This is a genomic window from Spongisporangium articulatum (assembly GCF_044465595.1).
GTDB classification, from domain to species: Bacteria; Actinomycetota; Actinomycetes; order Actinomycetales; family Kineosporiaceae; genus Spongisporangium; species Spongisporangium articulatum.
Map to the genome: position 1 here is coordinate 337,009 of NZ_JBITLV010000004.1, position 57,032 is coordinate 394,040.

The window sequence follows — 57,032 nt, forward strand, 5'->3', positions numbered from 1 at the left end:
GGTTGCCCTTGCGGTGCGTACTCATCAGGGTGGGTGTGCCGAGGTCCGGCAGGGGCAGGCCGAGAACCACTGCCGCGCTCGGACCGCAGACGATCGATCCACGCGAACGCCGTTGCGCCGCGAGAAGGATCAGCAGGTGACGTGCCCGTGGCGAAGAGCTCTCCCAGCGGCCCGCCGGGGTGTAACACCCCGCCGCGACACGATGCAACCGCCCTGACTCGGCCGCCCATCGAAGAGCCGATGCGTTGATGCCGTGCGCCGCGGCGTCGGCGAGGGTGATGAGCCCGTGGTGGGCATCAGCCAGGGCCTGCAGGGCGGCGTGGTCGCAACGGCGCACCCGGTAAAGCGTTCCGTACTCGCGGACGCTCCGTCGGATTTGTCCACAGGGGTGCAGGTGTCCCCGAAAGTGTCGTCACGACGTTCGATTCTGCCCCTGTGACAACCGATTCGGGGACACCTTCCAGGTCGCGAGAGGTTCAGGGGGTGTCGAGGTAGTTGACCAGGACGGCGCCCTCGCGCGCGTCCAGCGGGGTCGCCACGAAGGGAGACAGGCGCTCGCCGACCCACGACTTCGCGCGGGCGTTGGCCTCCGCAGCCGACTCTGCGCTCTGGAACACCCCGATGCTGGTGATCTCGTCGTCGCCGAGGTCGACGAGCGTGTAGGAGACGAAGCCCGGGACGTCGTCGAGCAGCGGCATGTATTCGGCCTGGATCAGTGCGGCCACCTCCGCGGCCGACCCGGGGTTGACCTTCAGCTTGCGGTACGTGGCGAACATCGGTGTTTCCCCTCGTCGACGACTGGCCGGGGCCGGCCCGGTTCACCCGAATCATGCAGTACGAGTCCACCCATGCTCGGGCAATCCCCGAAAATAGGGTGAAGGGGCTGCTCCGGGGTGCTCTTGCCAGCAGCACCCGGGGCCTGTTCGGGTGGGCGGATGCGCATCTCGACGAAGAGCCTCGCCGCCGTCGGCGTCGCCGTGCTGCTGGGGGCGGGCGCCGCGGCGACCCCCGCGCAGGCGGCGTTCTCACCGGTGCCGCTCGACCTGCGGGCCCTCACCCTGTCGGCCACCAGCCAGAACGTCACCACCGCGGTGGCCCCCATCACCGTCACCGTGACGTTCGGGCCGAACCCCGCGGGGTTCACGAAGCCCTCGGTCAACGCGTACTTCACGCAGGCGCCGAGCAGCGGTGACCTGGCGGGCAGCGCCGACTGGGCCGGCGCCGTCGCCGACCTGACGCTGACCGCCGGGAGCGCGAGCACCACCAGTACGTGGAGGGGCACGTTCACTCCGCGCCCGGGCGCCGCCGGCACCTACCGGTTCACGGTGGAAAATCCGTACTTCGTGCCCAACGGCGGGCAGAGCCTGACCGCGGACGAGGTCGACGCCGCCGTGGGGCCGCGGGTCGTCACGACCTCCGTGACGGCCCCGCCGGCCGCCCCCACCAACCTGAAGGGCTCGACGCGGACGACGTGGTCGAGCAGCGAGCTCGGGTTCGTCACCAGCCGCACCGTGACCTGGAAGAACCCGGCGGGCAAGGCGTTGCCCAGCGGGGTGAAGGTCGTGTCGGCCAGCGCGAACTGCGGGTACATGGCCGCCGGCTACAACCCGGGCGCGCCGGTCTCGTCCTACTGGGTGGGTTCGAAGATCGGCCTGTGCACCGTGAAGTTCCAGACGGTCAACTCGGCCGGAGCCTCGCCGACGGTGAGCCTCACGTTCCTGTAGAGATGCTCGGCCGGTCGCCGTCGGTGATCTCCACGGGGACGTCGACCACGCGCACGAACGGGCCCAACCCGTTGGTCGCGAAGCTGACCCGCAGCTGCCCGGCCGGTGAGTCCAGCGGGTGCACGTTCAGCGTGTAGCAGCCGCCGGCCGGGCACTGCGGCAACGGGAACGAGGCCGCCTTCGACCACGGACCCCAGGGTCGCCGGGCCACCCACAGCAGGCCGGTGCCGTCCTGGATCCCGCCCGTGGTGTCGGTCATCACGAACACCCCGTCACGCGGGTCGAACACGACGGCCGGGTTCTGCCCGGGCACGTCCGACCCGAAGGTCAGCGCCTCCGCCTCGTCGCGCGGCCCCCACCCCGCACCGGTCCACCAGCGGTAGGCGTCGCGCGTGGCCAGCCCGGCGGGCGTCGTCCGGGCCGAGTAGCACTTGTACTGAACGCATCTGGTGAAGTACACGAACCCGTCGGAGTACACCGGGGAGGCCACCGGACCGTCGGCCGAGGTCCAGATGTCGTCGGCCGTGCGGGTGGCCGACGCGCCGAACCCGACCTTCGAAAACCCTTGGTACGTATAGGAGTAGAGCCCACCGGCCACGAACGTGAACGAGGGCTGCGGCTGCATCTGCACCTTGTACTTCGCGTAGGCGATCAGCACGGTGCCGTCGGGCAGCGTCGTCGCGCCGGTCGGCCAGACCGCCGTGTAGTGCTGCCCCACGACCTGGTCGGCCTTCTCGGCGTCGGTTCGCGGCAGGAACTCGACGGGGGTCCCGAAGGCGTTGACGTAGGTCAGCTCCAGCCCGCCGCGCGCGGTCACCCCCGCCGACGACGTCACGAAGAACTTCGGGTCGGCCGCCAGGTGAGCGGTGTCGGCGAAGATCCACAGCGTGCGGCCGTCGCGCAGCGGTACCGAGTTGCCCTGGTCCTGCAGGACGTTGGCCAGCGGCGGGGCGGCCGCCACCTGCCGGCTGAGGGTGGGCGGGGAGAGGTCGTACTCGCGCGCCGCGATGCGCTGCAGGGCGAACGCCGCCCCGACGAACAGGACCACGACCACGACGGGCCAGACCCACCCGCGCGACTTCACCGCACGCTCACGGACGTGCGGTCGGCGGCCATCGTCACCGGGATGTCCGTGACCCGCACGTACGGCCCGATGACGGTCGAATAGCTCAGTCGCAGAAGGGTTCCCGTCGACTGGGTCGGGTGCAGGTTCAACCCGTAGCAGCCCCGCGACCCGCAGTTCGGCATCACGAACGACGCGGCTCGGGACCACGGCCCCCAGGCTCGCGGGGCCACCCAGAGGTACCCGTACGGCGACGGGGCCCCCACCTCGGTGTCGGCCATCGCGTACCCGCCCGTGCTCAGCCGCACCACGGAGGCGTTGCCACCGGGGTGCGCACTGCCGATGGTGACGGGCGCCCGGTCGGAACGCTTGGCGCTCCAGCCGGATCCGGTCCACCAGCGGTAGGTCAGCCGGTCGGTCAGCCCCTGGGGCGTCGTCCGCAGGGAGTAGCACTTCAGGTCCTGGCACTGACTGAAGTAGACGAACCCGTCGGCGTAGACCGGTGAGCGGACCTCGCCGTCGTAGGCGGCCCACATGTCGTCGGCGATCCGGGTCGCGACCGCACCCTTGTGCAGCGCCTTGGCGCTCCTGTACCGGTACGCGAACAGCCCCGAGCCCAGGAACTCGTACTGCTGCGACCGCACCGTGACGTTGTACTTCGCGTAGGCGATGATCACCCGCCCGTCCGGCAGCAGCGTCGAGCCGACGGGCCACACCGCGGTGTACCGCACCCCGTCCCGGCTGCCCTTGTGCTCGCGCTTGGTACGCGGCAGGAACTCGGTGGGCACCCCGCCGTGCGTGGCGTAGCTGAGCACGCGCCCGCCGGGTTCGGTGGTGGCCACCGACGACGTCACGAAGAACGAGGGGGAGCGGTCCTTCTGGAAGGTGTCGGCGAAGATCCACAGGGTGCGGCCGTCGGGCAGCGCGATGCTCGAACCCTGGTCCTGGCTGACCTTGTTCAGCGGCGCCTTCGCGCGCAACTGCTCGCCCGCCGCCGGCGTGCGGGAGCGGCTGGTCGAGGCCTTCCGGTCGGACGCCGCCGGCTTGGCCACCGGGGTGCCCGCGGCCTCCGCAGGGGTCGAGGAGGGGACCCCGCCGACCAGGCGCGAGACCACGAGGAAGGCGAGGACGCCGGCGATCAGCGAGACACCCGTGATCAGCGCCGAGCGCGCGGGCGAGCGCGGCGGCGGCTTCTGCGTGCGAGCGGCCTGGCGGGGATGGCGCACTCAGACCTCGCTGCTCGGGGTCGATCCGTCCGGGGGTGATCCGTCCGGGGCCGAAACGGGCATGCCGGACTGTACCGGGCCCTGTCCACAGGTCCGGAAGTCGTCCCGATGTTTGTCACACGCAGGACCTAGGCTTGGTGACGATGAGCATCCATCCCCTCCCCGCGCTGGCCCCGGCCCCGGTCGACCGGCTCGATGTGGACGTCGACGAGATCGAGCCGAAGAGGACCAACCGCTACGGCATCGACTCCGACGCGCTGCTGGAGGGGCTGAACCCGCAGCAGCGGGCCGCCGTGCTGCACTCCGGGTCGCCGCTGCTGGTGGTCGCCGGCGCCGGGTCCGGCAAGACGCGGGTGCTGACCCACCGCATCGGCTGGTTGCTGGCCGAGCGGGGGGTGCACTGGGGGCAGATCCTGGCCATCACGTTCACCAACAAGGCCGCCGCCGAGATGCGCGAGCGGGTGGCCGGCATGGTCGGCCCGGTCGCCGAGCGGATGTGGGTGTCGACGTTCCACTCCTCGTGCGTGCGCATCCTGCGGCGCGAGGCGGGCCGGGTGGGGATGCGCTCGAACTTCTCGATCTACGACGCGGCCGACTCGCAGCGGCTGATGGCCCTGGTCTGCCGCGAGCTCGACCTCGACCCGAAGCGGTTCCCCCCGCGGGCGTTCCTGGCCCAGGTCAGCAACCTGAAGAACGAGCTGGTCGACGAGGAGACCTACGCCTCGCAGGTGAACGCCGAGGGCACCGACAAGGAGCGCAAGCTCGCCGAGGCCTACACGCAGTACCAGCAGCGGTTGCGGCAGGCCAGCGCGCTCGACTTCGACGACATCATCATGACGACCGTGAACATCCTGCAGGCCTTCCCGGAGGTGGCGCAGGGATACCGCGAGCGGTTCCGGCACGTCCTCGTCGACGAGTACCAGGACACGAACCACGCGCAGTACGTGCTCATCCGCGAACTGGTCGGGGTGGGGGACGACGGGGGTGCGGGTCTCGGGCTGGGCGTGGGTCCGCAGGGCATCAGCGAGCTGACCGTCGTGGGCGACGCCGACCAGTCGATCTACGCGTTCCGCGGTGCGTCCATCCGCAACATCGTCGAGTTCGAGACGGACTACCCGCAGGCCGCCGTGATCATGCTGGAGCAGAACTACCGCTCCACGCAGACCATCCTGTCGGCGGCCAACGCGGTGATCGAGCGGAACCCCGACCGCAAGCCGAAGAAGTTGTGGACCGACGGGTCCATGGGGGAGCCGATCGTCGGGTACGTCGCAGACGACGAGCACGACGAGGCGGCCTTCGTCGCCGAGGAGGTCGACCGGCTCGTCAAGCAGCACGGCCAGCGGCCGGGGGATGTGGCCGTCTTCTACCGGACGAACGCGCAGTCCCGGGCCCTGGAGGAGGTCTTCGTCCGGGCCGGGCTGCCGTACAAGGTGGTCGGTGGCACCCGGTTCTACGAGCGCCGCGAGGTGAAGGACGCGCTGGCCTACCTGCGGGTGCTGGTCAACCCCGACGACGTGATCAACCTGCGGCGCATCCTGAACGTGCCCAAGCGCGGCATCGGCGACCGAGCGGAGGCCGTGGTGGCGGCGCTCGCCGACCGGGAGCGCATCCCGTTCGGCGCGGCACTGCGCCGGGCCGAGGAGGCGCCGGGCATCGCGACCCGCTCGGTGTCGTCGATCCGCGCGTTCACCGACCTGCTCGACGGGCTGGCCGTACTGGTCGAGGGCGGGTCGGGCGTGGGCACCGTGCTGGAGGCCGTGCTCGAGCAGACCGGCTACCTGGCCGAGCTGCGGGCCAGCCACGACCCGCAGGACGAGTCGCGGGTCGAGAACCTGGCCGAGCTGGTGGCCGTCGCGCAGGAGTACGACCGGACGACGCCCGAGGGCACCGTGCGCGACTTCCTCGAGCAGGTGTCGCTGGTGGCGGACGCCGACGAGATCCCCGACGAGGACGTGGCCGACGGCGCCGACGAGGGCGAGCGGGAGGACCCGGGCGTCGTCACGCTGATGACCCTGCACACCGCGAAGGGCCTGGAGTTCCCGGTCGTGTTCCTCACCGGGATGGAGGAGGGCACGTTCCCGCACATGCGCGCGCTCGAGGCGCTGCGTTCGGGCAACGTGAAGGAGCTGGCCGAGGAGCGGCGGCTCGCGTACGTGGGGCTGACCCGGGCCCGGGAGCGGCTGTACCTGTCCCGGGCCGCGGTGCGCAGCGCGTGGGGGCAGCCGAACTACTCGCCGGCCAGCCGGTTCCTGGAGGAGATCCCACCGACGCTGGTCACCTGGCGACGTAGCGAGACGACGGCGATGCGTCCGTCGTCCACGCCCGCGGTGGCCCGCCTGGCGCAGCGGCCGGGGGTGAAGTCGCCGGGCAACCGGGAGGTGATCCACCTGGAGCCGGGCGACAAGGTGACGCACGACGCGTTCGGCCTCGGCACCGTGGTGGGGGTGGCCGGGTCCGGTGACAAGGCGGTCGCGACGGTGGACTTCCGGGACCAGGGCGAGAAGCGGCTGCTGCTGCGCTACGCCCCCGTCGAGAAGCTGTAGGACACCAGCCCCCGACAGTGCTGGGCCCCGGCCGCGAAGCGCAGAGGCTTCGCGACCGGGGCCGCCGCGGCCGAACTCAGACGGGAACGGCCCCGTCGGCGGGGACGTCCTCCTTCTTCGCGTTGATCAGCAGCACGGCGAGCAACAGGCCGGCGCCCAGCAGGCCGGTGGCCCACCAGAACGCGTGGTGGTACCCGTTGAGCAGCGCGAACGGCGTGAGCTGGGCTGCGTTCGCCGGGTTGGTGAGGTTGGCCGCGAAGTACCCGGTCACACCGGAGGCGAAGACCGTGTTCAGCAGCGCCGTGCCGAGCGAGCCGCCGACCTGCTGTGAGCTGTTCAGCACGGCACTGGCCACGCCGGCGTCGTGGCCGCCGACCCCGACCAGCGCCACGCTGGAGACCGGGATGAACACGTTCGCCATGCCGATGCTCATCAGCAGCTCCGCCGGCAGGGCGACCTTCCAGTACGAGCTGTCCTGCTCCAGCCGGGTCAGCAGCGCCATGCCGGCGACCGCCATCACCAGGCCGACGAGCATGAGCGGGCGCGGCCCCACGCGAGGCAGCAGCTGGGCCACGATGCCGGCGGTGAAGATGATCCCGCCGCTGAACGGCAGGAACGCGACGCCCGACCGCAACGGCGTGTAGCCCAGGTTGATCTGGAAGTAGTAGGCCAGGAACAGGAACATGCCGAACAGCCCCGCGCCGACGAACAGGAAGATCAGGAAGGCGCCCCCGCGGTTGCGGTCGAGGACGACGCGCAGCGGCAGCAGCGGGTTGGCTATCCGGCGCTCCCAGAGCACGAAGCCGACGAGCAGCACGACCGCGATCACCAGGAAGGTGATGGTCGAGGTGGCCAGCCAGCCCTGGACCGCGGTGTCGTTCGGGTTGTCGGGGTTCTTGGCCTTGGCGGCCTCGGTGAACCCGTAGACCAGGCTGACCAGGCCGAGCGTGGACAGGAGCGCGCCGACCACGTCGTACTTGGTGTTGCCGTGGGCCTTGCTCTCGTGCACGACGGGCAGCGCGGCGGCCGCGGCGGCCAGCGCGATCGGCACGTTCACCCCGAGGCACCAGCGCCACGAGGCGTACTCGGTGAGCAGACCGCCGAGGATCAGCCCGATCGCGGCGCCACCACCGGAGATGGCCCCGAAGACGCCGAATGCGGTGGCCCGCTCCTTCGGCTCGACGAACGTCACCGTGATCAGGGAGAGGGCCGCGGGGGCCAGCAGCGCGGCGAACGCACCCTGCAGGGCGCGGGCCGCGAAGAGCAGTTCGGCGTTGGGGGCGAACCCGCCGATGGCCGAGGCCGCGGCGAAGCCGATCAGGCCGAGGATGAACGTGCGCTTGCGCCCGGTGTAGTCGGCGATGCGGCCTCCGAGCAGCAGGAGACCGCCGAAGGCCAGCGTGTAGGCGGTGACCACCCACTGCCGGTCGGCCGTGCTGATGCCGAGGTCGGCCTGGGCGCTGGGCAGGGCGATGGTGACGATCGACGCGTCCAGCACGATCATCAGCTGGGCGACCGCGATGATGCCCAGGGCCAGCCAACGGCGGGGGTCGGCCGAGTCCATCCCGGTGGGATGGGCGGGCTCCGGAGCGGGTTCCGCGGAGGTCTCCACGGTGGGTTCGGACATGCAGGAACTCCAGACGGGAATGGCTTGATCGGTTGTCAGGCGCAAGCCTGACAGCGACCACCGACATTCCCGTCTGCCGGGAAATTTGCGGAGCGTTCACACGATCAGGCCCGGGCCAGGGACTCCGGGACGACGGGTGCTTCGGGGACGGCGGGTGCCTCGGCCGGCGTCCCGGTCGGCGTGGGCCGCCGGGTGACGAGGAACGAACCGGCCAGGACGGCGGCGAAACCGGCCACCTTCCAGGCCGTGATCTGCTCGTCGAGGATCAGGGCGCCCGCCACCAGGGCGACCGCGGGGTTCACGTAGGTGATGGCCGTGACGCGCATCGGGCCGATCTCGTTCACGAGCGCGAACAGCAGGACGAAGGCCAGTGCGGTGCAGATCAGGGCCAGCCCCACCACCGACAGCAGCGCCCCGGCCGAGGGCGCCCGGGCCGGCAGCCCGGGCCCGATCAGCATGGCGGGCACGTACACCAGCGCCGCGCCGGCGACGGACACCGCGACCACCCCGACCCCGGGCAGGTCGGACAGGTAACGAGCCAGGATCACCGGTCCGATCGCGTAACCGACCACCACGAGCCCCATCTCGGCCACCGCGGGCAGGCTGGAGCCGCCCACGTCGAAACCGACCAGCAGCCCGACGCCGGCCATCCCGAGCGCGAGACCGCTGAGCCCGCCGAGGCCGAGCCGCTCGCCGGGCTCCCCGGTGAAGCGGGCCCCGAGTACGGCGATCACCGCGCCGACCACCGGCACGGCGGAGATGAGCAGCCCCGTCGTCGAGCTGGGCAGGTCACGCTCGGCGCGGGTCAGGAACAGCCACGGGACGACGATCTCGATCACCGTGTACGCGGCCATCGGCCGCCACCGCCGCAGCACGGGGACGACGGCGCCCCGGGCGAGGGCCAGGGGTAGCAGGACCAGGGCCGCCAGCGCCGTCCGCCCGGCCACCACCGTCACGGGCGGCAACTCGTTCACGGCGACCTTGATCATCAGGTACGGGATGCCCCAGGCGACGCCCAGGGCGAGGAAGAGCAGCGCGGCGCGGCGGTTCATGGATCGATTCTCGAGCATGCGGATCGTTAAGTCCATCTAGACTTGGCGAATGGAATCGTTCAGTCCGGACTTCATCATGGATCTGCGCCGCCTGCGGGTCCTCCGTGAGGTCGAGCGGCGGGGCACGGTCTCCGCGGCCGCCGAGACGTTGCACCTGACCCCCTCGGCGGTCTCCCAGCAGGTGGCCGGCCTGGCCAGGGAGCTGGGCGTCCCGTTGCTGGAGCGCAACGGGCGCCGGGTCCGGCTGACCGGCCAGGCGAGGGTCCTGCTCGAGCACGCGGACGTCGTCCAGGAGCAGCTGCGGCGCGCCCGCGCCGACCTGGCCGCCTTCGCCGACGGCGAGGTGGGACAGGTCCGGATCGGGTCGTTGTCCACCGGGATCTCCGCCGTCGTGGCCCCGGCCCTGACCCGGCTGCGCGAGACCCGCCCCGGACTGCAGCTGCAGGTCAGCGAGTCGGAGCCGCCCGAGTCCTTCGAGCGGCTGGACCGGGGCGAGTTCGACCTGATCGTCAGCTGCGACCACCAGGACGCGCCCAACCGGCACGACCGACGGTTCCACCGGGTGGACCTGCTGGTCGACCGGATGGACGCCGTGCTGCCGGTCGATCACCCGCTGGCCGACCCGACCGGGGTCCGGCTCGCCGACCTGTCCCGAGAGCAGTGGGTCAGTGCCCATCCGAACGACCCGTGTTCGGTGATCATGCAGGCCGTGTGCGCCGGGGTGGGCTTCTCGCCGGACGTCCGGCACTTCTGCCGGGAGTGGGACGCCGCCGCGGCCCTGGTCGCCGCGGGCGCCGGCGTCGCGCTGGTGCCGCGCACCGCCCAGCCGCTGCGCCAGCCCGGACTGGTCGTCAGCCCGGTGGTCGACACGATGGCCTCGCGGCTGGTCTACGCGGCGGTGCGGGCCGGGGCCGAGGACGATCCGGCGGTGGCGGCGGCCCTGACCGGGCTCCGGGAGGTCGCGTCCCGTTCCGAGAACTCATCTGACTCGCTGTAACTGCGTTGCTACGCAACGAATTTCATGCTGGGCGTGTCGGCGTGGTTTTGTGCACAAGAACTGATAACGCCGGGGTCACGGTCCGATGGCATGGGTAGCATCACGAACGTGAGTCGGGACGGAGCAGACACTGCTGCCCTAAGCCGCATTGCGGTCGGGGCGGCCGTCGTCGAGCCCATGACCTGGGGCAGCGCGACCGCCACCGGCAAGCGCCGGCAGAACCAGGACTCGCTGCTCGCCCGCTTTCCGGTCTTCGTCGTCGCGGACGGGATGGGCGGTCACAGCGGCGGGGAGGTGGCGAGCGAGCTCGCCGTGGGGGTGTTCCGGGCGTTGGCCGTACGCGGCGAACTGGCCCCGGAGGACGTGACCACCGCGGTCGAGACCGCCAACGAACAGATCGTCGCCGCCGCGAAGCGCGACCAGCTGCTGGCCGGCATGGGCACCACGCTCGTCGGCCTGGTGCTGGTGCACGACGACGACGAGCCGTACTGGCTCGCCGTGAACATCGGTGACTCCCGGCTGTACCGGTTCCGCGAGGGGCGGCTCAGCCAGGTCACCGTCGACCACAGCTACGTGCAGGAACTGGTCGAGGCGGGCCGCATCGGCCCCGTCGAGGCGCGCACCCACGCCGACCGCAACGTCGTCACCCGCATCCTCGGGATGCACGGGCGGCACCGCGCGGACTACTGGGTGTTCCCGCCGGAACCGGGGGAGCGGTTCCTGCTGTGTTCCGACGGTCTCTACGCGGAACTCATGGACGAGACCATCGAGACCGTCCTCGGACGGTTCTCCGACCCCGAGAAGGCTGCCGACGAGCTGGTGCGACTCGCACTGCGCAGCGGTGGCAACGACAACGTGAGCGTCATCGTGGTAGACGCCGGCAAGGACGGATCCGGCACATGACCGATCATCTCTATCGCCCCGGCTCGTGGTTCGCGCTGGTCGCCCCGCGGGCGGCGCTGCTGGTGGACGGCGAGTTCCCGCTCGACCGCCTCGCCTCGCTCTGGGAGGCGTGCCGCAACCGGCCGACCCTGAACGAGCTGATGAACCTGGTCAGCGCCGGTCAGCTCATGGACCTGCCCGGGTTCGCCCTGGCCGTGGCCGACGCCGACCAGGTGCGGGTCATCGTGCGCGCCGGCGTCAGCGCCGTCGGCAGTGACCTGAAGGGTGACCCGCGCACCGTGGACGGCGGCTCGGTCAGCACCTGGGTCGAGGATGCGCTCGCGGCCGGTTCGCGCGTCCGCCTGACGCGGGCGGAGGCCAAGGCGGACGGCGTGACCCTGCCGGTCAGCGGTGGTGTCGTGATGGCCGAGGAGCTGTGGTGGCAGCCCGAGGAACTGCCCGTCGAGGAGGTCCAGGCGGCTCCCGCCGAACTCGTCGGCGCGGCGGCGGGGGGCGTCGTCCTCAACGGAGGCGCCACGGGCGGTGTGGCCCTGAACGGCGGGGCCCCCGTGCCGGTCGGTGCCGGGATGAACGGCATGCACAACCCGGCGATGAACGGTGCGATGAGCGGCACCGGCATGAACGGCATGCACAACCCCGCGATGAACGGTGCGATGAGCGGCACCGGCATGAACGGCATGCACAACCCCGCGATGAACGGCGCCATGAGCGGGGCGATGAACGGCGCCGGGATGAACGGGATGAACGGCGCCGGGATGAACGGGGCGGCGGACGGGCCCGGGATGAACGGGGTCGGCGTGAACGGGCCCGGCGTGAACGGGCCCGGCGTGAACGGCAACGGGATGAACGGCCCCGGGATGAACGGCAACGGGATGAACGGCGCCGGGATGAACGGCGCCGGCATGAACGGCAACGGGATGAACGGAGGCGACGGCAACGGCTTCGTGAGCGACCCCTCGTTCGACCTCGGTGGCCGGTCCGACCTCGAGCGTCTGCTCGCCTCGGGGCGCAACGCGACGGAGGCGGTCCGGCCCGGCGGTATGGCTCAGCAGCCCGCCGGGCAGCCGATGGGCCAGCCGGCCAACGAGCCCATGACCCAGGTGGTCGGCGTCGGCCAGTCGGGGCTGCCGGTGCGGCCGGTCGCCCACGCCGGCATGGGTGCTGCGGCTCCCTCCCGGCCCGCGCCCGGCAACCCCGGCATGGGTGGTGCGGCCGACCGCACGGGTGACATCCGGGCCCTGCGCGAGCCCGGCTCGCTCGTGCCGGCGCGCGGTGGTCGTTCGCCCCAGGCGCCGCAGGCCCCGGTCGGCGACAGCCCGACCACGGTCTTCAAGGCGCCCGACGTCACCATGGACGATCCGTCCATGGTGATGGGCGTGACCTGCCGCTACGGGCACGTGAACCCGCCGCAGCAGGGCCGGTGCCGGGTCTGCGGTGTCGAGGTCCCGTTCCAGCAGCCCACTCCGCAGCAGCGTCCGTCCCTGGGCACGCTGCGGTTCTCGACGGGCCAGACGGTCACGCTCGACCGCCCGGTCATCATCGGCCGCGCGCCCTACGCCGACCGCGTGGCCGGCGGTCAGATTCCGCGCCTGGTCCGGCTGGACGACGAGGGCCAGCTGATCTCGCGCAGCCACGTCGAGGTCCGGCTGGACGGCTGGAACGTCGTCCTGGAAGACCTGAACTCGGCCAACGGCACGTACCTGACCGAGCCGGGCCGCCACCCGGAGCAGGTCGAGCCCGGTGACGGCTACGTCCTCGAGCCGGGCACCGAAGTGGCCCTGTCGCAGCACATCTCGTTCATCTACGAGGTCGGCGAGTAGATCACCCGGGTGTCGCTCCACGCTGTTCCGATCAGGCCCTGGGGCCCGGACGGGGCGGCGGGTGGCGGCACGGCGCGGTCGGCGGTGAGCACCCGGGCCCCGGCCGCGAGCAGCGCGACGAGCAGCGCCGTACCCACCCAGTAGCGCAGCCAGCGCGGGGCGCCGGGACGGTCCGCCGCGCCACCCACCTCAGACGGCCGAGAACTGTTCGGCGTGCACCCGGGCCGCGGGGACGCCGAGCTGCTCGGCCGCGCCGCGGACCGCGGTGACCATCCCGTCGGGCCCGCACACGTGCACCTCCAGCCCGATGCGCCGTCGCCGGGTCCGGATCAACGAGGCCAGCAGGGCGGCGTCGACGCGGCCGGTGGGTCCCCGCCAGCCGGGCCCCGGCGCCGACAACACCTCGACGACCTCGAGGCCGAGCCGCCGGGCGAGCCAGGCCAGCTCGTCACGGAACAGCAGGTCGTGCTCGTGCCGGGCAGCGACCACCAGCAGTCCCGGCAACCGCTCCTCCCGGCTGGACAGGGTGCGCAGCATGCTCATCATCGGGGTGATGCCGACGCCGCCGGCGACGAGCAGCAGGTGCGGCGCCCGCGGGGCCCCGGCCGTGAACGAGCCGTGCGGGCCGTCCACCCGGACCCGGGTTCCCGGGGCCAGACCGCCCACGCCGTGGGTGAAGTCGCCGGCGTCGCGGATGGTGAACTCGAGCCGGCGCCGGGCTGCGGCACTGGAGGCGATGCTGAACGGGTGGTCGTCCCAGCGGGACGTGCGTCCGGCCACGCTGATCCAGGCGAACTGGCCGGGCTGGAACCGCAGGCCCCGCCGCCAGGGGTGCCGGGGGCGCAGCGCCACGGTCCAGACGTCGGGCGACTCCCGGTAGAGCCGTTCGACGACGTAGTCGAACCGGGCGCCGCGCAGCGGGCGCAGCAGCCAGCGGTTCGTCAGGACGGCGAGCAGCAACCCGGACGTCGCGAAGTACCAGGCCCGCATCGCCGGGTCCTGGATCAGGTGCCGCAGCCACCAGACGTGCAGCCCGGTGAGGACCAGAGCGCCGGCGGTCAGGACGGCGTGCACCGCGCGCCACCACTCGTAGCGGATCCGCAGCCGACGGCGCAGCAACGTCGACAGCCAGATCAGCAGCAGGCAGGCGGTGGCGACCGTGGCCGCACGGGCGCGGGCCGGGGCGTCGACGACGAGCAGCAGCCCGACGTTACGGCCGGGGTCGTCGGCCACGACCAGGGCGACGTGCGCGAGTACCAGGGCCAGCGTCGCCCCGCCCAGCCAGCGGTGCCCGGCCAGCACCGTGTCGATGCCGAAAGCCTTGCTCAGGAAGCGGATCCGCGAGGCCGCGAGGACGGTCAGGAGCAGGCAGGAGGCGGCCAGCACGCCGGTGGTCAGGCCCAGTTCGAGGAAGGGGCGCCCGGTGGGTGCGGCGTCCACGCTGAGCGCCAGCGGGACGAGCAGGGCGACCGGCACGAGCGTCCCGACGGTGAGCCGGGCGATCCGGTGGGTGAGCGTGGCCAGCACGGTGCGATGACCCCCGTCGTCCGGGTACGGATCTCTGACCCGAGCACGCTAAGCGGCCTGACCTGCCCTTTTCATGTGTCATTGGCAGGTGCTCCTGGCAGGAGTACCTGGCCCGCGCGCCATCCGGTCCGCTGCGACGGCGTGGCCGGTGGAGCTACGTGCCGCCCGCCGCGCGACCAGTGCTGCGGGTCGGCGATGCGCAGCTCCGGCCGCCACGCGACCAGCCGGGCGACCGCGGCCCCCACCTCTTCCACCTCTTCCACCTCTTCACGGTCGCCCCGCAACCATTCCCCCCGTTGATCATGCACAAACGCAGCATCTCCGCCGTGATCATGCGCAAACGCATCATGCGTTTGCGCATGATCGACGGGGAAGTTCTGCGTTTGTGCATGATCAACGTCGGAGGCGGTCTGCGGGTCGGGACGTGCGACCGTCGCGTCGGTGACCGGCTGCGCGGCCGGGCGGACCCGCTCAGGTGGCTCGGCGTCGTCCACCGAGGTGCGCGTCTTGCCGCGCGAGACCGGTTGTGCCACATGTTGTTCCGGCGGGTCGGTGACCGGGCCGGCGTCGGGCAGGGCCGCCACCGGCGGTGGCTCGAGGGGCGGGGGAGTCGTCCCGCGCAGGCCGGTGGTCAGGGCCGCCGAGGCCAGGCCGAGCCCCACGGACGAGCGCAGGAGCAGGGTGGTCCGGGACGTCGGGCGGACCTGGCTGGGCCGGAACGGGATGGCCGGCCCCTCCGCCCGGTGGGCCCGCCGTCCGGTCGGGCGCTTACGTCGTCCTCGCGCCCCCGGCGCCTCCACTGATTTCACGAAGAGTGACGCTATTGCTACAACGAGTAAGAAGCCCGGAGGCGTCCGTTAAGCGACACTCAGGAGATCCATAGCTGTTCGCCCGGTCCGGCCACTCCCGTCCCGCCGGTCCCTGACGACCCGGGACTCAGGGCTGCGGGCTCAACTCGCGTGCAGCGAGGTGACGCCCGCCGAGAGCGTCGTGCCGTCGGTGTTCAGCTCGCTGAGGGCCTGCGACACCCGCTGCACCACGTCGCCGTTGATCGGCAGCGACAGGTGGCCCACGCCGTGCACGAGCTCGTTGCGCACGGTCAGGTCCCGGTGGTTCAGCCGCGCGTTGTCGTGCGGCACGACCAGCTGGTCGATGTCGGACCAGAAGGCCAGGAAGCGCGTACGGCAGCCTCGGGCGGGCTCGTCGAGCTCCTCGAACAGATCGCTGCCGGGTCGCAGCTGCCGGCCGAGGTTGGCGGGGATGACGTGCGCGGCGAGCGACCCGTGGTGGGGGGTCCCCAACGTGACCAGCGTGTGCACGCGCTCGTCGCCGCCCAGCCGCTGCACGTAGTAACGCGCGATCAGCCCGCCCAGGCTGTGACCCACGATGTGGATCCGCTCGTAGCCGGTCTCGCCCACCAGTTCCTCGACGGCGGCCGCGAGACCCTCGGCGGCGGCCCGGATGTCGTTGGTGATCGGTGAGTAGTTCAGCGTGACGACGCGGGTGAAGCCGAACGCCCTCAGTCGCCGGATCAGCAGCGCGAAGATGGCCCGGTTGTCGAGCATCCCGTGCACCAGCAGGATCGGCGTGGTCGCGGCGTCGGTGTTGTTGATCATCAGGCTGCGCTGCCGCGGGGTCAGACCCTCGAAGTTGTAGCGCTCCACGTGCGAGCCGCGCTCGCGCAGGATGCCCATCGGGTACATGGCGAGATGGGCGGCCAGCCATACGCTCTCGGTCGCCGCGCCGCGCAGGCCGCGCGGCGTGGCCAGGGCCCGCAGGTCGCGGCCGAGGCGCACCGCGATGCCGCGGTACGTGTTGCGGGCCGAGGGGGACGTCGTCCGCCCCGCCTTGGCGGGTACGCGCGCCAGGGCACCGGTCTGGCCGTTACGAGCCATCTCTGCACCTCCGTCGTCACAGTGGCGAGTGAACCGGTCACTCACCGTTCCGCAATCCCTGCCACGAATGGCCGACGTCGGCGCGGCGCGCCGATGCGTCGTCCATCACATAGTCGCTCACAATTACTGATTGCGCGTTCCACTGTCCGGGGGATCACCCGATTGGTGCCGTGAATGCCCGATTTGACACCCGGTGCCAGCGTCCGCGGTCGAGACGGGCACGAACCGGGCCGCGGCCTGCTGTTCGCGACGCCGTGGATGCGGGTCGGCCGGGCGGGGGACCGCCGCACGAGTCCGCGGGTGGAAGGCTCGGACGGGTGTCCGATCCGAAAGTGACGAGCAGCACGGCGGCCCGTGAAGGCCGTTCCGCCTGTCCGGACTAGGCTCGGCCTGAAAATTCTGTCCCCGTTGTTGAGGACCATCCGTGGATCTTTTCGAATATCAGGCGCGCGACCTCTTCGCCGCCCACGGCGTCCCGGTACTGGGCGCCGTCGTCGTTGACACCCCCGAGGCCGCGGTCGACGCGGCGAAGTCGCTGGGCGACGGCCTCAAGGTCGTCAAGGCTCAGGTGAAGATCGGGGGCCGAGGCAAGGCCGGCGGCGTCAAGCTCGCCAAGACCGACGAGGAGCTGACCGAGCACGCGGCGGCCATCCTCGGCATGGACATCAAGGGCCACACCGTCCACAAGGTGATGATCGCCGAGGGTGCCGAGATCGCCGAGGAGTACTACTTCTCGGTCCTGCTCGACCGCGCCAACCGCACCTACCTGGCCATGGCCTCCCGCGAGGGCGGCATGGAGATCGAGGAGCTGGCCGTCGAGCGCCCCGAGGCGCTGGCCCGCATCCCCGTCGACGCGCTCACCGGCATCGACGCGGCCAAGGCCGCCGAGATCGTCGAGGCCGGGAAGTTCCCGGAGGACGTGAAGGACCAGGTCGCCGACGTCGTCCAGAAGCTGTGGCAGGTCTTCGTCGCCGAGGACGCGCTGCTGGTCGAGGTCAACCCGCTGGTCAAGACGCCGGACGGGAAGATCATCGCGCTGGACGGCAAGGTCAGCCTCGACGAGAACGCCGCGTTCCGGCACGCCTCGCACGAGGAGCTCGTGGACCACGCCGCGGCCGACCCGCTGGAGGCCAAGGCCAAGGCCAAGGGCCTCAACTACGTGAAGCTGGACGGCGAGGTCGGCATCATCGGCAACGGCGCCGGCCTCGTGATGAGCACGCTCGACGTGGTCGCCTACGCCGGCGAGAACTTCGGTGGCACCAAGCCGGCGAACTTCCTCGACATCGGTGGTGGCGCGAGCGCCGAGGTGATGGCCAACGGGCTCGAGGTCATCCTCTCCGACCCGCAGGTCAAGAGCGTCTTCGTGAACGTCTTCGGCGGCATCACCGCCTGCGACGCGGTGGCCAACGGCATCGTGCAGGCGTTCCAGCTGCTGTCCGACCGGGGCGAGGCCGTGACCCGGCCGCTCGTCGTCCGGCTCGACGGCAACAACGCGGAACTCGGCCGCAGCATCCTCACCGAGGCGAACCTGCCCCTCCTGGAGCAGGTCGACACGATGGACGGCGCCGCCTCCCGCGCGGCCGAGCTCGCAGCTCAGGGAGCGTGACGGCATGGCGATCTTCCTCACCAGTGACAGCAAGGTCATCGTCCAGGGCATGACCGGCTCCGAGGGCCGCAAGCACTCGCAGCGCATGCTCGCCTCCGGCACCCAGGTCGTCGGCGGCGTCAACCCGAAGAAGGCCGGCACCACCGTCGAGTTCGACGGCGCCGACGGCGGCAAGGTCGAGATCCCGGTCTTCGGTTCCGTGGCCGAGGCCATCAAGGAGACCGGCGCCGACGTCAGCGTCATCTTCGTCCCGCCGGCCGGCACCAAGGCGGCCGTGTACGAGGCCGTCGACGCGAACATCCCGCTGGCCGTCGTCATCACCGAGGGCGTGCCCGTGCACGACACGGCGGACTTCTACCAGTACGCCAAGAACTCGGGCACGACCCGGATCATCGGGCCGAACTGCCCGGGCCTGATCAGCCCCGGGCAGTCGAACGCCGGCATCATCCCGGCCAGCATCTCGGGCCCGGGCCCGATCGGGCTGGTCAGCAAGTCCGGCACGCTGACCTACCAGATGATGTTCGAGCTGCGCGACATCGGCTTCAGCTCGGGCGTCGGCATCGGCGGCGACCCGGTCATCGGCACGACGCACATCGACGCGCTCGCCGCGTTCGAGGCCGACCCCGAGACCAAGGCCATCGTGATGATCGGTGAGATCGGTGGTGACGCGGAGGAGCGCGCCGCGGCCTACATCAAGGAGCACGTGACCAAGCCGGTCGTCGGCTACGTCGCGGGCTTCACCGCCCCGGAGGGCAAGACGATGGGCCACGCGGGTGCCATCGTGAGCGGCTCCAGTGGTACCGCGCAGGCCAAGAAGGAGGCCCTCGAGGCCGCCGGCGTGAAGGTCGGCAAGACGCCGTCCGAGACCGCCAAGCTGATGCGGGAGATCATGCAGTCCCTGTAGTTCGGCGGCATGCCGAACCAAAGCACAGAGAACCGGTCCGTTCGGGCTGGTTCTCTGTGCTTTGGGTGGGCACGCCGGTGTGTCGGGTGCGGGTCGCCGGGGACCACGGGTGACCATGGATCGGATGATGAGCAGGCTGCTGGAGCGGGAACGGGACGTGGCGCGCGAGCGCAGCACTCCCGGCGTGAATCCGATCGGCGCCGGTCTCCTCGCCGCGGCCCAGGCCGCGGGTGCCTCGCTCACCGTCGTCCTGCTGCCCGTCGTCCTGACCTGGGCGACCGCCGCCTACAGCGAGGCGCCCTGGTCGCAAGCCCTGCAGGTCGGCGTCGACGCCTGGCTGCTGGCCCAGCACGCGGGCATCGTGATCCCCGGGGGGCACGTGGGGCTCGTGCCGTTGGCCCTCGCCCTGGTGCCCCTGATCGCCTGCTGGTTGGCCGGGGTCCGGGTGGCGCGCACGCTCGATCCGAACGGCGAGGCGATCCGCGCCCGCGTCGGCCGGGTCGGGGCGTCGTTGCCGCCGGCCCGCGCGCTGGTCGCCTTCGTCGGCGGCTACGTCGGCCTGGCCGCCGTGGCCTGCGGCATCGGCTCCACCACCACCGTCCGCCCGCTCGCCGCGCAGGCGCTGGTCGGCGCCGGCGTGGTCAGCACCGTCGGCGCCCTGGCCGGTGCGGCCGCGTGGGCCGAGCGGGGCCGGCTGGACGGCGTCCGCCTGGTCCTCGAGTGGCTGCGGCTGCCGTGGCTGGTCCGTAGGTGCCTGGCCCCGGCCGCGCTGGCGGTCGGCCTCCAGCTGGGGCTCGGCGTGGTGCTCGTCGTCGTCGCGCTGGTCGCCGGGCGCGACCAGGTGGTCCTGCTGCACGAGGCGCTGGCCCCGGGCCTGGTCGGCGGCCTGGTCCTGGTCCTGGCCCAGGTGACCGTGCTGCCCAATCTCACGATCTACGCCGTCTCCTATGCCGCGGGACCGGGTTTCGCGATCGGCGCCGATTCGGTGGTGAGCCCCGGAGAGGTGCGGCTGGGTGCGCTGCCCGCCGTCCCGCTGCTCGGCGGGCTGCCCGTGGACGCGGTGCCCGTGCTCGTGCGGGTGGCGCTCGTCGTCCTGGTCGCGTTGCCCGGCGTGGCCGCCGGGATGTCGTTGCACCGCCGCGGCTACGCCGCGGACGTCCGCGAGGCGCTGGCCGAGGCCGCCACCACGGGCGTGCTGGTCGGGCTCGGCTGGTTCGTGCTGTCCTGGCTGTCCGGGGGAGCGGCCGGGCCGGGGCGGCTGGCGGACGTCGGGCCGGTGCCGTGGGCGGTCGGGCTCACCGTCGGCGGGGCCACGCTGGTGACCATCCTGCTCACCGTGCTGTTCCGGGAGCTGGTCACGTCCCTTGCGGCTGAACCGACGGGCCCGCCGACGGAGCCGGAGTCGACTGAAGCCGGTTCGTGAGCCGGTCGACGATGTTCTGCAGCCGCTGCTGCCGGTCGTCGTAACAACGCTGCCGGGCGACCTCGGTGTTGGCCCCGGCCAGGCAGTCCTCGGTGTCGGCGTTCACGCGATAGAACGCGGCGTCGGCCACCACGCTGAACGACAGCACCGCGACCAGGCCCAGCCCCAGCCCGACCGGCCACGCCCGCCGGGCGGCCATGGCGGTGATCCGCCGGGCCGTCTCGGGGTCGCCCGCGAGCGGTGCCGGTGGGGCCGGGTAGCCGGGCGCGGGCGGGGTGAGCGGCCCGGCGATCCACTTCGCGTAGCGGCGCACGCTCGCCAGCCGGTTCAGGGAGCTGATCCCGGCCCAGATCGCCGCGAGGCAGAACGCGCCGCCCGCCAGCCGGACCGGCAGTTGCAGCTGCAGTACGAAGAAGGCGGCCAGCAGCAGGTACCAGAACAGCCGGATGCGCGGCGCCGGGTCGGCCGGGACGCCACTCGTCGCGGACCCGCCGGGGCGGGCGTTCGGGGTGTTCTGCACCCCGGCATCCTGCCAGGACGCAGCGTGCGTCCCCGAGCGAGGCGGTGGGTAGGGTCGCCCCGTGAGCCAGTCGACTCCCGGGCGGACCCGGGTCGCGGTCCTGATCTCCGGTGCCGGGACCCTGATGCAGGCCCTGCTCGAGGCCGGCTCGGCTGCCGACGCCCCGTTCGCCGTCGTCGCCGTGCTGTCGGACCGCGACGGCGCCGAGGGGCTCGAGAAGGCGCGCGCGGCCGGCGTCCCCACCGCCGTCGTCGCGCTGAAGGACTTCGACGACCGCGCGACCTGGAACGTCGCCCTCGACCGCGCGCTGGAGACCTTCCACCCCGACCTCGTGGTGTGCGCCGGCTTCATGAAGATCATCGGCGAGCCGGGGCTGAGCCGGTACTCGGGCCGCATGATCAACACCCACCCCGCGTTGCTGCCCGCGTTCCCCGGCGCGCACGGGGTGCGCGACGCGCTCGCGGCCGGCGTCAAGGTCACCGGTTGCTCGGTGATCATGGTGGACGCCGGCACCGACAGCGGCCCGATCCTCGCCCAGCGCGCGCTCGACGTCCGGCCCGACGACGACGAGGCGTCGCTGCACGAGCGGATCAAGGTGCTCGAGCGGGCCCTCGTGGTCGAGGTGGTCGGCGAACTGGCCCGCGGCGAGCGGGTATCTTCGGCGCCGTGACCGACCTGAACATCACCCCCGACCGGCTGGAGCCCGCGGACGACGAGGGCCGGGTGCTGCTGCGTCGCGCCCTGGTCTCGGTCTACGACAAGACCGGGCTCGAGGAGCTGGCCCGCGGCCTGCACGAGGCCGGGGTCGCGATCGTCTCGACCGGGTCGACGGCCGGGCGGATCGCCGCGGCGGGCATCCCGGTCACGCCGGTCGAGGAGCTGACCGGGTTCCCCGAGTGCCTCGACGGGCGGGTCAAGACGCTGCACCCGCGGGTGCACGCCGGCATCCTCGCCGACCGCCGCATCCCGGCCCACGTCGACCAGCTGGTCGAGCTCGGCATCGAACCGTTCGACCTCGTCGTGGTGAACCTGTACCCGTTCCGGGACACGGTGGCCTCCGGGGCCGCGCCGGACGAGTGCGTCGAGCAGATCGACATCGGCGGCCCGAGCATGGTGCGCGCCGCCGCGAAGAACCACCCGAGCGTGGCCGTCGTCGTCGACCCGGCCCGCTACGGCGACGTGCTGGCCGCGGCGTCCGCCGGCGGGTTCACCCTCGCCCAGCGGACCCGGCTGGCCGCCGAGGCGTTCACGCACACCGCCTCCTACGACATCGCGGTCGCCTCGTGGATGGGCAGCGTGCTCGCGCCCCCGACCGACGGCACCGTCTTCCCGACCTGGGTCGGGGCCAGCTGGGACCGGGCCGACGTCCTGCGCTACGGCGAGAACCCGCACCAGAAGGCCGCCCTGTACCGGCACTGGCGGCCGGGCCTGGCCCACGCCGAGCAGCTGCACGGCAAGGAGATGTCGTACAACAACTACGTCGACACCGACGCCGCCTGGCGGGCCGCGTTCGACCACGCCGAGCCGTGCGTCGCGATCATCAAGCACAACAACCCGTGCGGGATCGCCGTGGGCGCCGCCTCGGCGGCCGACCCGACCGCCGACGCGCACGCGAAAGCCCTGGCCTGCGACCCGGTCTCGGCCTACGGCGGGGTCGTGGCGGTGAACCGTCCGGTGACGGCGGCGATGGCCACCCAGCTCACCGAGGGCTTCACCGAGGTCGTGGCCGCGCCCGACTTCGAGCCCGAGGCGCTGCGCATCCTGACCGAGCGGTGGAAGGCCCTGCGGCTGCTCAAGGTGCCGGTCAACCCGCACCCCGACGCCGTCGAGTTCCGTCCCATCTCGGGCGGCATGCTGATGCAGAGCGTCGACCGCCTCGACGCCGTCGTCGGGGCCGAACCCGCCTCCGGCGGCGACGCGGCGCAGCACTGGCAGCTGGTGACCGGCGAGCCGGCCGACGAGGCGACCCTGCGCGACCTGGAGTTCGCGTGGCGCGCGATCCGTGCGGTGAAGTCGAACGCGATCCTGCTGGCCAAGGACGGTGCCAGCGTCGGCGTCGGGATGGGGCAGGTCAACCGCGTCGACTCGTGCCGGCTCGCGGTCGAGCGGGCGGGAGCGGAGCGGGCCCGCGGTGCGGTCGCCGCGTCCGACGCGTTCTTCCCCTTCCCCGACGGGCTGGAGGTCCTGCTGGCCGCAGGCGTGCGGGCCGTCGTCCAGCCCGGCGGTTCCATCCGCGACGAGTCGGTGATCGAGGCCGCACGGGCGGCCGGCGTGACCATGTACCTCACCGGCACCCGGCACTTCGCGCACTGAGGCCCGAGCAGATGGACGGCCCCTCCCTCCCGACCCGGCGCGCGGCGTTCGCGCTGGTGCTGGTGCTGGTCGCGCTCTCGGTGCCGGTCGCGTTCGGCATCGGGTTCCGGATCGGCGGCTACGTCCTGGCGCTCGCCCTGCTCGTCGGCGGGACGGCGCGGGCCCTACTGCCCGACTACCTCACCCTCGGGCTGCTGGTCCGCTCGCGCCAGCAGGACGTCGCCACGCTGGTCCTGCTCGGTGTGGCCGTGGCCGTGCTGGCCCGGGCGGTACCGGGCTGACACGCTGAGCGCATGACGCGCTACGGGCCCCAGTTCGGGCCGGACATCACGTTCCTCGGCGTCGAACGGTGTGACCTCGACGATGTCTCGACGTACTCCGGCGCGGACGTCGTGATCCTCGGGGCGCCGTTCGACGGTGGCACCTCGCACCGGCCCGGGACCCGGTTCGGCCCGCAGGCGATCCGGATGACCGACTATTTGCCGCACGACGGCTCCCGGCCCAGCCTGGCGCTGCGCACCGACGGGCTGGTCGACCTCAAGGTCGTCGACGCGGGCGACGTCGAGATGTACTCGGGCGACATCGAGACCGCACTGCCCGCGCTCGAGGCCGCCGTCGAGAAGGTGACGCGCGCGGGCGCGATCCCCGTCGTCCTCGGCGGCGACCACTCCATCGCCTTCCCCGACGCCAAGGGGGTCGCGAACGTCCTGGGCTACGGCCGGGTCTCGATGATCCACTTCGACGCCCACGCCGACACCGGCGACATCGAGTTCGGCTCGCTGTGGGGGCACGGCCAACCGATGCGACGGCTCATCGAGTCGGGGGCCCTGCGCGGCGACCGGTTCCTGCAGATCGGGCTGCGTGGGTACTGGCCTCCGCCCGCGACGCTCGACTGGATGGCCGCGCACCGCATGCGTTCGTACGAGATGACGGAGATCGTGCACCGCGGCCTCGACGAGTGCCTGACCGAGGCGTTCGCCATCGCCACCGACGAGTGCGAGGGCGTCTTCCTGTCCGTCGACATCGACGTGTGCGACCCGGGGCACGCGCCGGGCACCGGGACGCCGGAGCCGGGCGGGCTGAGCGCCCGGCAGTTGCTGGACGCCGTCCGCCGGATCTGCCTCGAACTCCCCGTGGTGGGGGTGGACGTGGTCGAGGTCAGCCCGCCCTACGACCACGCCGACATCACCGCGGCGCTGGCCAACCGGGTGGTGCTGGAGTCGCTGTCGGCCATCGCCCGCCGGCGCCGCGACGCCCGCGAGGGGACCCGGTGGGACCCGGCGACCCCCCTCCTCTCCGGCCGGGTTCCGGGTGAGGGCCCGGGTGATGTTGAACACCCCATTCCTGAAACCTGACTGAGTGGAGGGTTGTCCCTGGTGGGACGGAGCAGGAAATATCGGTCCGTAAGACTGGATTGGCGTGTCTACCGACCCTCAGAGTGGGCATGGGCTATGTGGGATTTGACCGTGATGGCACCCTGGTAGGTAGGTACTGTCGGTGTACGTGCCGATCCGGATGGTTCGGGTAGATCGTCGCGAGCGGAAGAGGAGGTGACCGGGGTGGGCATGAAGTCCCGCTGCCCCGAGGGGCACCTCACCTCGTCCAGCGTCTGCGAGATCTGCGGGTCGCTCGTGCGCCCGATGCGCGGTGAGGGGCGCCTCCCCACCGAGGGGCGCGTGATGGGCCGCCGCAACCGTGGCCCGCAGACGCCCCCCGACGGGCAGGGTGCCAACGGTCAGGCGCCCGGTTACGGCCGGGGCGGCTACGGCCCTCAGGGCGGTCCCCAGGGCGGGCCCCCGGGGTACGGCCGCCCCCGCTCCTCGTGGGACGACGGCCGCGGCGGCTACGAGTCCGGCTACGGCGAACCGCGCAACGGCTACGGCCCGGGCGGGCCGAACGGCTACGCGCCGAACGGCCGCGGCCCGAACGGCCAGAACGGCTACGGGCCGAACGGCCAGAACGGTCAGAACGGTCAGAACGGCTACGGTCCGGGCGGGCCCAACGGGTACGGGCCGAACGGTCGGCCGCCGAACGGTCAGAACGGTCGGCCCGCGCCGAACGGTCGCCCCACCGGGCAGAACGGCTACGGCCCGAACGGTCGCCCCGAGGGGTACGGCCCCAACGGGTACGGCCAGCCGCGGCCGCCGGTGCCGCCGCGCCCGCAGTACCGCGAGCAGGAGTACCGCGAGGGGTACGACCCCGGCTACGAGCAGCCTGGTTACGACCAGCCCGGATACGAGCAGGGCTACGACCCGCAGGGCTACCCGGGCTACCCGGCGCCGGGTTACGAGCCGGGTTACGAGCAGGGGTATCGCGAGCCGGCGCCTGTCGCTCGCCCGCCCGCCCGTCCGGCCGAGCGTCCGGTCCGACCGGCCCGGCCGCCGCAGCCGCGCCCGTCGGCGCCGGAGCCCGAGGCCCAGCGGTCCGTCTGGGTGGCGGAGATCTGGGTGGACCCCGACTGGTACGACACCCAGCAGAGCGTGGAGCCGTGCCCGCCCGGCGGGCTCGTGGGTCTCGTCCCGTTGCTCGACGAGTCGTTGCTGGTCGGGCGGCACTCCAAGAGCCTCGAGGTGGAACCGGGCATCGACTGCGGCGCCGACCACGGCGCCTCCCGCCGGCACGCGCGGGTCTTCGTCGAGGACGGCCGCTGGTGGGTCGAGGACCTGCAGTCGGCCAACGGCACGTTCGTCCGGGCGGCCGGTGAGCCGCTGCCCAAGGAACCGGTCGAGGCCGGCGAGAAGGTCGCCCTCGTCCCGGGCCTCGAGATCTTCGTCGGGGCCTGGACCCGGCTGGCCGTGCGTCCCGCCCTTCCCGACGAGCACTTCGAGGGTGAGGAGCGCGCGCCGCTGCTGGCCGACGACCAGCCGGCCGACGAGTACGCCGACGAGGCCTACGACGAGTACGACGACGGGTACGCCTACGACGAGGGGTACGACGGCGAGGACGGCGAGTACCGCGGCCCGGGCTACGACCGCCAGTACGCCTCGACGCTGCTCCCGCAGGAGGACTACGGCCTGGTGCCGAACGGTCAGAACGGGCGGCCCGTGAACGGCCAGAACGGTCGTCCGGCGTCGAACGGGCCGCGCGGCGGTGCGCCTCGGGGCCCGCAGCCGGCGCCGAACGGTGGGCCGAACGGCCGCCCCGGCCCGAACGGCGGCCCGCCGAGCAGCCGGGCGCGGATCCAGCAGGCGATCGCCGACCGGGCCCGTGGCTTCCGCACCACCCCGCGCGACGAGGAACCGGACGACGGCATCAGCCTGGACGACTGGCCCTACTGAGTACCGGCCGAAAGCGCTTGCGTGGCAACACTCAAGTGATCGGTCAGCGGAAGACGACCGTGCGATGGCCATTCATCAGCACCCGGTTGCGGGTGTGCCACGTGACGGCCCGCGCGAGTACCTGGCACTCGACGTCCCGGCCCGCGGCGCCCATCTCCTCGGCGCTCATGGTGTGGTCCACGCGTTCGACGTCCTGCTCGATGATCGGGCCTTCGTCGAGGTCCGAGGTCACGTAGTGGGCCGTCGCGCCGATCAGTTTCACGCCGCGCGCGTGGGCCTGCTGGTAGGGGCGGGCGCCCATGAACGACGGCAGGAACGAGTGGTGGATGTTGATCACCCGACCGGACAGGGTCTCGCACAGCTGCGGTGACAGCACCTGCATGTAGCGGGCCAGTACGACCAGGTCGACCGACTCCTTCTCGACCAGCTCCAGCAGCTGGGCCTCGGCCTGGGGCTTGTTGTCGCGGGTGACCGGCAGGTGGACGAACGGGATGCCCTGCGACTCGACCAGGTCCGCGAAGTCGGTGTGGTTGGACACGACCGCCGGGATGTCGACGTCGAGCGCGCCGATGCGGTGCCGGAACAGCAGGTCGTTCAGGCAGTGCCCGAACTTCGACACCATGATCAGCACCCGGTAGCGGGCGCTCGCGTCGACCAGGTGCCAGTCCATCTGGAACGAGTCTGCGACGGCCTGGAAGGCCCGGCTGAGCCGTTCGTGGGTCTCCACCGGGTCGGGGGTGGAGAACTGGACGCGCATGAAGAAGCGGTCCGTGCCGGTGGGACCGAGGTCGCCGTACTGCTGGCTCTGCAAGATGTTGCAGTTGTGCTGGACCAGGTAGCTGGTCACCGCGTAGACGATGCCCGGCCGGTCGGGGCAGGAGAGGGTCAGCACGAACTCGGCGGTCACGTCGGCAGCGTCCAGCCCGCCCGACTCCCGGTCAAGTCGGCACCCCGGGCGTGCCGGACGGCATGCGGAACCAGCCCCCGCCGCGCTCGCTGGGTGAGGCCCCAGTGACGCTCGGTTCGGCTGGGAGTGGATCAATGTCAAGGCACCGTCAAACCTGTCGTGTCCTTGTCCCATGCCCCGGTACGCGGCCCCCCGTGTCCCGTAATGTCACGGTCGCACGTAGACGGCAAGCACACTCGGGAGCACGATCATCGTGGGAAAGAGAGCCAGGGGTGGCGACGTCCCTCCCGGTTCGCGAACCCGCTCAGCCCTGATCAGCACTCGCTCCGCTCGCTGGGAGGGTGCGCTGGGGCCCGCCGAGGAGCTGTCGTCCCGCCGCCGCGCGGGTCGGGCCCGCCCGGCGCGGCTGGCCGCGGAGGCCGAGCCCGAGATCGACCTGACCGACCCCGACGTCGTGCTGCAGGAGGTGCCGGACGACGTCCCGCCGGTCGCTGCGCAGACCGTGCCGGTGCGTGGGGTACCGGCCCTCGAGGTGACGGTCACACGGACGCCCACCAGTCGGCGCGAGGCGCGCGCCCGGGAGCTGACCAGCCCTCGCTCCGCTCGCGTGGAGACGATGGGCACTCGCTCCGCTCGCTGGGACGACGACCGCCGCAGCGCCGTCGACGACGCCGGGGCTGCGGCTTCGGGCTCCTCGCCGGCCCCCGTGAGCCGGCGCGAGGCCCGGCTGGCCGAGCAGCGCGGTGCGCGCCGATCGGCGCCCGCCGCTCGCCCCTCAGAGCGCCCCGCGGGCCGTCCCCGCCCCACGGCCCGTCCCCGTCCCACGGCGAAGGCGACGCCCGCGCGCAAGCCGGGCTCCCGTCGTCCCACGTTCGACCCGCGCACCGGCCTGCCGCTGCGCCGGATCGGCGGTGACAAGCGCGTCTGGGCGGCGGCCCTCGTCACCGCCATGGTCCTGCTGATCCCCGGGACGACGCTGCTCAGCCCGAAGGGCCCCGTGGTCGACGGCGCGCTGATCAGCGACGGCGGCAACGTCTACGGCGACCTCCCGGCCAAGAAGTTCACCACGCAGGACGCGGTGATCGCCGACCACAACTCCCCGGTGCGCAAGCCGAAGGACCTGCAGACGCCGACGCCCAGCCCGATCCCGTCGCCGGTGCCGTTGGGCGGCGACGATGACGGCACCGGCACCGGCACCGGCACCGGTGACGGCCCCTCGACCAAGCCGACGCCGAAGCCGACGCCGAAGCCGACCCCCAAACCGAAGCCCGAGCCGAAGGAGCCGGCCAGCGGCAGCGCGGACGTCACGGCCGGCGAGTCGGGGCTGCCGTGGGCCAGCGGGGCGTACATCCCGGGCGACAGCAAGACCAAGCTCGACGCTTTCGGCGCGTGGCGCGGCAAGGGCATGGACGTCGTCGTGACGTGGGCGTCGCGGGCCAACTGGGGCGACATCACGAACCCCGAGTGGGTGCTGCGGGCCTGGAAGGGCACCCCGTACACGAAGGTCTTCGGCATCGCGCCGATCCCCGAGGACGGCAGCGGCAACCTGAACAACTGCGCCGACGGGGCCTACAACGACAAGTGGAAGACGTTCGCGCGCAACGTGAAGGCGGCCGGCTTCAGCAACAAGATCATCATCCGGCTGGGCTGGGAGTTCAACGGCGACTGGTACGCCTGGAGCGCGAAGGACCCGAAGGCCTTCGCGGGCTGCTGGCGGCAGATCGTCACCACCGTGGAGGCGATCGACCCCGCCCTGCGCTGGGAGTGGACGGTCAACCGCGGCCGGAGCGCCGGCCTGGCCGACCCGACGAAGGCCTGGCCCGGTGACGGCTACGTCGACTACGTGGGCGTCGACTCCTACGACATCTACCCGGGCGTGCACAGCGACGCCGACTGGCAGCAGCACTACTCCGGCGACCAGGGCCTGAAGTACTGGGCCGACTTCGCCCAGGACCACGGCAAGAAGCTGTCCGTGCCGGAGTGGGGCGTCTACCCGGGCAGCGCGCACGCCGGCAACAACGGCGGCGACAACCCGTTCTACATCCAGAAGATGATGAAGTTCTTCAAGTCGATGGGCAGCCGGCTGGCCTACGAGTCGTACTTCAACGAGGACGCGGGGTACTACGCGGGTTCCCTCTACGGGCCCGACCAGAACCCGCGGGCCGCCGCCGCGTACAAGGAGCTCTACAGCGCCGCCTGACCTGGCAGAGTCAGCGGCCGTGGACCCGCTCGCCCTGCCGCCGTCCGACCTGCTGAGCGCGCCGTCGAGCGGCGAGCGGGCGGGGGCCTGGCAGCGTGGGGTCGCGCTCGGGGCCCTGGGTCGCTACGGCGATGCCTTCATCGAACTCGAGGCGCTGGACGGGGCGGACCGCTGGGTCTCGCTGGCGTCGTCCACCCTCGGCTCGCTGCACCGGCAGCTCGGCCGCTACCTGCCCGCGCGGGCCCTCGACCTGCGGGCCCTGGACCTGGCCGCCGACGCCGAGGCGCGCGTCGAGGCGCTGCTCGGGCTCGCGGCGGACGCCGTGGGGCTGGCCGAGACGGACGACGCGGCGGGGCATCTGGGCGCGGCGCTCGCCGTCGGCGGCGACCCGGGCTGGCGGCCCCGCGTGCGGTCGGGCTGGGTGGCGGCCGAGGTCGCGTTCCTGCGCGGGGACGCCGGCCCCGGGCTCGAGGCGGCCGAGGCGTCGGTGCGGGCGGCGCACGAGTCGGGGTCGGGTCGGCACCTGGCCAAGAGCCTGCTGTTCCGGTGCGTCGGGCGGTTGCTGACCGGCGACGCCGGGGCCGCGCTGGACGACGGGGAGGCGGCGCTGCGCCTGGCCCTCGCCCTGGGCACGCGCCCCCTCGTGTGGCCCGCGGTCGCGTTGCTGCGGGCGCCGGGACTGGCCGAGCGGCTGCCGGCCGACCGGCTCGGCGAGGTCCGCGCGCAGGGGCGCGGCGCCGTCCTGGCGATCGCCACCGGCCTGCCGCGCGACCTCGCGGGGGAGTGGCTGGCCAAGCCCGACGTGGCGGCCCTCCTGCGCTGAGGGTGGAGTGTGAGGAACGGGTCATCGCCCGGCGGCTGCGGACGTCCCGCGATCCGATACGTTGACGTCGAGCGATCCGATGAGGAGTGGATTAGGCGTGGCGAAGATCAAGGTGAACGGCCCGGTCGTAGAGCTCGACGGCGACGAGATGACGCGGATCATCTGGCAGTTCATCAAGGATCGACTGATCCATCCCTACCTCGACATCGACCTGCGCTACTACGACCTCGGCCTCGAGCACCGCGACGCCACCGACGACCAGGTGACGATCGACGCGGCGAACGCCATCAAGGAGCACGGCGTCGGCGTCAAGTGCGCCACCATCACCCCCGACGAGGCCCGGGTCGAGGAGTTCGGCCTGAAGAAGATGTGGCTGTCCCCGAACGGGACGATCCGCAACATCCTCGGTGGCGTCGTGTTCCGCGAGCCGATCATCATCTCGAACATCCCGCGGCTGGTGCCCGGCTGGACGAAGCCGATCATCATCGGCCGCCACGCCCACGGCGACCAGTACAAGGCGCAGAACTTCAAGGTCCCCGGCGCCGGCAAGGTGACGATCACGTTCACCCCCGACGACGGTGGCGAGCCGATCGAGCACCTCGTGGCCAACTACCCGGCCGAGGGTGGCGTGGCGATGGGCATGTACAACTACAACAAGTCGATCGAGGACTTCGCCCGGGCCTCGCTGTCCTACGGGCTGGCCCGCAACTACCCGGTGTACCTCTCGACGAAGAACACGATCCTCAAGGCCTACGACGGTGCCTTCAAGGACATCTTCCAGGACGTGTACGAGAAGGAGTTCAAGGCCGACTTCGACGCGGCCGGGCTCACCTACGAGCACCGCCTGATCGACGACATGGTCGCCGCCGCCCTGAAGTGGGAGGGCGGCTACGTCTGGGCCTGCAAGAACTACGACGGCGACGTGCAGTCCGACACCGTGGCCCAGGGTTTCGGCTCGCTCGGCCTGATGACCTCGGTGCTCTCCACGCCCGACGGCAAGACCGTCGAGGCGGAGGCCGCGCACGGCACCGTCACCCGGCACTACCGGCAGCACCAGGCCGGCAAGCCGACCTCGACCAACCCCATCGCCTCGATCTTCGCGTGGACGGGCGGCCTCAAGCACCGCGGCAAGCTCGACGGCACCCCCGAGGTGACCGCGTTCGCCGAGACGCTCGAGCGGGTCTGCATCGAGACGGTCGAGAGCGGCAAGATGACCAAGGACCTCGCGCTGCTCGTCGGGCCGGACCAGGCCTGGCTGACCACCGAGGAGTTCCTGGGCGCCCTGGACGAGAACCTCCAGGCCGCGACCAAGTAGATCTCTGTACCGAGGAGCGAGTTCGCCATGAGCACCACGCCCGTCAAGGTCACCGTCACCGGCGCCGCCGGCCAGATCGGGTACGCCCTGCTGTTCCGCATCGCCTCCGGTGCGCTGCTGGGCCCCGACACCCCGGTCGCGCTGCGGCTGCTGGAGATCCCGCAGGGGGTCAAGGCCGCCGAGGGCACCGCCATGGAGCTCGTCGACTGCGCCTTCCCGCTGATCTCGTCGATCGACATCTTCGACGACCCCAAGGCGGCGTTCGACGGCGCCAACGTCGGCCTGCTGGTCGGGGCCCGGCCGCGCACCGCGGGCATGGAGCGGGCCGACCTGCTCTCCGCCAACGGCGGCATCTTCGGCCCCCAGGGTGCGGCGATCAACGAGGGTGCGGCCTCCGACATCCGCGTGCTGGTCGTGGGCAACCCGGCCAACACGAACGCGCTGATCGCGGCCTCCTCGGCGCCGGACGTGCCGTCCTCGCGGTTCACCGCCATGACCCGCCTCGACCAGAACCGCGCGCTCGGTCAGCTGTCCCAGAAGACCGGCGTCCCGGTCTCGGAGATCAAGAAGGTCACCATCTGGGGCAACCACTCGGCGTCCCAGTACCCCGACATCTTCCACGCGGAGGTGGCCGGCAAGCCCGCCGCCGAGGTGATCAACGACCAGGCGTGGCTGGAGAACGACTTCATCCCGACCGTCGCCAAGCGTGGTGCGGCGATCATCGAGGCCCGGGGTGCGTCCTCGGCCGCCTCGGCCGCCTCGGCCGCCATCGACCACGTGCACGACTGGGTGCTCGGTACCCCCGCCGGTGACTGGACGTCGGCGGCCATCCCGTCGGACGGTTCGTACGGCGTGCCCGAGGGCCTCATCTCGTCGTTCCCGGTGACCTCCGAGGGTGGCGAGTGGAAGATCGTCCAGGGCCTGGAGATCTCCGAGTTCTCGCGCGGTCGCATCGACGCCTCGGTCGCCGAGCTCGGCGAGGAGCGCGAGGCCGTGAAGGCGCTCGGCCTCCTCTGAGTTCCTGTGGTGTGCCCCGCTAGTGGGGGTGAATGTGGCCTCTGACGGCCCGAAATCACCCCCACAAGCGGGGCACACTGCGTTGGTCGGCCCGCAGAACCGCCCTGCGGTACCGAGCCAGGTAGGCGGCGCGGCGCGAGTAGTAATCGGCCATCGTGAACCGCACGATCTCGAACCCGCTGTCCCACAGCGAGTCCTGACGGAGCTTGTCCTCCCAGGGGGTCGCCGGTTGTTCCTCCTGCTCGTACTTCCGTCGACCGTCGGCCTCGCTGATCACTCGATTGGCGCGATCCAGCAGATCCACCCGATACCGGGTGCGGTCGGTACTGATCCAGACCTGCGGTTCCGGTTGGAATCCCGCCTGGATCAACACCGCTCGGTTCAGCGATTCGAGCGCGCTCTCGGACCGGGCGTCGAGATGGTCTGCCACCCACGTCACCCGGGCGCGGCCGGGCCCTGGGGCCGCGCCCAGAATGTGGTGGGTGAGTTCCTCGCCGGTCACGCCGTGAAACCGGGCTGCCGCGTCAGCCACCGCCAGAGCCCAGCCGTCGTCCAGGTGCCGGCAGCAGTCGACGACGGTCCTGAGCGGCGTGGTCAGACGAACCCTCTCCCGCCGGCAGATCTCGTCGCCGGTCAGCCAGGCCCGTCGTTGGAGCACGCCGCCCTGGTTGCCGACCGCGCCGACGTGGATCTCGTCCCGCGGGGTCACCAGGTGTGGGGGATCCGGTGGTCCCTTCGGCAGCGGCAGCCCCCACAAGGCCGCCGCGGACAGGCCGGTCGCGACCAGCTCCGGTGATCTGCGCTGCCGGACGAGGATTCTCCATCGGTGCCGGGAGCGATCGTCGCCGGTCGCCCAGGCGACACCGTCCACGAAGAGTCCACGACCAGCCTTGTGCACGGTCCCCCGATGCAGAGCCCACCGGACGGCGTCCCGGGTCACGCCGGCTCTGCGCAGTTCGGCCGTCGTGGCGACCCCGCCCAGTGCCGCCATCGCGTCCGTCACCGTCACCCGCCCCACGAGTCAAGTCTGGCTGCTCGTTCGCGGGCGCCCCCGAACTTGTCCACAGCCCGCGGTATGCCCCGCTTGTGGGTGTGATTTCGGTCCGTCGCCGTCGAAATCGCCCCCACAAGAAGGGCACACCGCGAATACTCGGGCCTCACGGTCGCCGGCTACCTGGCGGTGGTCATGGTGGTCCTGCTCTTCGGTCAGGCCGGTCGACCGTGGGCCGCCCAGCCCGAGGCGCAGCCGGCCTGACTGATAGGCTCCCCTCGCCGCGACTGGCGTTGAGGTGGGTTGACCACCGGGAAGCGGTGAGAGTCGTCGTCCTCGAGGTCGTTCGCCTGGGCCCGGGGCACTGGAGAGCACCGTCCGACGACCAGGCCCAGGAGCCCGCCATGACTGCACCCACTCAAGCGCAGAGCGTCACCAACGCCCCGATCGAGCAGGCCGACCCCGAACTCGCCGCCGTCCTGGCGCAGGAGCTCGGTCGCCAGCGGAACACGCTGGAGATGATCGCCAGCGAGAACTTCGCCCCCCGCGCGGTCCTCGAGGCCCAGGGCAGTGTGCTCACCAACAAGTACGCCGAGGGCTACCCGGGCAAGCGGTACTACGGCGGTTGCGAGTACGTCGACATCGCCGAGGACCTGGCCCGCGACCGCGTGAAGGCCCTGTTCGGCGCCGCCTACGCGAACGTCCAGCCGCACTCCGGCGCCCAGGCCAACGCCGCCGCGATGCACGCGCTGATCCGCCAGGGCGACACGATCCTCGGCCTGGAACTGGCCCACGGCGGCCACCTCACCCACGGCATGAAGATCAACTTCAGTGGCCGGCTCTACGAGGTCGCCTCCTACGGCGTGGACCCGCAGACGTTCCGCGTCGACATGGACGTCGTGCGCGAGAAGGCGCTGGAGCACCGGCCGAAGCTGATCATCGCCGGCTGGTCGGCCTACCCGCGGCACCTCGACTTCGCGGCCTTCCGCAGCATCGCCGACGAGGTCGGCGCCTACCTGATGGTCGACATGGCGCACTTCGCGGGCCTGGTCGCCGCGGGCCTGCACCCCAGCCCGGTGCCGTACGCCGACGTCACCACCTCCACGACGCACAAGACGCTGGCCGGCCCGCGCGGCGGCATCATCCTGTCCCGCGACGAGGAGAACGCCAAGAAGTTCCAGAGCGCCGTCTTCCCGGGCCAGCAGGGTGGTCCGCTGATGCACGTGATCGCCGCCAAGGCGGCCGCGTTCAAGATTGCGAGCAGCGACGAGTTCAAGGACCGGCAGGAGCGCACCCTGCGGGGCGCGAAGATCCTGGCCGAGCGCCTCACCGGTTCCGACGCCCAGGCGGCCGGCGTGGACGTGCTCACCGGCGGCACCGACGTCCACCTCGTCCTGGTCGACCTGCGCGACAGCCAGCTCGACGGCCAGCAGGCCGAGGACCGCCTCCACGAGGTCGGCATCACCGTGAACCGCAACGCCGTCCCGTTCGACCCGCGCCCGCCGATGGTCACCTCCGGCCTGCGGATCGGCACCCCGGCGCTGGCCACCCGCGGCTTCGGCGACGAGCAGTTCACCGAGGTCGCCGACATCATCGCCGGTGCCCTGCAGCCGACCTGCGACATCGCCGCGCTGCGCGCGCGGGTCGAGAAGCTCGCCGCCGACTTCCCGCTGTACCAGGGCCTCGAGTCGTGGTGACCGCGACCGATCGGACGACGTCCGCGCGGGTTCTCGACGGCAAGGCGGCCCTGGCCGCCATCAAGGGTGAGCTGAAGGAGCGCGTGGCCGCGCTCGCGGCGCGGGGCGTCGTGCCCGGGCTCGGCACCGTGCTGGTCGGTGAGGACCCCGGCAGCGCGACGTATGTCGCGATGAAGCACCGTGACTGCGCGGAGATCGGGATCACCTCGATCCGGGCGGACCTGCCCGCCACGGCGACGCAGGCCGACGTCGAGAACGCCGTGCGCGAGCTCAACGACGACCCGGCCTGCACCGGTTACATCGTCCAGCTGCCGCTGCCCAAGGGCATCGATACCGACGCCGTCCTGGAGCTGATCGACCCCGCCAAGGACGCCGACGGCCTGCACCCGACCAACCTGGGTCGGCTCGTGCTGAACGTCAACGCGCCACTGAGCTCACCGCTGCCCTGCACCCCGCACGGCATCGTGGAACTCCTTCGCCGCAACGGCATCGACCTGAACGGCGCCGAGATCGCGGTGCTCGGGCGGGGGGTCACGGTCGGCCGGCCGCTCGGCCTGCTGCTCACCCGGCGCGAGATCAACGCCACGGTCACGTTGTGCCACACCGGGACCCGCGACGTCGCCGCGCATCTGCGCCGGGCGGACGTGGTCGTCGCGGCGGCGGGCGTGGCGGGCATCGTCACGGCCGACATGGTCAAGCCGGGCGCCGTCGTCCTCGATGTCGGCGTCAGCCGCGTGGTCGGGGACGACGGGAAGTCGCGCCTGGCCGGCGATGTGGCTCCCGACGTCCGGCAGGTCGCGGGCTGGGTCGCACCCAACCCCGGCGGGGTGGGCCCGATGACCCGGGCCATGCTGCTGACCAACGTCGTGGACGCCGCCGAACGCCTCTGACCTACCCCGGTTACGCGCTGGTACGCGCGACATCCCGTGCGTACTGGCGCGTAACCGCAGCGGTCAGGTGAGCTGGCTCAGGGCCAGTTCGGCGTAGAGGGCGGCGCCGTCGGGCAGCACCCGGTCGTCGAACGCGGCGTGCGGCGAGTGGTTGCTCGGCGCGGTCAGAGGGTCGTTGTCGTCGACGCAGGCACCGAGCAGCAGCATCGCGCCCGGCACCCGGTCGATCACGCGCGAGAAGTCCTCGGTACCGGTGATCGGCCGGGACATCACGTCGGTCCGGTCGGCACCGAACAGCGAGTTCGCCACCTCCAGGCCCATTTCCGTCGCGGCGGAGTCGTTCATGGTGACCGGGTACTCCTCGACGTACTCGACGTCGGCGACCAGCCCGTGCGCCTCGGCGACCCCGTGGCACACCTGGATCAGCAGGTCCTTCACGCGCCGCCGCACCGACCGGTCGAACGTGCGCACGGTCGCCTCGAAACTCGCCGTCTCGGGGATGATGTTGCGCCGCGACCCCGCGTGCAGCGAACCCACCGTCACGACGACCGCGTCGAAGGCGTCGACCCCGCGGTTCACGGCGGTCTGCAGGGCCAGCACCATCTCGCACGTGGCCGGCACCGGGTCGCGGGTCAGGTGCGGCGTCGATCCGTGCCCGCCGGCGCCGTGCACGGTCACGAACATCCCGTCGCTGGCGGCCATGATCGGCCCGGGCCGGGTGCTGACGTGCGCGCGCGGCATCATGTTCGGCATCACGTGCAGCGCGTACGCCATGTCGGCCGGGTGCCCGGCGGCGCTCAGCACGCCCGCATCGATCATCTTCTGCGCGCCGTCGTAACCCTCCTCGCCGGGCTGGAACATCAGGACGACGTCCCCCTGCAGCGTGGACCGGCGCGCGTCCAGCAGCCGCGCGGCGCCGATCAGCATGGTCGTGTGCAGGTCGTGCCCGCAGGCGTGCATCGCACCGTCCAGCACCGAGCGGTACGGGACGTCGACCTCCTCGTGCACGGGCAGCGCGTCCATGTCGGCCCGCAGCAGGACGACGGGTCTCGGCTCCTCGGGCTCGTGCTCGCCCGCGCCGCCGCGCAGGACGGCGGTCACCGAACTGATCTCCGAACCGGCGCTGATCTCCAGGTCGAGGTCGTCGAGCGCCTCGAGCACGGCATCCTGCGTGCGGGGCAGCCGCAGGCCGATCTCCGGGCGCTGGTGCAGGCGGTGCCGCAGCTGCGAGAGCTCGTCGGCCAGGCCCCGCGCGTCGTCGAGAAGGGTCATACAGACCTATGTAGCGTGTTCGGGCCCACACCGGCAGTGTTTTGCGCGATCTGCCTGTGACGGCTGGGACTGTCGCCGGGGTGCGGAACAATCGCCGCGTGCCCATCGAGCCCCGCCTCCTGACCGTCGCCTCCTGCAACGTGAACGGGGTGCGGGCCGCCGTCCGGCGCGGCATGGGCCCGTGGCTGGCGGCCACGAAGCCCGACGTCCTGTGCCTGCAGGAGGTCCGCGCGCCCGACGCCGAGGTCGCGGCCGTGCTGGGCGACGGCTGGTCGGGTGTTCACGCCGAGGCGGCGGCCAAGGGCCGCGCCGGGGTGTCGGTGCACTCGCGGGTCGCGCCCGTCGCCGTGCGTGTCGGGCTGCCGGGCTTCCTGGACGCCGGGCGCTGGGTCGAGGCCGACGTGCCGGTCGCGTCCGGGGTGCTGACCGTCTGCTCGACGTATGTGCACACGGGGGAGGCCGACACCCCGAAGCAGGACGAGAAGTACGCCTTCCTGGCTGCGATGCGTACCCGGCTGCTGGAGCTGGCGGCCGACGGGCGCTACGTGCTCGTGACCGGCGACTTCAACATCTGCCACCACGAGGTCGACTTGAAGAACTGGAAGGGCAACCTGAAGAAGTCCGGCTTCCTGCCCGACGAGCGGGCCTGGCTGACGGCTCTTCTCGAGAGTGGCTTCGTGGACGTCGGCCGCCGCCTGGGCGGTGAGGGTCCGGGCCCGTACACGTGGTGGTCGTGGCGCGGGCAGGCCTTCGACAACGACGCGGGCTGGCGCATCGACTACCAGCTCGCCTCGGCCAACCTGGCCGCCCGGGCGGTGAAGGCGAGCGTGCACCGGGCGGCGACGTATGCGCAGCGGTGGAGCGATCACGCCCCGGTGGTCGTGACGTACGAGGTCTGAGCCACCGGAACCGCGGGTAGGGCTCACCCGTTCCACCGGTCACGAGCCTCACCGTGGGAGGAGATCTCGATGGGCTTCCTGGACAGGCTGTTCGGCCGCCCGGAGCAGCGGCAGTACGACTACGACCGGCAGCGCGCCGGCTGGAACGCTCCGCAGCAGCGGCAGGCCTACCCGTACGCGCGTGGGCAGGGGCTCAGCCCCGACGAGCAGGCGGTCGAGCGGTACAAGTACCTGCTGCGCACCGCGCCGCCCGACCAGATCGAGCAGGCCCATGCTGAGGCGTTCGCGAAGCTGACGCCCGAGCAGCGCGCCCAGGTGCTGGCCGAGCTGAGCGCGGAGCTGCCGCCGGGGGAGCGGCCCGCCGACGCGCAGCCGCGGACGCTGGCCCGGGCGGCGACGCGGGCCGAGATGCGCAACCCCGGCACCCTCGAGCGGTCCTTCGGCCGCACCGGCGGCATGGGCGGCGGGATGGGGATGGGCGGCATGCTCGCGGGCGGCCTGCTCGCCGGCGTGGCGGGTGCCTTCATCGGGACGGCGGTCGCCGACGCCCTGTTCGACGACGGTCCGTGGGACGGCGGGCTGTTCGAGACGGGTGACGGCGGTGACGCGGAAGCAGCCGCCGACACCGGGTACGACGGCGGTGGCTACGACGGCGGCGACTTCAGCGGTGGCGACTTCGGTGGGGGCTTCGACGGCGGCGGGTTCGGCGGCGACTTCTAGCGCCGAGGAGAACGTTCTGCCCCGGAAGGCCGCCGTCCGGAGGCCCTTACGGGGCAGAACGTTCCACTCGCGGATCAGCGGTAGGTCAGCCGCCCCTCGAGTTCGAGTTGCAGCTCGGCCATGGCCAGGCGCATCTCGTCGAGCGCCACCGGCTCCGCCTCCGGGGCCTCGCCCGGCACCCGCCAGGGCAGGGTGACCAGGCAGATCACGGCCCCGACCAGCGCGATCGCCGTCGACACGTACAGCGCGGTGTGCAGCCCGTCGACGAACCCGGTCGCCGAGCCGCCGGCCAGGACCGACTGCGCCGGGAACAGCGCCCCGAGCCCGGCCACGCCGACCGCGATGCCGGTCTGCCGGAAGGCGTCGTTGATGCCCGCGGCCAGCCCGGAGTGCGTGGCCGCGCTCTCGCCGAGCACGAGCCCGCTCATGACCGGGTTGAACACCCCGGCGCCGACGCAGGCGAGCATGAAGGCCCAGGTCATCGCCCAGCGCGAGCTGTCGACCTGCGCGGTCAGCCCCATCACCAGCAGGCCCGCGGCGACCAGCACCAGCGACACCGCGAGGGTGACGGCGGGCGAGACCTTCTTGCCGATCTGTGCGGTGGCTCCGGCGACGAAGAACATCACCACGGTGCCCGGCAGGTAGGCCAGCCCGGCCTCGACGGGCGTCAGGTGCAGCACACCCTGCAGGTAGAAGGTGCAGTAGACGAACACGGCGAACATCGACGACGAGATCGCGAACGCGGCCAGCTGGGCCCCGGTGAACGCGCGGTTGGCGAACATCTGCAGCGGCAGCATCGGCTGCTCGACGAGGGCCTCGACGGCGACGAACAACCCCAGCGACAGCGCGGCCCCGCCGAACGAGGCCAGTACGGTGCCCGACGTCCAGCCGTCGACGTTGCCCCGCATCAGGCCGAAGATCAGCAGGCCGAGGCCGAGCGCGGCCAGCACCTGGCCGGGGACGTCGAGGCCCCGCGGGTTCGAGTCCTTCGACTCCCGGACCCAGCGCGCCGTGACCGCCCAGGTCACGAGCCCGACCGGGACGTTGAGCAGGAAGATCGCGCGCCAGTCGACGTGCTGGGTGAGCATGCCGCCCAGCAGGGGGCCGACGGCGAAGGAGCCGCCGATGGTGGCGCCGTACGCGGCCAGTGCACCGGCCCGCTGCTGCATCGACGGGTAGGCGTCGGCCAGCAGGGCCAGCGAGCAGGCGAACAGCACGGCGCCGCCGAGCCCCTGCACCGCGCGGGCGCCGTCCAGCCACCAGATCCCCGGTGCCCACGCGCAGGCCGCGGACGCGACCGTGAAGAGCACCAGCCCACCGGTGAAGACCCGCCGCCGGCCGCTGCGGTCGGCGAGCGACCCGGCGGAGAGGACGACGGCCGCCAGGGCCAGCGTGTAGGCGTCGACCACCCACTGCAGGCCGGTCATCGACGCGCGAAGGTCGGTGGCGATCGCGGGCAGCGCCGTGTTCACCACGGCGATGTCGAGCATGAGCATCGCGGTCGTCACGCAGACGACGGCGAGCGTGGCCCGTTGCACCGCGGGGGCGGGGGTCGGGACCTCGGGAGCGTGCGCGGCATTCATGACTGCTTCCTGTTCTCGGGAGGGCTTGCGGCCGGGGTGGCCGACTGCCGAGAACAGTGCCGGGACGTTCTTACCGATCACTTGGGTCCGGCTTGTACGCCGCTTGGTCCGACTCCGGGAAGCGACGGGGATCAGCGGCTGGCGTTGTAGACGACGGTGCCGGGATCGCGCCGGACGTGGTCCCGGTACTGCCGGAACGTCCGCAGGGCTCCGTCGCGCAGCACGTCCTGCTCCACGGCCAGCCCGCGGCGCTCCAGCTGGGCTACCCAGTCGGTGACCACCGGGCCCTCGTCGAACCCGGTCAGCTCCTCGAGCTCCGGGCCGTCGCCGGCCACGGCCAGGCGTGAGACCCCGCTCCAGAGAACGGCTCCCAGGCACATCGCGCACGGGCGCCAGTTGACGGTCAGCTCGAGACCGGGGCGCAGCGACCCGAGGTCCCAGCCCCCGGCGGCGACCTGGGCCAGGGAGACGGCGGTGACCTCGGCGTGCATCGAGGAGAGCCCCGAGGAGAGCACGACGTTCACGCCCGCGGACAGCAGCTCACCGGACGGCGAGCAGACGATCGCCGCGAACGGCCCACCGTTGCCCTCGACGTAGTTGCGGTCGGCGAGCGCGTGGACCAGCGCCATCCGCCCCTCGACCGTCGAGAGGTCCTCCCCGGCAGCGTGTTCCGCGACGAACGGCGCGACCCAGGCGGGCAGCTGCGCGCTGAGGGACGTCGGGAGCATCAGAGCGCGCCCGGTGCGCCGCGGAAGATCCGGCCGGAACCCATCACGGTCACCGGTCCGGCGCCGGCGGTCACGAACGCCGAGCGCCCCGGGAGCAGCTGCACGGCGTCGCCGCCGGCCAGGACGGTCACCGCCCCCGACGTGCACAACACCACCTGCGGGCCCGGTACCGGGGTCAGCGCGACCGAGCCGTCGACGTCCAGGCGGCCGAGCCGGAAGTCGGGCACCGGTGGCAGCCAACTGGTCTCGCCGTTGGCGTCGCGCGAGACCACGGCCTGCGCGTACGGCCCGGGGGAGGTGTCGACGACGTGCAGCAGTTCCTGCACGGCGATCGGCTTCGGGGTCAGTCCGCAGCGCAGCACGTTGTCGGAGGCGGCCATGATCTCCACGCCCAGCCCGTCCAGGTAGCAGTGCGGCACCCCGGCGGGCACGAAGATCGCGTCGCCGGGTGCCAGGTCCACGAGGCGCAGGAGCAGCGGTGCGACCACCATCGGGTCGAGCGGGTACAGGTCGACCAGCTTCGCGACCCAGGTGTGCGCCGGGTCGGTGCGGACGTCGTCCGGCAGCCTGTCCAGCGCGGCGGCGACCTCGGCGACCAGCTCGACCCGGTCGGCCTTGGGCCAGGTGATCAGCGTCTCCAGGGTCGCGTGCAGCAGCACCGCGTCGGACTGCCCGCCGGTGGTCAGCGGGGCGGCCACCGCCGACAGTCGCGAGCCGAGCGGCGCCAGCAGAGCCGCGACCTCGGCGGCCGGCCGGAAGCCGAACAGCGCCTGCGTCGGCTCCAGCGCGTGCAGCAGTTCGGGCTTGTGCGCGTCGTCGACGTACGGCGAACCGGCCGTGCCGAACACCTCGCGGGCCCGCGCGGTCGACGGGTGCACCTGCACCGACAGCGGTTTGGCGATGGCCAGGATCTTCAGCAGGAAGGGCAGGCGGTCGCCGAACTCGGCCCGCGTGGCCGCCCCCAGGACCGCCTCGGGAGCCGAGGCGATCAGCTCGGGCAGGCTCACGTCGCCGCCGTCGACCTGCACGGACGACGGTGAGCCCGGGTGCGCCCCCATCCACAGTTCCGCCTCGGGACCGCCCGTGGACTTCCGCCCCTGGAGCCGGGCCAGCGCGGTGCGCGAGCCCCAGTCGTAGTCGCGGACCGGGTTGGTCATGGCCGCCACGGCAGGCGGAGCGTTCATGCCGACGAGCCTACCCGGGGGAGGTCCCGGCGAATCCGAGGGACGGCCCGCCGGCCGGGACGACGAGCGGCAGGTAACCGGGCGGGACGCCGGGCACCTCGCGCACGGGGTGGGGGTCGGCCGGGCCGGGTTCGGCGCGGTCGGCCAGGGCGAGCAGGTCGTCGGTCAGGACGCCGGGGGAGCTGCGCGGGATGTCGTGCCCGGCTCCGGGGTACCAGCTGATCCGGGTCGTGGCCCGGGGCAGCCGGGACAGCGCGCGGGCGATGTCCGCCCGGGTCTGCGTCGCCCAGGCCTCCGTGCGGCCGTCGCCGGGCAGCGCTGCGCACAGCAGGGTCGGGACGGCGATCAGCGGGTACCAGGCGCGGGGATCGGTGGCGCTCGCGTCGGGGCGCGACCAGCCACCGTCCACGCAGGCCACGCCGGCCACCCCGCCCCGGCGGGCGGCCAGCGACAGCGCGACCGCCCCGCCCCCGCCGTGCCCGGCGACGATCGGGGCCCGCCGCCCGCGCAGGTCGAGGACGTCGATCAGGTGCGCGACGTCGTCCGCGGCGGTGTCGACGTCCGGCACCGGGCGCGAGGACGACCCGGCGGTCAGCACGTCGAGGTCGGAGTCGCCGTGGCCGCGCAGGTCGATGGCAGCCACCGCGTGTCCGACCTGGTTGAGCCGCACGGCGACGTCGTGCCAGGTCTGGGAGTCCTGCCCGCGGTCGTGCAGCAGGAGGAACGGTCGTAGCGGTCCCTCGGCGTAGTGCACGGCCAGGCCGGGACCTCCCGCCAGGGGCACCACCGTCAACGAGAGACTACTCAGAGCAGTTATCACACTACGAAGCGTACGCAATCGCCTGCTGGATGGCGGCCGTGGTCTGCGAGATCTCGTGCGAATGCCCCAGGTCGACGACGAACGCGTCCTCCCCGCGCGTGCGGGCGGCGACCGCCTCGATCATCAGTTGGTACGGATTCACCGGCGCGAAGCTCTCCCTGCGCACGGCGCGGTCGGGCGTGGTGATCGTGAGCTCCACCGGCATCCCCAGCGCGGTGAACGCCGGGTCTCCGAAGGCCAGCGTCGCGCCCTCACCGGTCACCGTCACCACCTGGCTGTCCGGGGCGGCGATCCCGCAGCTGATCGCCGCCTGCGCGCCCGGCTCGACCCGGCCCGGGCCGGTGAGCGGAGCGTCGCCCGGCACCCGTAGCCGGGCGCCGAGGTCGACGTCCACGCCCGTGCCGTTGAGCTCGGCCCTCGCCTCGACGACGTCCAGCCGCGAACCCAGCACCAGGTGCACCAACGACAGCGCGTAGCAGCCGACGTCGTACAGCCCGCCCCCGCCGCGGGCCGGGTCGTAGCGGTAGTGCTGCGCGGGGTCGGCGTCCTTCGGGCCGGCGAAGCTGAACTCCGCGGTGACCTGCCGCACCGGTCCGAGAGCGCCCTGGCGGAGCAACTGCTCCAGCCGGCGCGTGCGCGGGTGCCAGCGGTACCAGAAGGCCTCGACCAGCAGCCGGTCGGCCGCCCGGGCCGCGTCGGTCATGCGCTCGACCTCGGCCGGCGTCAGGCCGATCGGCTTCTCGCAGATCACGTGCTTGCCGGCCTCCAGGGCGGCCAGCGTCCAGGGCAGGTGCCCCGCGTTGTCGAGCGCGACGTAGACCAGGTCGACGTCGTCCGCCTCGACCAGGGCGCGATACCCGTCCGCACCCTCGTACGCGCGGCCGGCGGGTTGCACGGCCTCGGCGCGGGCCCGGTCGCGGGCCGCGGCCGACTGGACGACGACGCCCGCCGCCGCGTGCGCGGCCGGGGCCAGGGCCCGCTGGACGATGCCCCCCGCGCCGACGAATCCGAGCCGGACGGGGGTGGGGGAGGTCATGCCGAGAGATTAGTCAGAGCCATCCAGACGCTCCGGTTCGACGTGGCACGCGAACCTGTAAGAATGACCGCCATGCCAGCGACGGGATCCCTGACCCGGCCCCGACTCTTCTCGGGGATCCAGCCCACGAACGACTCGCTCCACCTGGGCAACTACCTCGGCGCGCTGGCCAACTGGGTACCCCTGCAGGCCGAGTACGACGCCATCTACAGCGTCGTCGACCTGCACGCGATCACGCTGCCGCAGGAGCCGGCCGTGCTGCGCCACCGCACCCGGGTGACCGCCGCGCAGTTCCTGGCCGCCGGGATCGACCCGGTCCGCTCGATCGTCTTCTGCCAGAGCCACGTGCCCGAGCACGCCGAGCTGGCCTGGGTGCTGTCCTGCATCACCGGGTTCGGCGAGGCGAGCCGGATGACCCAGTTCAAGGACAAGGCCTCGCGTGAGGGCACCGACGGTTCGGGCGTCGGGCTGTTCACCTACCCGATCCTGCAGGCCGCGGACATCCTGCTCTACGACGCGGACGCCGTCCCGGTGGGTGAGGACCAGCGCCAGCACCTCGAGCTGTCCCGCGACCTGGCCCAGCGGTTCAACCACCGCTTCGGCGAGACGTTCGTCGTCCCGCGCCCCCACATCGTGAAGGAGACGGCGAAGATCGCCGACCTCCAGAACCCCGAGAAGAAGATGAGCAAGAGCCTCGGCGGCAGCGGTTGCCTGGACCTGCTCGACGACCCGAAGGCGTCGGCGAAGAAGATCCGCTCGGCGGTCACCGACGCCGGTCGCGAGATCGCGTTCGACCCCGAGAACAAGCCCGGCGTCTCGAACCTGCTGACCATCCTCTCGGCGCTGTCCGGCACCGACGTGCCCACGCTGGTGTCCAAGTTCGAGGGCGCGGGGTACGGCGACCTGAAGAAGGAGGTCGCCGAGGCCTACCTCGGCTTCGTCGAGCCGTTCCAGGCCCGGGTCGAGGAGCTGATGACGGACGAGCAGGCGCTCGACGACATCCTCGCGGACGGCGCCCGCCGGGCCCGCGCGCTCGCCGCGCCCAAGCTCGCCGAGGCGTACGACAAGGTCGGCTTCCTGCGCGGTCGTCCGTGACGCAGCTACCGCGCGCGGCGGACTCGCCGACCATGAGCATGCCGGTCCGGCCGGCCTCGGCCCAGGACGACCTGGTGACCATCGGCGTCGTCATCGACGTGCCCGAACCGTACGGCGAGGAACTGCAGCGCTGGCGGGCCGACTTCGGCGACCCGCTGGCCCGGGCCATCCCCGCGCACATCACGCTGCTGCCGCCCACCGAGGTGGCCGCGGTCGATTCCGCCGCGATCGCCGAGCACCTGGCCGAGGTGACCTCGCGGCTGCGCAGTTTCGGCGTCCGGCTACGCGGCACCGACTCGTTCCGGCCGGTCTCGCCGGTCGTCTTCATCAGCCTGCTCGACGGGGCGGACGACTGCGACCGGCTGCAGGAGAGCATCCGCACCGGCCCGCTGAAGCGCGAGCTGTCGTTCGAGTACCACCCGCACGTGACCGTCGCCCACCACCTCGACGAGGCGGCGCTGGACCGGGCCCAGACGACACTGGTCGACTACGCCGCCGACTTCACCGTCGACGGGGTCTCGTTCTACGAGCACGGGCCGTCGGGCTGGCGGCTGGAGCGGCGGTTCCTCTTCGGCGACGTGTCGGACTAGGACGTCGGGGGGTCGTGACCGCAGTGGCGAGTCGGGTGGACGAGGCGAAAGGCCTGCTGGAGCGCGCCAAGGCGTCGGTCCCGTGGCGGGCCTGGGAGCGTTACGGCAAGGCGCGCGGGCCGGTGCTCGCGGGCGGCATGGGTTATGCGGCGCTGTTCTCGCTGATCCCGGCCATCGCGGTCGGGTTCTTCGTCTTCGGTTTGATCGTCGGCGACAACGAGGACCTCGAGCTGCGGATGGCGAACGGGGTGAACGACAGCGTCGGGACGCCGGTGATCATCACCCGGGCGGGGGGCCCGGGGATCGTGACCATCGACCGGCTGGTCGGGGGCGGCACTCTGACCATCGCGGGCGTCGTCGGGATCGTCGGCCTGCTGTTCACCGGGTTCGGCTGGCTGGACGCGATGCGCGAGGGCATCCGCGCGATGTTCGGGCAGCCGCCGATGGAGGACAACCCGGTCAAGGGCAAGGGGCGTGACCTGCTGGTGCTGGTCGGCATCGGCCTGCTCGTACTCCTTTCCACCGCGGCGGGTTTCGCGGTCACAGCCGTCACGGGGTGGTTGCTGAGCCCGATCGGGCTGGACGACTCGACGGTCGGCTCGATCGTGCTCGGCGCCCTGAGCGCGCTGGTGGTGCTGGCCGTGGACGTCGGCATCTACCTCTTGCTGTTCCGCACCCTGGCCGGGCTGCACCTGCCCCGCGAGGACCTCGTGGACGCGGCGCTGTTCGGGGGGATCGCGCTCGGGGTGCTCAAGCTGACCGGTGGCCTGCTGTTGCAGGGGGCGACGCACAACAAGTTCCTGGCCACGTTCGGGGTGCTCCTCGGGCTGCTGGTCTGGCTGAACCTGATCGCCCGGGTCACGCTCGTGGCCGCGTCCTGGGGCGCCATCGTGGCCCTCGACCGCGGCCACCTGACCGAGCTCCAGCCGGTCACCGGCACCTTCCCCGTCGAGCGGCTGGAACTCGACGAGCGTCCGGGCGCCTTCCAGCCCGTCGTGAGTCCCCGCGCCGCGGACCGGGTCTCGATCGTCGCCGGGGCCGTCCTCGGCGTCGCCGCGCTGGGCGCCGCGCGCGCCGGTGCCAACGCCGTGCGCGCCGTCCGGGACGCAGCCAGGGACCTCACCACCCGCTGACCCCAGCGCCCGGGCTCACCTGCGGGACGACGACCGCCTCGCCTGGGTGCGGACGATACGCCCGTGTGCTCGACTGGAACGTTCTGCCCCGTAAGAGCCTGCTGAGGGCTGGTTTACGGGGCTGAAGGTTCCACTCGGCGGTTCAGGTGGGGGCGGGTTTGAGTTTGTTGCCCAGGGCGTAGGCACCGAGGCACAGCGTCGTGGACCCGAGGTCGTCGATCACCAGCGTGTTCGCCGGGCCGCCGGGTACGTCGACGAACACCGACCCGAGCCCCTTGGCGAGGTCGAACCGCACGGGGGAGCCCGTCGTCCCCAACTGCACGGTCGCCGAGCCGGCCCGGTTCGTCAGGTAGCTCAACTGCAGCTTCCACCGCCACTCGATCACCCGGCTGGACAGCCGGACGACCAGCCGGCCGTCGGTCGAGCACGTCGTCGGCAGGCTGACGGGCGACGAGTCGACCGCGGCCCTCACCACCCGGCCGTCCTCGGTCACGGTGTAGAGCTCGGCGGCCGAACCGACGAAAGTCGGCTGCTGGTCGAGCATCCTGCTGATGTAGGTGAGCTTGCGGGAGTCCTCGAACGTCGCGGTCATGACCGACTCGGGCAGCGTCTCGTCGGGGAACATCCGGACCGGCCGCGTCCCGCCGTCCGACTGCGAGTCGAGCGAGGAGCGCAGGTTGTCGAAGTAGGTGCGGGTCGGGTTCTTCGTCCAGTGACCCATGTAGGTCTCGCCGGAGACGAGCCCGCCGAGGCTCATCACCAGCACCGTCACCAGGCCGCCGACGGCCACCCGGCCGCCCGTGCCGAACACCCACGAGGGCCCCGGCCGGCCGTTCGGACGGGCGAGCCCGGCATCCAGCCCGGGGCGCAGCGGCATGATGGCCAGACCGAGCGCGACGGCGGCCATCGCCGCCGTGTCGGTGATGTAGCGGGTGTCCCGCCCGATCAGGGGCCCCACGAACCCGAGCCGGGTCCGGGCGACCAGCACCACCGACACCGTCACGAACACCCCCAGCAGCGCCCAACCCCGCCAGGCGCCCGGGTGCAGCCGCGCGGTCAGCACCACCGTGGCCAGGCACACGAGCAGTGCGAGCACGGTCAACGGCCAGACCGGCCCCGGCCACGCGGTCGCGGTGTCGTTGGGGGCCAGCCAGCGCAGGGGCCCGCCGACCAGGCTGGGCAGGAACGACTCCAGCACCATGTACCGGACGAGGGTCAGGTAGTCGCCGAGGCCCGACTTCTGCGGCCCGCCGGTGTCGATCTGCACCCGCCCCAGGTAGGCGACGAGGAAGCCGACCGCGAGCCCCAGCTGCAGCAGCCAGTAGAAGGGGTGGGCCCACAGGGCGCGGAACGGCCGGGTCAGCCAGGTCCCGGACACCTGGTAGGCCACCGCGTACAGCCCGAGCACGACCAGCACGGTCAGCGCCTTCTCGAAGAACAGCAGCCCGAACAGGATCGCCCCGACGGCCACCGCCAGGTCGCGCAGGCGCCCGGTCGCCCAGTAGCCGATGTGCCCGTACAGGGACGCCACCAGCGCGAACGTGACCGGCAGCCACTGCATCGCGGCCGCCCACCACAACGTCGAGGTCAGCGTGACGGCGGTCGCGCAGAACATCCCGAGCGGGACGAGGATGCCCGGCCGGTTACCGAACATCCGGCGCAGCAGCGCCAGCAGCGCCAGGTCGGTCGCGGCGGTCAGCAGCCAGATCGCGGTCGCGGCGGGCCACCAGGTGAGCGGCCCGATCCGGTCGACGAGCCAGGCGATCGCGAACGTGCCCGGCACGAGGTGACCGTTGTAGTCGGCGAACAGCAGGTCGGTGCCGAACGGGCGCCTCGCCAGCGCGAGCAGGTTGAGGTCGTCCTGCCACCACCAGCCCCGGGCCAGCCGGGTCGCGGTCAGGACCAGGTGGACGACGATCAGCAGCCACGCCGTCGGGACCACCCGCAGGCGCAGCACCGTGCCCGCGGGTCCGGAGGTCAGCGGGACGGTGACGACGTCCGCCCCGGCCGGCTCGACCGGGCCCGGGCCGTCGGGCGTGCGCGCGGCCCGCCGCGACCGGTCGCGGCGCAGTTCCGCGCGGCCGGGCGGGGCGCCGGTCCCGGACATCAGCAGGCCCCGGACATCAGTAGTAGAACCTCTCGTGCCGCACCTGCCGGGACCGGCGTTGCCGGAGCACGAGCGAACCGGCGGCCAGGGCCGCGACGAGGACGGCGCCGACGAACACGTACAGCTCGTCGCGGCTCAGACCGAGCCGTTCCAGGCGCACCTGGGCCGCGTTCGCCAACCGGTCGGCCAGCGGAGCCTGCTGCGCGCCGGCCAGGTGCGGGACCGCCTGCGGGGCGGCGTCTTCCGTCCCGGCACCGAGCTCGCCCGGCTGGACAAGGGTGCCCACCGGGGTGACCTGCGGGCCGTACCGGAACGCCCAGTCCAGCATCGCCGTGGCGCCCGTGAAGATGGTCGCGCCGCCGGTGTGCATCATCACCACGAGGTAGCTGTGCCCGCCCCGGCTGGCCGACCCGACGAACGAGGCCTGCGCGGCGACGGTGTACCCGTTCTTCACCCCGGTGGCGCCCTGGAGCGTGCCGAGCAGGTGGTTGTGGTTCTGGGTGGAGAACCGGTCCCGCGACTTCCCGAACGACTTGCCCCGCCCCGGGAACGCGTACTGCCGGGTCGTCATGACCTTGGCCAGGTAGGGGTTCTGCAGCGCGGCGGCTCCGGCCAGCGCCAGGTCGTAGGCGCTGCTGGTCTGGCCGGGGGCGTCGAGACCACTGGTGGTGCGCGGCACGGTGTCGAGCGCGCCGAGGTCCCGGGCGACGGCCTGCAGCTTGGCCACGGCCGCGGCCTGCCCGCCGGACAGCTGCCCGAGCGCGTGCGCGCAGTCGTTGCCGCTGCCCATCAACAGGCCGTGCACCAGGTCGTCGACCGTGTACCTCGAACCGGGCACCAGCCCGACCTTCGTCCCGTCGATCGCGGCGTCGGCCGGCTTGGCCGTGTACACCTGCCGGGGGCTCAGCTCGGTGGCCAGCGCCAGCGCGGTGAAGATCTTCAACGTGGACGCCGGGGCCAGGCCCCGGTGCGCGTTGCGCGCGGCCAGCACGGTGTGGTTCGTCAGGTCGGCGATCAGCCAGGACGTCGCCTTGGGCACCTTCGGGGCCGGGACGCCGCCGGGCCGGTCGAGCTGCGTGCCCGCCACTCCCAGCCGCTCGCCGCCGACGGTGAGGGACGTGCCGGGCCCCGAACCGTAGGTCGGCGTGGGGGTCGGGGTGGTCGTCGTCCCGGCGAGTGCGGGGGCCCCGGTGAGTGAGGCGCCGATCAGCAGGCAGGCGACAAGCACACACCGCCCGCTGTTGCGCATGGGGCCAGAGACTACTGGCCCGCGTTGCGCAGTGTGATGAGCTCGCGATAGCGGGCCAGAACTTCGTCACCGTGCGCCTGCGCGGCCCGGCGCTCGAACCCGGAACGGGCCGCGAGACCCGCCCAGCGCCGCCGGTCCGCGTCGTCGACCAGCTCGCGGACGCAGCGCGTGAGACCGCGCGCCGTCCCGTCGTGCAGCAGGCCGTCGGGCCGCGGCCGGTCGACGTCCTCGCCCGGTCCGGCGGGCCGCACGACCGGCACTCCGCTGGCCAGCGCGCGCAGCACGCCCGGCGCGTCCGCTCCCGTCCCGAGGTAGAGGTCGAGCGCGGCGAACGCCTGGGGGGAGTCGCCGACCACGACGCTGCGCACGCCCGGCAGCTCGCCGAACCCCAGCTCCGGGGCTCCGTCGTGCCCGATCACGACGCACGACTCGTCGGCGTCCCACCGGGCCCGGAAGGTGCGCGCCCCCTCGCCCGCGCGCAGCCCCGGGTGGAAGCGGTCGCCGTCCACCCCGAGCCCGGCGTACGCGACGCGCGGCACGCCGAGGGCGGCGAACCGGGCCAGGCCCGCGCTCGAGCCGACGAGCGTGAGGTCGACCGCCGAGTGCACCCGCCGCTGCCAGGCGGACCGCAGCGGGCGGACCAGCCGCGCGCGGTCGTCGTCCCGGCAGACCGCCAACGTCGGGACGCCGAGCTGACCGGCCGCGGTGAGGGCGGCGGCCCCGAGCAGGACGGGGGACGCCAGGTGGACGACGTCGGGCGCGAAGCTGGCCAGCGTCCGCATCACCGTGCGGGTCGGCAGCCCGACGCGCACGCCGGACAGCCGGACGCCGGGCACGGTCACGACCGGGGCCCCGGCCACGCTCCCGGGGGCGCAGCGGCCCCCCGCCGGGGCCGGGCAGAGCAGGACGGCGTTGTGACCGCGGGCCCGCAGGTGTTCCAGCAGCCCGACGACGGCCCGGGTGGCGGCGAAGCCGGGGCGCAGCGGCTCGGTCTCGAACGTCTCGGCGACGACGGCGACCCGCAGGCGGCGCGGGCCCCCGGCGTCGGCGTGGGACTCCAGTTCCGGACGGACAGATAGATCCGACATGTCCGTCAGCGTCCGTGGCGCTCATGATGTGACCGTGAACGAGGGGCGTCTCGCGGGTGATGATTCCCGGGCCTCCAGACGCCGACCTGCACTTCCTTCTACTCTGGGTGACGTGACGTCCGATTCCTCCCGCGGCCGGCCGCCCCTCGTGCCCGGTTTCCACGCCATCGTCCCGGCGGGCGGTGCGGGCACCCGGCTGTGGCCGCTGTCCCGGCAGGCCAGCCCCAAGTTCCTGCTGGACCTGACGGGGTGCGGCCGGACGCTGCTGCAGCAGACCTGGGACCGCCTGCTCCCGCTGGCCGGGTCCGACGGCATCACGCTGGTCACCGGGGTGGCCCACCAGGACGCGGTCTGCGAGCAGCTGCCCGAGCTCTCGGCCGCCAATCTGCTGGCCGAGCCCAGCCCGCGCGACTCGGCCGCGGCGATCTGCCTGGCCGCCGCCGTGATCGCCCGCCGGCACCCCGACGCCGTGGTCGGCTCGTTCGCGGCCGATCACGTGATCCGTGACGAGAAGGCGTTCCAGGCCGCCGTGGTGGAGGCGGTGACCGCGGCCCGCTCGGGCGAGATCGTCACGCTGGGCATCCAGCCCGACCACCCGTCGACCGCCTTCGGGTACATCCGGGTCGGGGAGAAGCTCGAGATCCCGGGGACGTCGACGGCGCACCGGGTCGAGGCGTTCGTCGAGAAACCCGACGCCGACACGGCCGCCTCGTACCTGCACGAGGGTGGCTACCGGTGGAACGCGGGCATGTTCGTGGCCCGCGCCGACGTCCTGCTGGCCGAGCTGGAGCGCAACCGGCCCGAGCTGCACGCGGGTGTGCTGACGATCGCCGAGGCCTGGGACAGTCCTGAACCCGGCGGGCGTGACGCCGCGATGGCCGCGCACTGGCCGGAGCTGGAGAAGGTGGCGATCGACTACGCGATCGCCGAACCGGCCGCCGCCGCGGGCCGGGTCGCGGTCGTGCCGGTCGCGCTGGGCTGGGACGACGTGGGCGACTGGGCGTCGCTGACCGCGCTGCTGCCGGGGGACGCCGCGGTCAAGGTCGTCGGGGACGCCGCGCAGGTGGTGGACGTCGACGCGTCCGGGATCGCCGTGCCCGCCGGTGGGCGGCTGCTCGCCGTCCTCGGCCTGAAGGACGTCGTCGTGATCGACACGCCCTCGGCCGTACTGGTCACCACCCGCGAGTGGGCGCAGGACGTGAAGAAGGTCGTCGAGACGCTGGGCGAGCTCGGGCGAAACGACCTGCGCTGAACGGGGGGTGAACCCTCGTCGGCCGCGGAGCGCGAGTACCGTGCCGACGTGGCCTCGCACGCCCCCACCGTCGAACCCCTGCTCGAGCCGTACCTGCCGGAACTCCTGGAGCTGCGGCGGGACATCCACGCCCATCCCGAGCTCGGCTTCCACGAGTCCCGCACCACCCAGCTGATCGCGCAGCGCCTGGAGCGCGCCGGACTGCTGGTCAGACGCCTGCCCGGCACGGGCCTGCTGTGCGACATCGGCACGGGGGGTCCGGTCGTGGCCCTGCGCGGCGACCTGGACGCGTTGCCGCTGGCCGAGGAGACGGACGTCCCATGGGCCTCGACCACGCCGGGGGTCTCGCACGCCTGCGGGCACGACGTGCACGCGACCGCCGTCCTCGGGGCCGGCCTGGCGCTCGCCGACCTGAACCGGCGCGCGCCGCTGCGCGGTCGGGTCCGGCTGATCTTCCAGCCCGCCGAGGAGCTGATGCCCGGCGGCGCCCACGACGTCATCGCGCACGGTGGGCTGGACGAGGTCGAGCGCGCGTACGCGCTGCACTGCGACCCGCACACGGACGTCGGGCTGGTCGGGTCGCGGGTCGGGCCGATCACCGCGGCCGCCGACCAGATCACCGTGCGGCTGTTCGGCCAGGGCGGGCACACGTCGCGGCCCCAGCTGACGGAGGACGTGGTATTCGCGCTCGCCCAGGTGGTGACCGGCGTCCCGGCGGTGCTGTCGCGGCGGATGGACCCGCGCTCGGGCGTCGCGATGGTCTGGGGCCGGATCAATGCCGGCCAGGCCCCGAACGCGATCCCGGCGCGGGGCGAGGTGGCCGGCACGTTCCGGTGCCTGGACAGCTCGGTGTGGACCGGGGCCGCCGCGCTGATCGGCGACGCGGTGCGCGAGATCGTGCAGCCGTACGGGGTGCGGGCCGAGATCCAGCACGTGCGCGGCGTCCCGCCGACGGTCAACGACGCGACGTGCGTCGAGATCGCCGAGGCCGCGGTGCGGGCCGAGCTGGGCGAGGACACGGTGGTGCTGACCCCGCAGAGCCTGGGCGGCGAGGACTTCGCCTGGATCCTGGAGAAGGTGCCCGGTGCGATGCTGCGGCTGGGCACCCGGACGCCGGGCGGGCACACCTACGACCTGCACCGGCCCGACTTCGTCCCCGACGAGCGGGCGCTGGGCCTGGGGGCGCGGACCCTGGCCGCCATCGCGGTGCGTGACCTCGAAACACACGCTCGGTCCTGATACCGGTCACGGTTCGGCCACTGTTGGCGGTGCGCCCGCGGAGGGTCACAGGCAACGGCTAGATTTCCGGCGGGAGCGGGTCCTCCCGCTCTTTCCTGCGCGTCAAACCCCGCAGGACGTCGGATCTTCAGGAGGTACCGGTGCGCCGGTTCAGCCATGTGGTCGCGGCAGCGGCCGTAGTCCTGCTCGCCGCCGCGTGCGGCAGCAGCAGCAGCGGGGGCGACACGGGGTCGTCGTCGGCCCCGGCGTCCGACGTGAAGGTGGGCCTCGCCTACGACGTCGGCGGTCGCGGTGACCAGTCGTTCAACGACTCGGCGGCCCGCGGTCTCGACAAGGCCAAGTCCGAGCTCGGCATCACCGCCAAGGAGCTCGAGGCCAGCAACGGTGAGACGGACGCCCAGAAGGAGGAGCGGCTGCGGCTGCTCGCCCAGGGCGGCTACAACCCGGTCATCGCGGTCGGGTTCGCCTACGCCACGGCGCTCGGCAAGGTCGCGGACGAGTTCCCGGACACCAAGTTCGCCATCATCGACGACTCGTCGCTGAAGAACACCAACGTCACCAGCCTGGTCTTCGCCGAGGAGCAGGGCTCGTTCCTGGTCGGCGTCATCGCGGCCAACGCCTCGAAGTCCGGCACGATCGGCTTCATCGGCGGCGTGAACACGCCCCTGCTGCAGAAGTTCCAGGCCGGGTACGAGGCGGGCGCCAAGGCCGCCAAGCCCAGCATCAAGGTGCTGAGCAAGTACCTGAGCGAGCCGCCGGACTTCTCCGGCTTCAACGACCCGGCCAAGGGCAAGACGACCGCTGCAGGCATGCTCGACGACGGCGCCGACGTGGTCTACGCCGCCGCCGGTGGGTCCGGCTCGGGGGCCTTCGAGGCCGTCGCGGCCAAGAAGAAGTGGGCCATCGGCGTCGACTCCGACCAGTACCTGACGGCGGCCGCCTCGGTGAAGCAGTACGTGCTCACGTCGATGCTCAAGCAGGTCGACGTGGCGGTCTTCAACTACATCAAGGCCGACGTCGACGGCTCACCGCTGACCGGCGTCCAGACGTTCGACCTGAAGGCCGACGGGGTCGGTTTCTCGGAGTCCAACCCGGCCGTGAAGGACTACACGACGGGCGTCGAGGACTTCGAGAAGAAGATCACCGACGGTTCGCTCAAGGTTCCCACCACCCCGTGACCATCCCGTCGCGGGCGAATGTGCGGTACCACTGACGCATGACGCAGCAACCGGTCGAGTCGGCCGGGGTGGCCTCCCCCGAGGAGGCCGCCCCGGCCGTCCGGCTGTCCGGGATCACCAAGCGGTTCCCCGGCGTCGTGGCCAACCACGACGTCGACCTCACCGTCCGCCCCGGCACCGTGCACGCGGTGGTCGGGGAGAACGGGGCGGGCAAGTCCACGCTGATGAAGACCCTCTACGGCATGCACCGGCCGGACGAGGGCACCGTCGAGATCGACGGCGAAGAGGTCGTGCTGCACAGCCCGGCCGATGCCATCGCCCGCGGCGTCGGCATGGTCCACCAGCACTTCATGCTGGCCAGCAACTTCACGGTGCTCGAGAACATCGTGCTCGGCGCGGAACCCCGGAAGGGGTGGCGGCTCGACCGGGCCGCCGCGCGGGCCAGGATCCGCGAGATCGGTACCCGCTACGGGCTGCCCGTCGACCCGGACGCGAAGGTCGAGAACCTCGGCGTCGGCGACCGGCAGCGCGTCGAGATCATCAAGGTGCTCTACCGGGGCGCCCGCATCCTCGTGCTCGACGAACCCACCGCCGTGCTCGTGCCGCAGGAGGTCGACGAGCTGTTCGACGCGCTGCGCGGGCTCAAGGAGCAGGGCCTGTCGATCATCTTCATCTCGCACAAGCTCGACGAGGTGCGCGCCGTCTCCGACGAGATCACGGTGATGCGCCGGGGGACGACGGTCGCCAGCGTGAAGCCCGGCGAGGTCACCTCCCGGCAGCTCGCCGAACTCATGGTGGGTAGCGAGCTGCCCTCGCCCGAGACGGCTGAGTCGACGGTGACCGACCGGCCCGTGCTACGGGTCTCGGGGCTGGACGTCACCGACGAGACCGGGCGCGCGCTGCTGTCCGGCATCGACCTGACCATCCACGCCGGTGAGGTGCTGGGCATCGCCGGGGTCGAGGGCAACGGCCAGGGCGAGCTGGTCGAGGCGCTGATGGGCATGCGCCCGGCGGCCGCCGGGCGGATCGAGCTGGCCGGGGACGGTGGTTCCCTGCAGGACGTCACCGTCTGGTCGACCCGGGCCCGCCGGATCGCCGGCATGGGCTTCATCCCGGAGGACCGGCACCGCCACGGCCTGGTGCTGGAGAGCCCGCTCTGGGAGAACCGCATGCTCGGGCACCAGACCCGGCCGCCGAACAGCCGCCGGGGGCTGCTGACCCGCCGTCCGGCCCGCGCCGACACCGAGCGGATCGTGGCGGAGTACGACGTGCGGACGCCGTCCGTCGACGTCCTCGCCTCGGCGCTGTCGGGCGGCAACCAGCAGAAGCTGATCGTCGGGCGCGAGATGAGCGACGGCCCGCGGCTCCTGATCGCCGCCCATCCCACCCGCGGCGTCGACGTCGGCGCGCAGGCCGCGATCTGGGAACTGCTGCGGCAGGCCCGCGCCGGGGGGCTGGCTGTGCTGCTGATCAGCGCCGACCTGGACGAGCTGATCGGCCTGTCCGACACGCTCAAGGTGATGCTGCGCGGGCGCGTCGTGGCCGATGTCGACCCGGCGACGGCCACCCCTGAGCAGCTCGGTTCGGCCATGACGGGG

The 57,032-nt window shown here is 72.4% G+C and carries 50 protein-coding genes, 1 pseudogene and 1 riboswitch (2 of these 52 only partly in view); of the genes and pseudogenes, 28 read left to right on the top strand and 23 right to left on the bottom strand.

The window, feature by feature from the left end; translation table 11 throughout:
* From ACIB24_RS14175 to ACIB24_RS14185, 3 genes and pseudogenes are all read right to left on the bottom strand, one after another.
* On the bottom strand, positions 1-25 hold the 5' end (the start) of the coding sequence (locus tag ACIB24_RS14175) for a hypothetical protein (protein WP_398281932.1). It extends 626 nt beyond the left edge of the window; the window shows 25 of its 651 coding nt (coding positions 1-25); the start codon lies at positions 23-25; the stop codon falls past the left edge of the window.
* 165 nt (positions 26-190) lie between these two features.
* Positions 191-337, bottom strand: a pseudogene (locus ACIB24_RS14180) (type IV toxin-antitoxin system AbiEi family antitoxin domain-containing protein); the annotation flags it as partial.
* A gap of 139 nt (positions 338-476) precedes the next feature.
* A complete protein-coding gene (locus ACIB24_RS14185) occupies positions 477-776 on the bottom strand; it encodes an antibiotic biosynthesis monooxygenase (protein WP_398281369.1) in 300 nt (99 codons plus the stop codon).
* Positions 777-935: 159 nt separating this feature from the next.
* Here ACIB24_RS14185 and ACIB24_RS14190 point away from each other — a divergent pair, with 159 nt between their 5' ends.
* The gene (locus ACIB24_RS14190) at positions 936-1,724 is read left to right on the top strand and encodes a hypothetical protein (protein ID WP_398281371.1); all 789 of its coding nucleotides are present in this window, start codon (positions 936-938) and stop codon (positions 1,722-1,724) included.
* On the opposite strand, the gene ACIB24_RS14195 is transcribed toward ACIB24_RS14190, so the two are convergent.
* Both ACIB24_RS14195 and ACIB24_RS14200 read right to left on the bottom strand, forming a co-directional pair.
* Positions 1,711-2,808 (bottom strand): hypothetical protein, encoded by a 1,098-nt coding sequence (locus tag ACIB24_RS14195; RefSeq protein ID WP_398281374.1) that lies wholly within the window; start codon positions 2,806-2,808, stop codon positions 1,711-1,713. The genes ACIB24_RS14190 and ACIB24_RS14195 overlap by 14 nt on opposite strands.
* The gene (locus ACIB24_RS14200) at positions 2,805-4,013 is read right to left on the bottom strand and encodes a hypothetical protein (protein ID WP_398281377.1); all 1,209 of its coding nucleotides are present in this window, start codon (positions 4,011-4,013) and stop codon (positions 2,805-2,807) included. The genes ACIB24_RS14195 and ACIB24_RS14200 overlap by 4 nt, the downstream gene beginning before the upstream one ends.
* A gap of 143 nt (positions 4,014-4,156) precedes the next feature.
* Here ACIB24_RS14200 and pcrA point away from each other — a divergent pair, with 143 nt between their 5' ends.
* The gene (gene pcrA, locus ACIB24_RS14205) at positions 4,157-6,556 is read left to right on the top strand and encodes a DNA helicase PcrA (protein WP_398281380.1); all 2,400 of its coding nucleotides are present in this window, start codon (positions 4,157-4,159) and stop codon (positions 6,554-6,556) included.
* 76 nt (positions 6,557-6,632) lie between these two features.
* Here the strand turns inward: pcrA and ACIB24_RS14210 are convergent, their stop codons facing one another.
* Together ACIB24_RS14210 and ACIB24_RS14215 are read right to left on the bottom strand one after the other, a co-directional pair.
* Positions 6,633-8,183 (bottom strand): MFS transporter, encoded by a 1,551-nt coding sequence (locus ACIB24_RS14210; protein WP_398281383.1) that lies wholly within the window; start codon positions 8,181-8,183, stop codon positions 6,633-6,635.
* Between the two features lie 104 nt (positions 8,184-8,287).
* The gene (locus ACIB24_RS14215; RefSeq protein WP_398281386.1) at positions 8,288-9,235 is read right to left on the bottom strand and encodes a DMT family transporter; all 948 of its coding nucleotides are present in this window, start codon (positions 9,233-9,235) and stop codon (positions 8,288-8,290) included.
* A gap of 49 nt (positions 9,236-9,284) precedes the next feature.
* On the opposite strand from ACIB24_RS14215, the gene ACIB24_RS14220 reads away from it, so the two are divergent.
* The 3 genes from ACIB24_RS14220 to ACIB24_RS14230 all read left to right on the top strand — a co-directional run bounded on the left by ACIB24_RS14220 (position 9,285) and on the right by ACIB24_RS14230 (position 12,955).
* Positions 9,285-10,232: a LysR family transcriptional regulator gene (locus tag ACIB24_RS14220; RefSeq protein ID WP_398281389.1), complete on the top strand. Its 948-nt coding sequence runs from the start codon at positions 9,285-9,287 to the stop codon at positions 10,230-10,232.
* A gap of 177 nt (positions 10,233-10,409) precedes the next feature.
* On the top strand, positions 10,410-11,135 hold the full coding sequence (locus ACIB24_RS14225; protein WP_398281392.1) for a PP2C family protein-serine/threonine phosphatase: 726 nt from the start codon (positions 10,410-10,412) through the stop codon (positions 11,133-11,135).
* Positions 11,132-12,955, top strand: a complete 1,824-nt coding sequence (locus ACIB24_RS14230) for an FHA domain-containing protein (protein WP_398281395.1) — start codon at positions 11,132-11,134, stop codon at positions 12,953-12,955. Before ACIB24_RS14225 ends, ACIB24_RS14230 begins: the two co-directional genes overlap by 4 nt.
* Here the strand turns inward: ACIB24_RS14230 and ACIB24_RS14235 are convergent.
* The 4 genes from ACIB24_RS14235 to ACIB24_RS14250 all read right to left on the bottom strand — a co-directional run bounded on the left by ACIB24_RS14235 (position 12,937) and on the right by ACIB24_RS14250 (position 16,377).
* Positions 12,937-13,143, bottom strand: coding sequence for a hypothetical protein (locus ACIB24_RS14235; RefSeq protein ID WP_398281397.1), 207 nt, complete (start codon positions 13,141-13,143; stop codon positions 12,937-12,939). The two genes, ACIB24_RS14230 and ACIB24_RS14235, sit on opposite strands and share 19 nt — an antisense overlap.
* Before the next feature lies 1 nt (position 13,144).
* Positions 13,145-14,482, bottom strand: a complete 1,338-nt coding sequence (locus tag ACIB24_RS14240) for a ferredoxin reductase family protein (protein WP_398281399.1) — start codon at positions 14,480-14,482, stop codon at positions 13,145-13,147.
* 71 nt (positions 14,483-14,553) lie between these two features.
* Positions 14,554-15,066 carry a hypothetical protein gene (locus ACIB24_RS14245; protein ID WP_398281402.1) on the bottom strand — a complete coding sequence of 171 codons (513 nt, stop codon included), beginning with the start codon at positions 15,064-15,066 and terminating at the stop codon, positions 14,554-14,556.
* A 366-nt stretch (positions 15,067-15,432) separates the two neighbouring features.
* Positions 15,433-16,377 (bottom strand): lipase family alpha/beta hydrolase, encoded by a 945-nt coding sequence (locus ACIB24_RS14250; RefSeq protein WP_398281405.1) that lies wholly within the window; start codon positions 16,375-16,377, stop codon positions 15,433-15,435.
* Between the two features lie 424 nt (positions 16,378-16,801).
* On the opposite strand from ACIB24_RS14250, the gene sucC reads away from it, so the two are divergent.
* The 3 genes from sucC (at position 16,802) to ACIB24_RS14265 (ending at position 20,310) form a co-directional block, all read left to right on the top strand.
* Positions 16,802-17,983: an ADP-forming succinate--CoA ligase subunit beta gene (gene sucC / locus ACIB24_RS14255; RefSeq protein WP_398281408.1), complete on the top strand. Its 1,182-nt coding sequence runs from the start codon at positions 16,802-16,804 to the stop codon at positions 17,981-17,983.
* A gap of 4 nt (positions 17,984-17,987) precedes the next feature.
* Positions 17,988-18,887, top strand: coding sequence for a succinate--CoA ligase subunit alpha (gene sucD, locus ACIB24_RS14260; RefSeq protein WP_398281411.1), 900 nt, complete (start codon positions 17,988-17,990; stop codon positions 18,885-18,887).
* A 127-nt stretch (positions 18,888-19,014) separates the two neighbouring features.
* Complete coding sequence (locus ACIB24_RS14265) at positions 19,015-20,310, top strand: cell division protein PerM (RefSeq protein ID WP_398281414.1); 1,296 nt, start codon at positions 19,015-19,017, stop codon at positions 20,308-20,310.
* On the opposite strand, the gene ACIB24_RS14270 is transcribed toward ACIB24_RS14265, so the two are convergent.
* Complete coding sequence (locus ACIB24_RS14270; RefSeq protein WP_398281417.1) at positions 20,243-20,830, bottom strand: hypothetical protein; 588 nt, start codon at positions 20,828-20,830, stop codon at positions 20,243-20,245. The two genes, ACIB24_RS14265 and ACIB24_RS14270, sit on opposite strands and share 68 nt — an antisense overlap.
* Positions 20,831-20,891: 61 nt before the next feature.
* On the opposite strand from ACIB24_RS14270, the gene purN reads away from it, so the two are divergent.
* The 5 genes from purN to ACIB24_RS14295 all read left to right on the top strand — a co-directional run bounded on the left by purN (position 20,892) and on the right by ACIB24_RS14295 (position 26,421).
* The gene (gene purN, locus ACIB24_RS14275) at positions 20,892-21,500 is read left to right on the top strand and encodes a phosphoribosylglycinamide formyltransferase (protein WP_398281420.1); all 609 of its coding nucleotides are present in this window, start codon (positions 20,892-20,894) and stop codon (positions 21,498-21,500) included.
* An 11-nt stretch (positions 21,501-21,511) separates the two neighbouring features.
* Entirely contained in the window at positions 21,512-23,143 is a 1,632-nt protein-coding gene (purH, locus tag ACIB24_RS14280) for a bifunctional phosphoribosylaminoimidazolecarboxamide formyltransferase/IMP cyclohydrolase (RefSeq protein WP_398281902.1), read from the top strand.
* 11 nt (positions 23,144-23,154) lie between these two features.
* On the top strand, positions 23,155-23,424 hold the full coding sequence (locus tag ACIB24_RS14285) for a DUF3017 domain-containing protein (protein WP_398281423.1): 270 nt from the start codon (positions 23,155-23,157) through the stop codon (positions 23,422-23,424).
* 12 nt (positions 23,425-23,436) lie between these two features.
* Positions 23,437-24,498: an agmatinase gene (gene speB, locus ACIB24_RS14290; RefSeq protein WP_398281426.1), complete on the top strand. Its 1,062-nt coding sequence runs from the start codon at positions 23,437-23,439 to the stop codon at positions 24,496-24,498.
* A gap of 210 nt (positions 24,499-24,708) precedes the next feature.
* Complete coding sequence (locus ACIB24_RS14295) at positions 24,709-26,421, top strand: FHA domain-containing protein (protein WP_398281905.1); 1,713 nt, start codon at positions 24,709-24,711, stop codon at positions 26,419-26,421.
* Positions 26,422-26,464: 43 nt separating this feature from the next.
* Here ACIB24_RS14295 and purU read toward each other — a convergent pair whose 3' ends face one another.
* Positions 26,465-27,328, bottom strand: coding sequence for a formyltetrahydrofolate deformylase (gene purU, locus ACIB24_RS14300; RefSeq protein ID WP_398281429.1), 864 nt, complete (start codon positions 27,326-27,328; stop codon positions 26,465-26,467).
* 253 nt (positions 27,329-27,581) lie between these two features.
* On the opposite strand from purU, the gene ACIB24_RS14305 reads away from it, so the two are divergent.
* From ACIB24_RS14305 to ACIB24_RS14320, 4 genes are all read left to right on the top strand, one after another.
* Positions 27,582-29,528, top strand: coding sequence for a glycoside hydrolase family 26 protein (locus ACIB24_RS14305; RefSeq protein ID WP_398281432.1), 1,947 nt, complete (start codon positions 27,582-27,584; stop codon positions 29,526-29,528).
* A 19-nt stretch (positions 29,529-29,547) separates the two neighbouring features.
* On the top strand, positions 29,548-30,351 hold the full coding sequence (locus ACIB24_RS14310; RefSeq protein WP_398281435.1) for a hypothetical protein: 804 nt from the start codon (positions 29,548-29,550) through the stop codon (positions 30,349-30,351).
* Between the two features lie 97 nt (positions 30,352-30,448).
* Positions 30,449-31,666, top strand: a complete 1,218-nt coding sequence (locus ACIB24_RS14315; protein ID WP_398281438.1) for an NADP-dependent isocitrate dehydrogenase — start codon at positions 30,449-30,451, stop codon at positions 31,664-31,666.
* 27 nt (positions 31,667-31,693) lie between these two features.
* Positions 31,694-32,683, top strand: a complete 990-nt coding sequence (locus ACIB24_RS14320) for a malate dehydrogenase (protein WP_398281441.1) — start codon at positions 31,694-31,696, stop codon at positions 32,681-32,683.
* Positions 32,684-32,738: 55 nt separating this feature from the next.
* On the opposite strand, the gene ACIB24_RS14325 is transcribed toward ACIB24_RS14320, so the two are convergent.
* Positions 32,739-33,392 carry a hypothetical protein gene (locus tag ACIB24_RS14325; RefSeq protein WP_398281444.1) on the bottom strand — a complete coding sequence of 218 codons (654 nt, stop codon included), beginning with the start codon at positions 33,390-33,392 and terminating at the stop codon, positions 32,739-32,741.
* A gap of 555 nt (positions 33,393-33,947) precedes the next feature.
* Positions 33,948-34,037: riboswitch (ZMP/ZTP riboswitch) on the top strand.
* A gap of 41 nt (positions 34,038-34,078) precedes the next feature.
* Between ACIB24_RS14325 and glyA the strand changes: the two genes are divergently transcribed.
* Both glyA and ACIB24_RS14335 read left to right on the top strand, forming a co-directional pair.
* A complete protein-coding gene (gene glyA / locus ACIB24_RS14330) occupies positions 34,079-35,371 on the top strand; it encodes a serine hydroxymethyltransferase (protein ID WP_398281447.1) in 1,293 nt (430 codons plus the stop codon).
* Positions 35,368-36,261 (top strand): bifunctional methylenetetrahydrofolate dehydrogenase/methenyltetrahydrofolate cyclohydrolase, encoded by an 894-nt coding sequence (locus tag ACIB24_RS14335; RefSeq protein WP_398281450.1) that lies wholly within the window; start codon positions 35,368-35,370, stop codon positions 36,259-36,261. Before glyA ends, ACIB24_RS14335 begins: the two co-directional genes overlap by 4 nt.
* 63 nt (positions 36,262-36,324) lie before the next feature.
* On the opposite strand, the gene ACIB24_RS14340 is transcribed toward ACIB24_RS14335, so the two are convergent.
* Positions 36,325-37,533 (bottom strand): M20 family metallopeptidase, encoded by a 1,209-nt coding sequence (locus tag ACIB24_RS14340; RefSeq protein ID WP_398281453.1) that lies wholly within the window; start codon positions 37,531-37,533, stop codon positions 36,325-36,327.
* Positions 37,534-37,631: 98 nt separating this feature from the next.
* On the opposite strand from ACIB24_RS14340, the gene ACIB24_RS14345 reads away from it, so the two are divergent.
* Together ACIB24_RS14345 and ACIB24_RS14350 are read left to right on the top strand one after the other, a co-directional pair.
* Positions 37,632-38,432 carry an exodeoxyribonuclease III gene (locus ACIB24_RS14345; RefSeq protein ID WP_398281456.1) on the top strand — a complete coding sequence of 267 codons (801 nt, stop codon included), beginning with the start codon at positions 37,632-37,634 and terminating at the stop codon, positions 38,430-38,432.
* Between the two features lie 69 nt (positions 38,433-38,501).
* Positions 38,502-39,152, top strand: coding sequence for a hypothetical protein (locus ACIB24_RS14350; protein ID WP_398281459.1), 651 nt, complete (start codon positions 38,502-38,504; stop codon positions 39,150-39,152).
* Between the two features lie 74 nt (positions 39,153-39,226).
* Here ACIB24_RS14350 and ACIB24_RS14355 read toward each other — a convergent pair whose 3' ends face one another.
* The 5 genes from ACIB24_RS14355 to ACIB24_RS14375 all read right to left on the bottom strand — a co-directional run bounded on the left by ACIB24_RS14355 (position 39,227) and on the right by ACIB24_RS14375 (position 44,503).
* Positions 39,227-40,735 carry an MFS transporter gene (locus ACIB24_RS14355; RefSeq protein ID WP_398281462.1) on the bottom strand — a complete coding sequence of 503 codons (1,509 nt, stop codon included), beginning with the start codon at positions 40,733-40,735 and terminating at the stop codon, positions 39,227-39,229.
* Positions 40,736-40,866: 131 nt separating this feature from the next.
* Positions 40,867-41,463 (bottom strand): nucleoside deaminase, encoded by a 597-nt coding sequence (locus ACIB24_RS14360; protein ID WP_398281466.1) that lies wholly within the window; start codon positions 41,461-41,463, stop codon positions 40,867-40,869.
* Positions 41,463-42,647 carry a mannose-6-phosphate isomerase, class I gene (manA, locus tag ACIB24_RS14365; protein ID WP_398281469.1) on the bottom strand — a complete coding sequence of 395 codons (1,185 nt, stop codon included), beginning with the start codon at positions 42,645-42,647 and terminating at the stop codon, positions 41,463-41,465. The genes ACIB24_RS14360 and manA overlap by 1 nt, the downstream gene beginning before the upstream one ends.
* 10 nt (positions 42,648-42,657) lie before the next feature.
* Positions 42,658-43,434 (bottom strand): alpha/beta fold hydrolase, encoded by a 777-nt coding sequence (locus tag ACIB24_RS14370; RefSeq protein WP_398281908.1) that lies wholly within the window; start codon positions 43,432-43,434, stop codon positions 42,658-42,660.
* A gap of 34 nt (positions 43,435-43,468) precedes the next feature.
* Positions 43,469-44,503 (bottom strand): Gfo/Idh/MocA family protein, encoded by a 1,035-nt coding sequence (locus ACIB24_RS14375; RefSeq protein WP_398281472.1) that lies wholly within the window; start codon positions 44,501-44,503, stop codon positions 43,469-43,471.
* Positions 44,504-44,566: 63 nt separating this feature from the next.
* Here ACIB24_RS14375 and trpS point away from each other — a divergent pair, with 63 nt between their 5' ends.
* From trpS to ACIB24_RS14390, 3 genes are read left to right on the top strand one after another with little or no spacing between them, the layout of a single operon-like run.
* Positions 44,567-45,598, top strand: coding sequence for a tryptophan--tRNA ligase (gene trpS / locus ACIB24_RS14380; protein WP_398281475.1), 1,032 nt, complete (start codon positions 44,567-44,569; stop codon positions 45,596-45,598).
* Between the two features lie 38 nt (positions 45,599-45,636).
* Positions 45,637-46,188, top strand: coding sequence for a 2'-5' RNA ligase family protein (locus ACIB24_RS14385; RefSeq protein ID WP_398281911.1), 552 nt, complete (start codon positions 45,637-45,639; stop codon positions 46,186-46,188).
* A gap of 14 nt (positions 46,189-46,202) precedes the next feature.
* The gene (locus ACIB24_RS14390) at positions 46,203-47,321 is read left to right on the top strand and encodes a YihY/virulence factor BrkB family protein (RefSeq protein ID WP_398281478.1); all 1,119 of its coding nucleotides are present in this window, start codon (positions 46,203-46,205) and stop codon (positions 47,319-47,321) included.
* Positions 47,322-47,463: 142 nt separating this feature from the next.
* Here the strand turns inward: ACIB24_RS14390 and ACIB24_RS14395 are convergent, their stop codons facing one another.
* The 3 genes from ACIB24_RS14395 to ACIB24_RS14405 are packed head-to-tail and all read right to left on the bottom strand — an operon-like array spanning position 47,464 to position 51,765.
* The gene (locus ACIB24_RS14395) at positions 47,464-49,428 is read right to left on the bottom strand and encodes a hypothetical protein (protein WP_398281481.1); all 1,965 of its coding nucleotides are present in this window, start codon (positions 49,426-49,428) and stop codon (positions 47,464-47,466) included.
* A 16-nt stretch (positions 49,429-49,444) separates the two neighbouring features.
* Positions 49,445-50,677, bottom strand: coding sequence for a D-alanyl-D-alanine carboxypeptidase family protein (locus ACIB24_RS14400; protein ID WP_398281484.1), 1,233 nt, complete (start codon positions 50,675-50,677; stop codon positions 49,445-49,447).
* Positions 50,678-50,688: 11 nt separating this feature from the next.
* The gene (locus tag ACIB24_RS14405) at positions 50,689-51,765 is read right to left on the bottom strand and encodes a glycosyltransferase (RefSeq protein ID WP_398281487.1); all 1,077 of its coding nucleotides are present in this window, start codon (positions 51,763-51,765) and stop codon (positions 50,689-50,691) included.
* Positions 51,766-51,877: 112 nt separating this feature from the next.
* Between ACIB24_RS14405 and ACIB24_RS14410 the strand changes: the two genes are divergently transcribed.
* The 4 genes from ACIB24_RS14410 to ACIB24_RS14425 form a co-directional block, all read left to right on the top strand.
* Positions 51,878-53,017 carry a mannose-1-phosphate guanylyltransferase gene (locus ACIB24_RS14410; protein ID WP_398281490.1) on the top strand — a complete coding sequence of 380 codons (1,140 nt, stop codon included), beginning with the start codon at positions 51,878-51,880 and terminating at the stop codon, positions 53,015-53,017.
* Between the two features lie 48 nt (positions 53,018-53,065).
* Complete coding sequence (locus ACIB24_RS14415) at positions 53,066-54,256, top strand: amidohydrolase (RefSeq protein WP_398281493.1); 1,191 nt, start codon at positions 53,066-53,068, stop codon at positions 54,254-54,256.
* Positions 54,257-54,396: 140 nt separating this feature from the next.
* Entirely contained in the window at positions 54,397-55,434 is a 1,038-nt protein-coding gene (locus ACIB24_RS14420) for a BMP family protein (protein WP_398281495.1), read from the top strand.
* A gap of 38 nt (positions 55,435-55,472) precedes the next feature.
* Positions 55,473-57,032, top strand: the 5' portion of a protein-coding gene (locus ACIB24_RS14425; protein WP_398281498.1) for an ABC transporter ATP-binding protein. 27 nt of this gene lie beyond the right edge of the window; 1,560 of the gene's 1,587 nt are visible here — the first part of the coding sequence; it begins with the start codon at positions 55,473-55,475; its stop codon lies off the right edge, out of view.

Bases quoted from the DNA above. Each gene is read 5' to 3' on its own strand.
- ACIB24_RS14185 (WP_398281369.1), bottom strand. From the start codon at position 776: ATGTTCGCCACGTACCGCAAGCTGAAGGTCAACCCCGGGTCGGCCGCG.
- ACIB24_RS14190 (WP_398281371.1), top strand. From the start codon at position 936: ATGCGCATCTCGACGAAGAGCCTCGCCGCCGTCGGCGTCGCCGTGCTG.
- pcrA (WP_398281380.1), top strand. From the start codon at position 4,157: ATGAGCATCCATCCCCTCCCCGCGCTGGCCCCGGCCCCGGTCGACCGG.
- ACIB24_RS14210 (WP_398281383.1), bottom strand. From the start codon at position 8,183: ATGTCCGAACCCACCGTGGAGACCTCCGCGGAACCCGCTCCGGAGCCC.
- ACIB24_RS14215 (WP_398281386.1), bottom strand. From the start codon at position 9,235: ATGAACCGCCGCGCCGCGCTGCTCTTCCTCGCCCTGGGCGTCGCCTGG.
- ACIB24_RS14220 (WP_398281389.1), top strand. From the start codon at position 9,285: ATGGAATCGTTCAGTCCGGACTTCATCATGGATCTGCGCCGCCTGCGG.
- ACIB24_RS14225 (WP_398281392.1), top strand. From the start codon at position 10,410: ATGACCTGGGGCAGCGCGACCGCCACCGGCAAGCGCCGGCAGAACCAG.
- ACIB24_RS14230 (WP_398281395.1), top strand. From the start codon at position 11,132: ATGACCGATCATCTCTATCGCCCCGGCTCGTGGTTCGCGCTGGTCGCC.
- ACIB24_RS14250 (WP_398281405.1), bottom strand. From the start codon at position 16,377: ATGGCTCGTAACGGCCAGACCGGTGCCCTGGCGCGCGTACCCGCCAAG.
- sucD (WP_398281411.1), top strand. From the start codon at position 17,988: ATGGCGATCTTCCTCACCAGTGACAGCAAGGTCATCGTCCAGGGCATG.
- ACIB24_RS14265 (WP_398281414.1), top strand. From the start codon at position 19,015: ATGAGCAGGCTGCTGGAGCGGGAACGGGACGTGGCGCGCGAGCGCAGC.
- ACIB24_RS14285 (WP_398281423.1), top strand. From the start codon at position 23,155: ATGGACGGCCCCTCCCTCCCGACCCGGCGCGCGGCGTTCGCGCTGGTG.
- speB (WP_398281426.1), top strand. From the start codon at position 23,437: ATGACGCGCTACGGGCCCCAGTTCGGGCCGGACATCACGTTCCTCGGC.
- ACIB24_RS14295 (WP_398281905.1), top strand. From the start codon at position 24,709: ATGAAGTCCCGCTGCCCCGAGGGGCACCTCACCTCGTCCAGCGTCTGC.
- ACIB24_RS14320 (WP_398281441.1), top strand. From the start codon at position 31,694: ATGAGCACCACGCCCGTCAAGGTCACCGTCACCGGCGCCGCCGGCCAG.
- glyA (WP_398281447.1), top strand. From the start codon at position 34,079: ATGACTGCACCCACTCAAGCGCAGAGCGTCACCAACGCCCCGATCGAG.
- ACIB24_RS14340 (WP_398281453.1), bottom strand. From the start codon at position 37,533: ATGACCCTTCTCGACGACGCGCGGGGCCTGGCCGACGAGCTCTCGCAG.
- ACIB24_RS14350 (WP_398281459.1), top strand. From the start codon at position 38,502: ATGGGCTTCCTGGACAGGCTGTTCGGCCGCCCGGAGCAGCGGCAGTAC.
- ACIB24_RS14355 (WP_398281462.1), bottom strand. From the start codon at position 40,735: ATGAATGCCGCGCACGCTCCCGAGGTCCCGACCCCCGCCCCCGCGGTG.
- ACIB24_RS14360 (WP_398281466.1), bottom strand. From the start codon at position 41,463: ATGCTCCCGACGTCCCTCAGCGCGCAGCTGCCCGCCTGGGTCGCGCCG.
- manA (WP_398281469.1), bottom strand. From the start codon at position 42,647: ATGAACGCTCCGCCTGCCGTGGCGGCCATGACCAACCCGGTCCGCGAC.
- ACIB24_RS14375 (WP_398281472.1), bottom strand. From the start codon at position 44,503: ATGACCTCCCCCACCCCCGTCCGGCTCGGATTCGTCGGCGCGGGGGGC.
- trpS (WP_398281475.1), top strand. From the start codon at position 44,567: ATGACCGCCATGCCAGCGACGGGATCCCTGACCCGGCCCCGACTCTTC.
- ACIB24_RS14385 (WP_398281911.1), top strand. From the start codon at position 45,637: ATGCCGGTCCGGCCGGCCTCGGCCCAGGACGACCTGGTGACCATCGGC.
- ACIB24_RS14395 (WP_398281481.1), bottom strand. From the start codon at position 49,428: ATGTCCGGGACCGGCGCCCCGCCCGGCCGCGCGGAACTGCGCCGCGAC.
- ACIB24_RS14400 (WP_398281484.1), bottom strand. From the start codon at position 50,677: ATGCGCAACAGCGGGCGGTGTGTGCTTGTCGCCTGCCTGCTGATCGGC.
- ACIB24_RS14405 (WP_398281487.1), bottom strand. From the start codon at position 51,765: ATGTCGGATCTATCTGTCCGTCCGGAACTGGAGTCCCACGCCGACGCC.